At 70.8% G+C, this 49,006-nt stretch carries 40 protein-coding genes, 1 pseudogene and 1 riboswitch (1 of these 42 cut by a window edge); of the genes and pseudogenes, 18 read left to right on the forward strand and 23 right to left on the reverse strand.

The features are described 5' to 3' along the window. Nucleotides 1–1,099, reverse strand: partial view of a Fe-S cluster assembly protein SufB gene (gene sufB, locus ACFQPD_RS11630; RefSeq protein WP_068752523.1) — the 5' portion only. Its footprint begins 344 nt before the window's first position; only the first 1,099 of its 1,443 coding nucleotides appear in the window; it begins with the start codon at nucleotides 1,097–1,099; its stop codon lies off the left edge, out of view. A gap of 10 nt (nucleotides 1,100–1,109) precedes the next feature. After that, complete coding sequence (locus tag ACFQPD_RS11635; protein WP_385900828.1) at nucleotides 1,110–1,802, reverse strand: helix-turn-helix transcriptional regulator; 693 nt, start codon at nucleotides 1,800–1,802, stop codon at nucleotides 1,110–1,112. 143 nt (nucleotides 1,803–1,945) lie between these two features. Here ACFQPD_RS11635 and ACFQPD_RS11640 point away from each other — a divergent pair, with 143 nt between their 5' ends. Genes ACFQPD_RS11640 through ACFQPD_RS11660 form a run of 5 tightly spaced genes read left to right on the forward strand, consistent with a single transcriptional unit; the run spans nucleotide 1,946 to nucleotide 6,857 of the window. Continuing rightward, entirely contained in the window at nucleotides 1,946–2,656 is a 711-nt protein-coding gene (locus ACFQPD_RS11640; RefSeq protein ID WP_385900887.1) for an ABC transporter ATP-binding protein, read from the forward strand. Next, a complete protein-coding gene (locus ACFQPD_RS11645) occupies nucleotides 2,653–3,411 on the forward strand; it encodes an ABC transporter permease (RefSeq protein ID WP_385900830.1) in 759 nt (252 codons plus the stop codon). The genes ACFQPD_RS11640 and ACFQPD_RS11645 overlap by 4 nt, the downstream gene beginning before the upstream one ends. Next, on the forward strand, nucleotides 3,399–4,325 hold the full coding sequence (locus ACFQPD_RS11650) for a heme A synthase (protein WP_385900832.1): 927 nt from the start codon (nucleotides 3,399–3,401) through the stop codon (nucleotides 4,323–4,325). Before ACFQPD_RS11645 ends, ACFQPD_RS11650 begins: the two co-directional genes overlap by 13 nt. Then, nucleotides 4,276–6,252 carry a M3 family metallopeptidase gene (locus ACFQPD_RS11655; protein ID WP_385900833.1) on the forward strand — a complete coding sequence of 659 codons (1,977 nt, stop codon included), beginning with the start codon at nucleotides 4,276–4,278 and terminating at the stop codon, nucleotides 6,250–6,252. Before ACFQPD_RS11650 ends, ACFQPD_RS11655 begins: the two co-directional genes overlap by 50 nt. Before the next feature lie 38 nt (nucleotides 6,253–6,290). Continuing rightward, nucleotides 6,291–6,857 (forward strand): DinB family protein, encoded by a 567-nt coding sequence (locus ACFQPD_RS11660; protein ID WP_385900835.1) that lies wholly within the window; start codon nucleotides 6,291–6,293, stop codon nucleotides 6,855–6,857. Nucleotides 6,858–7,447: 590 nt separating this feature from the next. On the opposite strand, the gene ACFQPD_RS11665 is transcribed toward ACFQPD_RS11660, so the two are convergent. The 4 genes from ACFQPD_RS11665 to ACFQPD_RS11680 all read right to left on the reverse strand — a co-directional run bounded on the left by ACFQPD_RS11665 (nucleotide 7,448) and on the right by ACFQPD_RS11680 (nucleotide 13,510). Beyond that, nucleotides 7,448–8,896 carry a DUF222 domain-containing protein gene (locus ACFQPD_RS11665; protein WP_385900836.1) on the reverse strand — a complete coding sequence of 483 codons (1,449 nt, stop codon included), beginning with the start codon at nucleotides 8,894–8,896 and terminating at the stop codon, nucleotides 7,448–7,450. Nucleotides 8,897–9,759: 863 nt separating this feature from the next. Further along, nucleotides 9,760–11,181, reverse strand: a complete 1,422-nt coding sequence (locus ACFQPD_RS11670; protein ID WP_385900837.1) for an MDR family MFS transporter — start codon at nucleotides 11,179–11,181, stop codon at nucleotides 9,760–9,762. Between the two features lie 51 nt (nucleotides 11,182–11,232). Continuing rightward, nucleotides 11,233–12,552, reverse strand: a complete 1,320-nt coding sequence (locus ACFQPD_RS11675; RefSeq protein WP_385900838.1) for a DUF4921 family protein — start codon at nucleotides 12,550–12,552, stop codon at nucleotides 11,233–11,235. Nucleotides 12,553–12,589: 37 nt separating this feature from the next. Further along, nucleotides 12,590–13,510, reverse strand: a complete 921-nt coding sequence (locus ACFQPD_RS11680) for a heme o synthase (RefSeq protein WP_332061137.1) — start codon at nucleotides 13,508–13,510, stop codon at nucleotides 12,590–12,592. A gap of 161 nt (nucleotides 13,511–13,671) precedes the next feature. On the opposite strand from ACFQPD_RS11680, the gene ACFQPD_RS11685 reads away from it, so the two are divergent. The 4 genes from ACFQPD_RS11685 to pgl all read left to right on the forward strand — a co-directional run bounded on the left by ACFQPD_RS11685 (nucleotide 13,672) and on the right by pgl (nucleotide 18,186). Further along, entirely contained in the window at nucleotides 13,672–14,934 is a 1,263-nt protein-coding gene (locus ACFQPD_RS11685; protein WP_385900840.1) for a transposase family protein, read from the forward strand. Nucleotides 14,935–15,006: 72 nt separating this feature from the next. Then, nucleotides 15,007–16,536: a glucose-6-phosphate dehydrogenase gene (gene zwf / locus ACFQPD_RS11690; RefSeq protein ID WP_385900841.1), complete on the forward strand. Its 1,530-nt coding sequence runs from the start codon at nucleotides 15,007–15,009 to the stop codon at nucleotides 16,534–16,536. A 13-nt stretch (nucleotides 16,537–16,549) separates the two neighbouring features. Next, complete coding sequence (locus tag ACFQPD_RS11695) at nucleotides 16,550–17,452, forward strand: glucose-6-phosphate dehydrogenase assembly protein OpcA (protein ID WP_385900842.1); 903 nt, start codon at nucleotides 16,550–16,552, stop codon at nucleotides 17,450–17,452. A gap of 2 nt (nucleotides 17,453–17,454) precedes the next feature. Continuing rightward, nucleotides 17,455–18,186, forward strand: a complete 732-nt coding sequence (gene pgl, locus ACFQPD_RS11700) for a 6-phosphogluconolactonase (RefSeq protein WP_385900844.1) — start codon at nucleotides 17,455–17,457, stop codon at nucleotides 18,184–18,186. A 10-nt stretch (nucleotides 18,187–18,196) separates the two neighbouring features. Here pgl and ACFQPD_RS11705 read toward each other — a convergent pair whose 3' ends face one another. From ACFQPD_RS11705 to uvrA, 13 genes and pseudogenes are all read right to left on the reverse strand, one after another. Further along, nucleotides 18,197–18,553: an RNA polymerase-binding protein RbpA gene (locus ACFQPD_RS11705; protein WP_385900845.1), complete on the reverse strand. Its 357-nt coding sequence runs from the start codon at nucleotides 18,551–18,553 to the stop codon at nucleotides 18,197–18,199. 47 nt (nucleotides 18,554–18,600) lie between these two features. Further along, nucleotides 18,601–18,861 (reverse strand): preprotein translocase subunit SecG, encoded by a 261-nt coding sequence (gene secG, locus ACFQPD_RS11710; RefSeq protein WP_228383387.1) that lies wholly within the window; start codon nucleotides 18,859–18,861, stop codon nucleotides 18,601–18,603. 115 nt (nucleotides 18,862–18,976) lie between these two features. After that, on the reverse strand, nucleotides 18,977–19,756 hold the full coding sequence (tpiA, locus tag ACFQPD_RS11715) for a triose-phosphate isomerase (RefSeq protein WP_385900847.1): 780 nt from the start codon (nucleotides 19,754–19,756) through the stop codon (nucleotides 18,977–18,979). Then, nucleotides 19,756–20,970 carry a phosphoglycerate kinase gene (locus ACFQPD_RS11720; RefSeq protein ID WP_385900848.1) on the reverse strand — a complete coding sequence of 405 codons (1,215 nt, stop codon included), beginning with the start codon at nucleotides 20,968–20,970 and terminating at the stop codon, nucleotides 19,756–19,758. Before ACFQPD_RS11720 ends, tpiA begins: the two co-directional genes overlap by 1 nt. A 100-nt stretch (nucleotides 20,971–21,070) precedes the next feature. Continuing rightward, a complete protein-coding gene (gap, locus tag ACFQPD_RS11725; protein ID WP_078920262.1) occupies nucleotides 21,071–22,066 on the reverse strand; it encodes a type I glyceraldehyde-3-phosphate dehydrogenase in 996 nt (331 codons plus the stop codon). 121 nt (nucleotides 22,067–22,187) lie between these two features. Further along, nucleotides 22,188–23,171: a DNA-binding protein WhiA gene (gene whiA, locus ACFQPD_RS11730; RefSeq protein ID WP_078920261.1), complete on the reverse strand. Its 984-nt coding sequence runs from the start codon at nucleotides 23,169–23,171 to the stop codon at nucleotides 22,188–22,190. Nucleotides 23,172–23,205: 34 nt separating this feature from the next. After that, the gene (yvcK, locus tag ACFQPD_RS11735; protein WP_385900851.1) at nucleotides 23,206–24,153 is read right to left on the reverse strand and encodes a uridine diphosphate-N-acetylglucosamine-binding protein YvcK; all 948 of its coding nucleotides are present in this window, start codon (nucleotides 24,151–24,153) and stop codon (nucleotides 23,206–23,208) included. Beyond that, nucleotides 24,150–25,005 (reverse strand): annotated as a pseudogene (rapZ, locus tag ACFQPD_RS11740) (RNase adapter RapZ); the annotation flags it as partial. The gene yvcK and the pseudogene rapZ, both read right to left, overlap by 4 nt. 64 nt (nucleotides 25,006–25,069) lie before the next feature. After that, the gene (locus ACFQPD_RS11745) at nucleotides 25,070–25,690 is read right to left on the reverse strand and encodes a CbiQ family ECF transporter T component (protein ID WP_385900853.1); all 621 of its coding nucleotides are present in this window, start codon (nucleotides 25,688–25,690) and stop codon (nucleotides 25,070–25,072) included. Next, a complete protein-coding gene (locus tag ACFQPD_RS11750) occupies nucleotides 25,687–26,382 on the reverse strand; it encodes an energy-coupling factor ABC transporter ATP-binding protein (RefSeq protein ID WP_385900854.1) in 696 nt (231 codons plus the stop codon). The genes ACFQPD_RS11745 and ACFQPD_RS11750 overlap by 4 nt, the downstream gene beginning before the upstream one ends. Continuing rightward, entirely contained in the window at nucleotides 26,379–26,972 is a 594-nt protein-coding gene (locus ACFQPD_RS11755) for a biotin transporter BioY (RefSeq protein ID WP_385900855.1), read from the reverse strand. Before ACFQPD_RS11755 ends, ACFQPD_RS11750 begins: the two co-directional genes overlap by 4 nt. A 68-nt stretch (nucleotides 26,973–27,040) precedes the next feature. After that, on the reverse strand, nucleotides 27,041–28,960 hold the full coding sequence (gene uvrC, locus ACFQPD_RS11760; RefSeq protein ID WP_385900856.1) for an excinuclease ABC subunit UvrC: 1,920 nt from the start codon (nucleotides 28,958–28,960) through the stop codon (nucleotides 27,041–27,043). Nucleotides 28,961–29,045: 85 nt separating this feature from the next. After that, nucleotides 29,046–31,898 (reverse strand): excinuclease ABC subunit UvrA, encoded by a 2,853-nt coding sequence (gene uvrA / locus ACFQPD_RS11765; RefSeq protein WP_385900858.1) that lies wholly within the window; start codon nucleotides 31,896–31,898, stop codon nucleotides 29,046–29,048. Between the two features lie 25 nt (nucleotides 31,899–31,923). Between uvrA and ACFQPD_RS11770 the strand changes: the two genes are divergently transcribed. The 6 genes from ACFQPD_RS11770 to gcvP all read left to right on the forward strand — a co-directional run bounded on the left by ACFQPD_RS11770 (nucleotide 31,924) and on the right by gcvP (nucleotide 40,355). Continuing rightward, nucleotides 31,924–32,613, forward strand: a complete 690-nt coding sequence (locus ACFQPD_RS11770; RefSeq protein WP_385900859.1) for a maleylpyruvate isomerase family mycothiol-dependent enzyme — start codon at nucleotides 31,924–31,926, stop codon at nucleotides 32,611–32,613. Between the two features lie 55 nt (nucleotides 32,614–32,668). Next, nucleotides 32,669–34,723, forward strand: a complete 2,055-nt coding sequence (gene uvrB, locus ACFQPD_RS11775; protein ID WP_385900861.1) for an excinuclease ABC subunit UvrB — start codon at nucleotides 32,669–32,671, stop codon at nucleotides 34,721–34,723. Between the two features lie 52 nt (nucleotides 34,724–34,775). After that, complete coding sequence (locus tag ACFQPD_RS11780; protein WP_385900862.1) at nucleotides 34,776–35,774, forward strand: Gfo/Idh/MocA family protein; 999 nt, start codon at nucleotides 34,776–34,778, stop codon at nucleotides 35,772–35,774. A gap of 43 nt (nucleotides 35,775–35,817) precedes the next feature. Next, nucleotides 35,818–35,903, forward strand: a riboswitch (glycine riboswitch). Between the two features lie 130 nt (nucleotides 35,904–36,033). Then, nucleotides 36,034–37,146 carry a glycine cleavage system aminomethyltransferase GcvT gene (gene gcvT / locus ACFQPD_RS11785; protein WP_385900864.1) on the forward strand — a complete coding sequence of 371 codons (1,113 nt, stop codon included), beginning with the start codon at nucleotides 36,034–36,036 and terminating at the stop codon, nucleotides 37,144–37,146. Between the two features lie 9 nt (nucleotides 37,147–37,155). Then, nucleotides 37,156–37,518 carry a glycine cleavage system protein GcvH gene (gene gcvH / locus ACFQPD_RS11790; RefSeq protein ID WP_385900865.1) on the forward strand — a complete coding sequence of 121 codons (363 nt, stop codon included), beginning with the start codon at nucleotides 37,156–37,158 and terminating at the stop codon, nucleotides 37,516–37,518. Further along, nucleotides 37,515–40,355, forward strand: coding sequence for an aminomethyl-transferring glycine dehydrogenase (gene gcvP, locus ACFQPD_RS11795; RefSeq protein WP_385900866.1), 2,841 nt, complete (start codon nucleotides 37,515–37,517; stop codon nucleotides 40,353–40,355). The genes gcvH and gcvP overlap by 4 nt, the downstream gene beginning before the upstream one ends. Here gcvP and coaE read toward each other — a convergent pair. Both coaE and rpsA read right to left on the reverse strand, forming a co-directional pair. Then, a complete protein-coding gene (gene coaE, locus ACFQPD_RS11800) occupies nucleotides 40,289–40,927 on the reverse strand; it encodes a dephospho-CoA kinase (protein ID WP_385900867.1) in 639 nt (212 codons plus the stop codon). The two genes, gcvP and coaE, sit on opposite strands and share 67 nt — an antisense overlap. Nucleotides 40,928–41,002: 75 nt before the next feature. Next, nucleotides 41,003–42,442: a 30S ribosomal protein S1 gene (gene rpsA, locus ACFQPD_RS11805; RefSeq protein ID WP_068752488.1), complete on the reverse strand. Its 1,440-nt coding sequence runs from the start codon at nucleotides 42,440–42,442 to the stop codon at nucleotides 41,003–41,005. 209 nt (nucleotides 42,443–42,651) lie between these two features. On the opposite strand from rpsA, the gene ACFQPD_RS11810 reads away from it, so the two are divergent. Next, nucleotides 42,652–43,410: a class F sortase gene (locus ACFQPD_RS11810; protein WP_385900868.1), complete on the forward strand. Its 759-nt coding sequence runs from the start codon at nucleotides 42,652–42,654 to the stop codon at nucleotides 43,408–43,410. A gap of 3 nt (nucleotides 43,411–43,413) precedes the next feature. Here ACFQPD_RS11810 and polA read toward each other — a convergent pair whose 3' ends face one another. Beyond that, a complete protein-coding gene (gene polA / locus ACFQPD_RS11815) occupies nucleotides 43,414–46,089 on the reverse strand; it encodes a DNA polymerase I (RefSeq protein ID WP_385900869.1) in 2,676 nt (891 codons plus the stop codon). A gap of 37 nt (nucleotides 46,090–46,126) precedes the next feature. On the opposite strand from polA, the gene ACFQPD_RS11820 reads away from it, so the two are divergent. Next, entirely contained in the window at nucleotides 46,127–46,537 is a 411-nt protein-coding gene (locus ACFQPD_RS11820; RefSeq protein WP_385900870.1) for a PaaI family thioesterase, read from the forward strand. Nucleotides 46,538–46,976: 439 nt separating this feature from the next. Then, on the forward strand, nucleotides 46,977–47,807 hold the full coding sequence (locus tag ACFQPD_RS11825) for a type IV toxin-antitoxin system AbiEi family antitoxin domain-containing protein (protein WP_385900872.1): 831 nt from the start codon (nucleotides 46,977–46,979) through the stop codon (nucleotides 47,805–47,807). A gap of 300 nt (nucleotides 47,808–48,107) precedes the next feature. Here the strand turns inward: ACFQPD_RS11825 and ACFQPD_RS11830 are convergent, their stop codons facing one another. Next, complete coding sequence (locus tag ACFQPD_RS11830; protein ID WP_078920236.1) at nucleotides 48,108–48,686, reverse strand: ANTAR domain-containing response regulator; 579 nt, start codon at nucleotides 48,684–48,686, stop codon at nucleotides 48,108–48,110. Nucleotides 48,687–49,006: the final 320 nt, after the last annotated feature.

The raw sequence follows: 49,006 nt of genomic DNA on the forward strand, positions 1-49,006 counted from the left end.
CTCCCCCGCGGGCCACCGACTTGGAGATGATGGAGCTCGAGGTGTGGGGCGCGCAGTGCACCATCTTCGAACCGGCGTCCTGGTGCTGTCCCTCGCCGGCGAAGGCGATCGACAGCGTCTCACCGCGGGCGTGCTCGCCCATGAGGTAGACGGCCGGGTACTTCATGGTGACCTTGGAGCCGATGTTGCCGTCGATCCACTCCATGGTGGCGCCCTCTTCGCAGACGGCGCGCTTGGTGACCAGGTTGTACACGTTGGTCGACCAGTTCTGGATGGTGGTGTAGCGGCAGCGGGCGTTCTTCTTCACGATGATCTCGACCACAGCCGAGTGCAGCGAGTCGGACGAGTAGATCGGCGCGGTGCAGCCCTCGACGTAGTGCACGTAGGCGCCTTCGTCGACGATGATCAGGGTGCGCTCGAACTGGCCCATGTTCTCGGTGTTGATCCGGAAGTAGGCCTGCAGCGGGATGGTGACGTGGACGCCCTTGGGCACGTAGATGAACGAGCCGCCGGACCACACCGCGGTGTTGAGCGAGGCGAACTTGTTGTCACCGACGGGGATGACGGTGCCGAAGTACTCCTTGAAGAGCTCCGGGTGCTCCTTCAGCGCGGTGTCGGTGTCGAGGAAGATGACGCCCTGGCGCTCGAGCTCCTCGTTGATCTTGTGGTAGACCACCTCGGACTCGTACTGCGCGGCGACGCCCGCCACGAGACGGGCCTTCTCCGCCTCGGGGATGCCGAGCCGGTCGTAGGTGTTCTTGATGTCGTCGGGCAGGTCGTCCCAGGTCTGGGCCTGGCGCTCCGTCGACCGCACGAAGTACTTGATGTTGTCGAAGTCGATCCCGCTGAGGTCGGCGCCCCAGGTCGGCATGGGCTTCTTGTCGAACAGCTTCAGGCCCTTGAGGCGCAGGTCGCGCATCCACTCGGGCTCGCTCTTGAGGTCCGAGATGTTGGTGACGACGGCCTCATTGAGGCCGCGCCGGGCCGTTGCTCCGGCGGAGTCCGAATCGTGCCAGCCCCACTGGTACTTCGAGAGGGCTTCGATGTGCTCGTCCTGCGTGGCGCCAAGCCCGGGGGCCTGGGGGGCGGTCTGCGTCATATCGTGTCCGTCACTTTCTTCTCGGGATCTCAGGGGTGGGCAGCGGGCGGGGCACGTTGGTGGTGCACACGCCGTCGCCGTGGGCGATGGTTGCGAGCCGCTGGACATGCCTGCCCAGCAGCTTGGAGAACAGTTGGGTCTCGATCTCGCACAGCTGCGGGAACTCCGCGGCGACGTGCGCGACCGGGCAGTGGTGCTGCAGCAGCTGGTCGCCTCCGTGGAGGGGGCGGACCGACGGCGCGTAGCCGTCGGCGTCGAGGGCGTCGATGAGCAGATCGATCGCGGGCCGCTCCGGGGCGGTCTCGCGTCCGGCGCGGAACCGCTGCTCGATGCAGGCCACGCGGTCTTCGGCGATCTCGCGGATCGCGCCGGGGCCGCCGGCGGTGGCGAGGCGCTTGAGCGCGGCGATGGCCAGGTCGTCGTAGGCCTGCCGGAACTCGGAGCGGCCCGTGTCGGTGAGCGCGAACACCTTCGACGGGCGGCCGCGGCCGCGGGCCCCGAACACCCGCTGCTCGCGGGAGACGAGGGTGCCGTTGCCGAGTAGCACCGTGAGGTGGCGCCGCACGGCGGCGGGCGTGAGGTGGAGGCGCTCAGCCAGCTGCTTGGCAGTCTGCGGGCCCTCGTGGAGGATCAGGTCGACCACGCGGCGCCTGGTCGGGAGATCCGCGACCTCGGCCACGGCCACCGGTACCTGCTGAGTCATCCGCCACCTCCCCCACTTGAATTAGTTCACGCCAGTCTTGCCAATTCTGATGCCATATTCAAGCAAGGGTCTCCTAAGTCCCACCAGATGGACGATGCCCCAGGGGGTACGGCGCCACCGGCTCCCGGCGTCGCGGCGCTAGGCTGTCGGCCGTGCCCCTCCTCGACGCCCGCGACCTCGTGGTCTCGTTCGGCGCCACGCGGGCCCTCGACGGGCTGACGGTGGCCGCCGACGCCGGCCGGGTCACGGCCCTCCTGGGACCCAACGGCGCCGGCAAGACCACGTTCATCCGCTGCTGCACCGGGCTCGCCCGGGTCGACGGCGGGAGCCTGACCCTCTTCGGGCAGCCGCCCGGCTCCCCCGCCGTCCTCCCCCGCATCGGGCTCATGCCCCAGGCGACCGGCGCCTGGTCCGGGATCACCGCCGAGCGGCTGCTGCGCTACCTGTCGCGCCTCTACGCGCATCCGCAGCCGGCCGACGACCTCATCGATCTGCTCGGGATCGGGAGCTTCGCCCGGACCCCCTACCGGCGCCTGTCCGGCGGGCAGCAGCAGGCCGTCAACCTCGCCGGGGCGCTGATCGGGCGCCCTGACCTCGTGTTCCTCGACGAACCGTCCGCCGGCCTGGACCCGCGCAGCCGCCGCGCGACCTGGCAGGTGCTGGAGCGCGTGCGCGACGCCGGGGTCGCCGTCGTCCTCACCACGCACGACATGCACGAGGCCGAGGCGCTGGCCGACCACGTCTACATCGTCGACCGGGGGCGCGTGACCGCCGAGGGCAGCGTCGCGGAGCTCACCGTCGACGGCTCCCTCGAGGACGCCTTCCTCCGGCACACCACGGGAGACCGCCCATGAGCATCGACTTCACGCCCGACGCGCGGCCCGCGCCGTTGGGCCAACGGGTCTGGGCACACGCCACGACCGAGGCGGCGCTGATCCTCCGCAACGGCGAACAGGCGCTGCTCGCCGTCGTCATCCCGGTGGCCATCCTCGTCGGGGCCCGCTTCTTCGGCGACCGCCTCGGCCTCGGCCTCGACGAGTCGGCGCCGTCGGTGCTCGCGCTGGCCATGTGGAGCTCCTGCCTGACGACCCTGGCGATCGCCACCGGTTTCGAGCGGCGGTACAACGTGTTGGAGCGGATGGCGGCCACGCCGCTCGGGCGGCCGGGCATCCTGCTCGGCAAGGGGCTGGGCATCGCCCTGATCACGTTGGGGCAGGTCGTCGTCCTGACGGCGGTGGCGCTGGCCCTGGGCTGGCGCCCCACCCCCACCCTCGGGTCACTGATCGTCGCGCTCATCGTGTCGCTGCTGGCGATGGGGGCGTTCGCCGGGCTCGGCCTCGCCGTCGCCGGGTCCCTGCGGCCGGAGGCGACGCTCGCCGTGGCCAACCTGCTGTACCTCGTGGGCATGCCGCTGGGGGTGTTGCTGCCGGTGTCGCGGTTCCCGGAGTGGGCGCAGCCGGTGGTGGCCGCGCTCCCCACCGGCGCGCTCGGTGAGGCCCTGCGGGCCGCCGCCCTCGGTGAGGCCCTAGGCTGGCCGCTAGCGGTGGCCGCCCTCTGGTGTGCGGCGACACTCGCGCTCGCATGGAAGGTGTTCACGTGGACGTCCTGAGGAAGCTGGTCGACGGAGAGCGCGCGCTGCGCACGTGGCTGTGGGCGTCGCTCATCTGCAACATGGGGATCATCGTCACGGGCGCCGTCGTCCGGCTCACCGGGTCCGGCCTCGGGTGCCCCACCTGGCCCCGCTGCACCGACGACTCGTACGTCCCCCACGAGGCTTACGGCATCCACGGCATCATCGAGTTCGGTAACCGGCTCCTGACCTTCGTGCTCGTCATCGCCGCCGTCGGCGCGTTCGCCGCGGCGTGGCGCAACCGCGGCCGCGGATCGCTCCTGTGGTGGCTAACGCTCGCCGTGGGCATCGGCATCCCGCTGCAGGCGATCGTCGGCGGCATCACCGTGCTGACGGGCCTGGATCCGGCATGGGTCGCCCCGCACCTCCTGCTGTCCATCGTGCTGATCGTCGTGTGCGTGTGGGCGCTGCGGGTCGGCTACGGCGTGCCCCCCACCGCCGTCGCCCCCGGCGCGCGCTGGCTGGTCATCGCCACCTTCGCCGCGTCCATGCTGTCGATCGTCGTCGGGACGGTCGTCACCGGGGCCGGGCCGCACGCCGGTGATGCCTCGGCGGTCCGCAACGGCGCCGACATCGAGACGGTCGCCCGGATCCACGCGCTGACCGCGTGGCTGGTGGTGGCGCTGGTCATCGCCTGCGTGTGGCTGTTCCAGCGCACCGGGCACCATCGTCCGGCCCGCGCCGCCCGCCTGACTCTCCTCACCGTCGCCTTCCAGGGCGTCGTCGGCTACGCGCAGTACTTCCTGGGGCTTCCCGTCGGCATCGTGATCCTGCATATGGTTGGGTTGACGGTGCTCACCGCGGCCGTGTCGTGGCTGCTGGTGTCGACGACGAGGAGAACCCATGCCCACCAACCCGGTGCTGACGACCGACCTTCCCTACGCGCTGCCTGACTTCGCGCGCATTACGCCCGACGACTACCGGGCGGCCTTCGACGAGGCCATGTCGGCCCACCTGGACGGTCTCGCCCGGCTGCGCACCGACGACGCCCCGCCCACCGTCGAGTCCGTGCTGGGGGCGTGGGAGGACGCAGAGGCGCCCCTGCGCCGGGTCTTGAACGCGTTCTTCGCCGTCCACTCGTCCGACGCCTCCCCCGAGCTCGACGCCATCGATGAGGAGATGTCGCCGCGGCTGGCGGAGCATCACGACGCGATCTACCTCGACGCCGAGCTCTACGGCCGGCTCACGGCGCTGCGCGAGCGGATCGACGCGGGCGAGGTGGAAGCCGACGAAGAGGACAGCTTCGCCCTGGACGAGCTGCTGCGTTCGTTCCGCCGGGCCGGCGTCGCGCTCGGCGAGCCCGAGAAGGGGCGCCTGCGGGAGATGAACCGCCGCCTGGCCCAGCTGTCGACGAAGTTCGAACAGCTCAACCGCGACGCCCGCAACGCCGGCGCCATCGCGGTCACCGAGGCGGAGCTCGAGGGCCTGACGGCCGAGGAGCGGGCCGCGCTGGCCGGCGGCGACGGCTACCGGATCGAGCTCGTCAACACCACTCAGCAGCCGCTCGCGGCCAAGCTCGCCGACGCGGGCGTCCGCCGTCGGCTGTTCGAGGCGTCCACCACCCGGGCGCTCTCCGGGGAGTTCGACACCAGGCACGTCGTCGTCGAGATGGCCCGGCTGCGCGCCGAGCGCGCGACGCTGCTCGGCTACCCGCACCACGCGGCCCTCGTCGCGGAGGCAGGGTGCGCGAAGACCGTCGACGCGATCACCGAGATGCTCGTGCCGCTCGCGCAGGCCGCGCTCGCCAAGGCGCAGCAGGAGGCCGCGGACCTCCGCGCCCGGTACGCCGAGCTCGCGCCCGGCGAGACGTTCACCGCCGCGGACTGGAGCTACGTGGAGGCCATCCTCCGCCGCGAGCGCTTCGCGTTCGACGAGTCCGAGCTGGGCGAGCACCTGCAGGTGTCGCGGGTTCTCGACGCCGTGTACTCCGCGGCGGGGGATCTCTACGGCATCTCGTTCCACCCCGTCGACGGTGTCGCGGGGCACGCGCCCGACACGCAGGTCTACGAAGTGCGCGACACCGACGGCAGCACGATCGGCCTGTTCCTCATGGACTTCTGGGCCCGGCCGACCAAGCAGGGCGGCGCCTGGATGAGCAACATCGTCGACCAGTCGCTGCGCGACGGCACCCTCCCCGTGGTGACGAACAACTGCAACTACACGCGCACGACCACGTCCATCACCTGGGACGAGGTCATCACGATGTTCCACGAGTTCGGCCACGCCCTGCACGGGCTGCTGGCCCGCTCGAAGTATGCGTCTCGCTCCGGTGCCAACACGCCCCGCGACTTCGTCGAGTTCCCCAGCCAGGTCAACGAGCACTGGGCCTGGACGCCCGGGCGGGTGCTGCCGGCCGAGTGGATCGACCGGCTGCGCGAGGCCAGCCGCTTCGGTCAGGGCTACGCGACCGCCGAGACGGAACTCGCGTCCCTGCTGGACCTGGCCTGGCACACGACGCCGCTCTCGGACCTCCCCACGTCTGCCGACGAGGTGGAGGCGTTCGAGCGGGCGGCGCTCGACCGGTGGGGCCTGGTCGACGAGCTGGTCCCGCCCCGCTACCGGTCCCAGTACTTCGCCCACATCTGGGGCGGCGGCTACGCGGCCAGCTACTACGGGTACGCGTGGGCCAAGGTGATGGACGCCGACGCCGTCGCATGGTTCGAGGAGCAGACCGGGTCACTGCGCGAGGCGGGCGACCACTTCCGCCGGACGCTGCTCGCCCCGGGCGGATCGGTGGAGGCGATGGAGACCTACCGCCGGTTCCGTGGCCGCGACCCGCAGCTGCAGCCGCTGCTCGACCGCCTCGGCCTGACCCTCTGATCATCCCCACGGGGCCGGAGCGTGGGCAGAATGGGCCGATGGACATCCAAGAGATCCTGCTGGACTACCTCCGCTCCACCCGGGAGGGGCTGCTGTGGAAGGCCGCGGGCCTGAGCGAGCGCGAGCTGCGCCTTCCCCGCACCCCGACGGGGACGAACCTGCTGGGGCTCATCAAGCACTGCGCCGGTGTCGAGCACGGCTACCTGGTGGACTGTTTCGGGCGAACCTCGACGGTGACGCTGACCATGCCCGACTTCGATGCCGACCCGAATGCCGACATGTACGCCGGGCCGGACGAGAGCGCGGCCGACCTCATCGACCTGTACCGGCGGGTCGGCGAGGCCGTGGAGGAGTCGGTGCGCTCGATGGACCTGACCACTCCGGGGCATGTGCCCTGGTGGGGTGAGCGGGGTGCGACGACGCTCGGCCGGGTTCTGGTGCATGTGCTCGCGGATGTGTCGCGGCATGCGGGGCAGGCCGACATCCTGCGCGAGGAGATCGACGGTGTCGCGGGGCTGGCGCCCGGCAACGGCAATCTGTGGGAGCCCGCCGACGGATGGGAGGCGCACGTCCGGCGCCTGACCGCTCTGGCCGACGGCGCCTGAGGAAGCGCCCGCCCGCGGAGCCGCCCCTTCTCGTTCGCTGAGGTCGCGCCTGTCCGTTCGCTGAGGTCGTGTGCTCGTTCGCTGAGGTCGCGTGCTCGTTCGCTGAGGTCGCGCCCGGTGCGGAGCACCCGGGCGAGTCTCGAAGCCGACGCCAACCCGCTCGCTGAGGTCGCGCCCGACGGCGGAGCCGTCCGGGCGAGTCTCGAAGCCGACGCCACCCCGCTCGCTGAGGTCGCGCCCGACGGCGTAGCACCCGGGCGAGTCTCGAAGCCGACGCCACCCCGTTCGCTGAGGTCGCGCCCGGTGCGGAGCACCCGGGCGAGTCTCGAAGCCGACGCCACCCCGTTCGCTGAGGTCGCGCCCGGTGCGCAGCACCCGGGCGAGTCTCGAAGCCGACGCCTTCCCGTTCGCTGAGGTCGCGCCCGGTGCGTAGCACCCGGGCGAGTCTCGAAGCCGACGCCGCAGGCGTCGATCCCCCAACCCCGCTCGCTGCGGTCGTGCCTGTCCGCTCGCTGAGGTCGCGCCCCGACGGCGGAGCCGTCCGGGCGAGTCTCGAAGCCGACGCCGCAGGCGTCGAGCCCCAAGGGTCGTCAGGTGCCGTCGCCCCAGATGGCGGCGGAGCGGTGGATGAGGTCGTCCAGGTCCGGCCGGTCGGCATCGGACGAGTCCGTCTCGGGATGGTCGACGTCAGGTGGGTCGGTGTCTGGCGGGTCGCCGTCTGGGCAGGGTGGTGCCCCGGAGCGGATCTGTTGGAGTCGGAAGCGGCGGTGCTGCCGCGGGCGTCTGGCGGGATCGATATGCCGCGGTGGGGTGAACCACGGCAGCCCGGTCACCGGATCCAGATCCACCCGCCACTGCGAGGCCTCGGACTGCAACGGATCGGGCTCCACCAGGCGGTGATGGTGGGGACAGAGCAAGACCCCGTTTCCTAGCCGGGTCTCGCCGCCTTGCCACCAGGGGATGATGTGATGCGCCTCACAGCACGCCGGGGTGGCCGCACAGCCGGGGAATGCGCACCCACCGTCGCGCTGCATCAGCGCTGCACGCAGGCCGGGAGTGAACGTGCGGTAGGTGCGGCCGACATCCAGCAGTCGAGATGGTCCGCCCAGCACGACGGGAATGATGCCGGCGTCACAGGCCAGGCGGCGCACTTCGCCGGCGGTCAGGCCGTCGATGTCGTCGACGCCGATCAGCCCGGCCTTGCCGAGGCCGGTGGTGAGGGTGTCGAGGTCGAGGGTGACGTGCACCTGGGGCCTGTCCCCGCCATGCCTGGGCAGCGTTCCGGTGTTGGCGGCTTTCTGGGTGAGCAGGACCAGCGCGTCGGCACGCCTGGCGTCGCGGGACGGGGCTTCGCCGGTGGCGGTGTAGGTGGAGGCGTCCGGCATCAAGGCGTCCAGTTGCGCGGTGAGGAGGGCTGCGTCGGAGACCGGGAGTTGGCCGGTGATGCGCATCGAGCCGTGGTAGTCCGGCGCCACGCGCAGGAACCGACCCCGATGGGCGGAGGCTTCCTCCCGCGCCAAGCGCTTCGCGTCATCCACATCGGCCTGATCCGGGTCGATGATCTCGACCAGCCGCGCCGCGAGGACCCGCAACTCGCTGGGTCCGAGGGTGTCGACGTGGTGCAGGATCTCCTCCTCGCAACGGGCCAGCTCCGCGCGGGTCAATCGCCCGGGGAGTTTCCGCAGGCCGGTGACGATGGCGTCGGCCTGCGCCAGCGAGATCGAGCCGTCGTTGAGGGCGGCGCCGATCAGCGGGAAGCGGTCGCACAGGTCCTGCGCGAGCCGCAACGATGCGGTGGCTTGGGCGGGGGTGGTGCGCACCGACTGCCGCACCCCGTCGATCACGGCCTCCGCCCCGGCCAGCTTCGCCTCATGCAGGAGATGGAGGCGGAGACCGGCCAATTGCGCTTCGGCTTCCGTGACCGCGGCGACGAGGCCGGCGAGGCGGTCAGCTGGGGTGTCGTCGGTGGTGAGTGTCAGCGCGGCTTCCCAGAGTGCAGCGATGGATCGCTGCATCTGCTCGCGCATGGAATCACTCATGTGACCTATTCTCACAACGGCCACTGACAATTTCGGATCGCCGGCGTGGTCCAGGGATCGACGCCTGCGGCGTCGGCTTCGAGACTCGCCCGGACGGCTCCGCCGTCGGGCGCGACCTCAGCGAACGGGGTCGGCACGCGACCTCAGCGAACGGGGTCGGCACGCGACCTCAGCGTACGGGCCGCCCTCACCAGCACGACACGCCGTCGAACTCCGCCATCAACGCCCTCAACCGCCCCCGAGCCCGAGCAAGGCTGCCATCCGTGCTGCGCGCGGGGGATCGACGCATGCGGCGTCGGCTTCGAGACTCGCCCGGGTGCTTCGCACCGGGCGCGACCTCAGCGAACGGGGCGGCGTCGGCTTCGAGACTCGCCCGGACGGCTCCGCCGTCGGGCGCGACCTCAGCGAACGGGGTGTGGCGCGACCTCAGCGAACGAGACTGGCGCGACCTCAGCGAACGGGCCGCCTTCACCAGCACGACACGCCGCCGAACTCCACCCTCAACCCCCTGGACCGGCGCCGGGCCCGAGTGTGGCTGCTATTCGTGCTGGGGTCGGGGGGATCGACGCCTGCGGCGTCGGCTTCGAGACTCGCCCGGATGATCCGCACCGGGCGCGACCTCAGCGAACGGGTGCGCGACCTCAGCGAACGGGTCCAGGGATCGACGCCTGCGGCGTCGGCTTCGAGACTCGCCCGGATGCTCCGCACCGGGCGCGACCTCAGCGAACGGGTGCGCGACCTCAGCGAACGGGTCCAGGGATCGACGCCTACGGCGTCGGCTTCGAGACTCGCCCGGGTGCTCCGCACCGGGCGCAACCTCAGCGAGCGGGTGCGCGACCTCAGCGAACGGGGCAGGCGGGGGTTCAGTGCGCGGCGGGGAGCGGGGCCGGGTCTCCGTCGGGGCGACGCAGGAACGGGGCCGCGACCACCGCCACGGTCCAGATCGCGCCCGCGGCGAGGAACGCCCACCGGGCGCCGGCGACCATCGCCTCAGCCTCCCCGCCGGGCGCGGCCGCGGACTGCACCGCGAAGATCGTCACGAACACGGCCGTACCCGCCGCCCCCGCGACCTGCTGCACCGTGCCCACGACGGCGGAGCCGTGCGAGTACAGCGGGCGCGGCAGCGACCCCAGCGCCACGGTGAACAGCGGTGTGAACATGGCCGCGAAGCCCATGCTCATCACCACGTGCCCGAGCGTGACCGCCCACCACGGCGTGGCGAGACTGATCGTCGCGAAGAACGCGAACACCCCCATGACGACCAGGCTGGCGGGCACGACGAGCGCCCTCGGCCCGACCCGGTCGTACAGCCGGCCGATCGCCGGCGACAGCAGGCCCATCGCGACACCACCCGGCAGCAGCATCAACCCCACCTGAAGCGGCGCCATCCCGAACGCCCGCTGCAGGATCAGCGGCAGCATGATCACGGTCCCGAACAGCGCCATCATCGCGACGGCCATGATCAGCACGGCGACCGTGAACGTCCGGTGCGTGAACGTCCGCAGATCCAGCAGCGGCGCGCCGGATCCCTGCAGACTGTGCTGGCGCCACACGAACGCCGCCAGCCCGGCGAGCCCGACGGCGATGGCCGCAGCCGGCACCCACGCGGCCACAGCGTCGGACCCGACGGTGCTCAGCCCGTAGACCAGCGGGCCGAAGGCCAGGACCGTCAGCGGCACCGACATCACATCCAGCGGGGTCCGGCTCGCCTCCCCGACGTTGACCAGCCGGCTCCTGCCCAGCACCAGCATCAGCAGCGCGATGGGCAGCATCACCCAGAAGATCACGCGCCACGTGGCCACCTGCAGGATGAGCCCTGACATCGTGGGGCCGACGGCGGGCGCCACGGAGATGACCATCGACACGTTGCCCATCACCCGGCCGCGGTGGTCGCCAGGAACGAGCCGCATGATGGTGGTCATCAGCAGCGGCAGCATGATCGCCGTGCCCGAGGCCTGGATCACGCGGCCGGCCACGAGCAGGGTGAAGTCCGGCGCCACGGCGCAGGCCAGGGTGCCGGTGCTGAACATGGCCATGGCGAGGGTGAACACGGTCCGGGTGGGCAGCCGGTCCAGGAGCCATCCGGTGACGGGGATGACCACGGCCATGGTGAGCATGAACGCGGTGGTCAGCCACTGGGCGGTGCGCTCGGTCACGCCGAGGTCCGTCATGATCGAGCTGAGGGCGACGTTCATCGTCGTCTCGTTGAGGATCACGACGAACGCCGCGACGAGAAGGATGGGGATCACCCCGCGCGTGGCGGATGGCGTCGTCTCGGTGGTCACGGCTGGTGGTCCCTTCGTCGCGGCCCGGCCCCACCGGCACGGCGGGCGGACCTAGGTGCGGTAGCGCAGGGGGTCGGGACGGCCACTGGCCTCGTCCCCGATCGCCAGCCCCGCAGCCAGGAGCCCGCGGTCGCGGAGTACGAGGAGCGCGGTGACGACCCGGTCACGCAGCGTAGCCGGTGCGACGGTGTTGAGGTAGATGCTGGTGGCGCCCTCGAACCCGGCGAGCGTGGAGACGCGCCACTTCAGGTTGACCCGCCACGGCATGGCCTCCGCGACGTCGAGGGGCCGGTAGTGCCACTCCTCGTTGGTGGGCACGCCCGGTCCGGTCGCGGCATGCATGGCGTGGATCATGTCCGACATGCCGCGCATCTCGGCTGCCCCCAACGCCCACGGATGTGACGCCGCCGCCGTCGAGTAGATCTCGATGGTCGGGAAGCGGTGCCCGTAGCCGGCGAACGCGATCGCGTGGTCGCTCTCGGCGATGATGAGTCCCAGGCGGGCCGCGTGGTTGGGGCCGGCCTCGTTGAACAGGTTGGGGTTGGCGCGGAGTCGGCCCAGGGTCGCCTGGTGCTGCGCGCCGTGCTCGTCGATGGTCACGAGTTGCTTGTGCAGGTGGTCGAACGAGGCGCCCGCGGGCTTGAGCCAGTTCTGGAACACCGTGACGTACCGGGCGTGCGGGTTGAGGTCGTAGGCCATGCGCGCCGACTCGATGGTGTAGGCGATGAACCGCTCGTGTTCCTCTGGGGTCAGCGTCCCCGACGACGCCAGCTGCGAGTCGTCGACCGCACCGTGGACGAAGTGGCGTCGGGCGACGATGAGGTCGTGGCCCCCGCCGAAGAACCCCGACGCCAACGCGAGCCGCTCCGATTCCGGCAGCCCCGCAATGGCCGCGTCGTCCAGCCCCGACGCCCGCAGCTTCGCGGCGACGACCCCCAGGACGTGGGACCGTCCCGCCGGAGTCGCGAGGTAGGCGTCGCGGCGGTCGCGGACGCGGGCGGGCAGCTCGAATCCGTAGTTGCGGTGCCAGTAGTCGAAGCCCAGGATCTCGAAGAGGTTGGGCACCCGGCGGAATTCCGCGACGGTGGCGAACAGCTCCTCCGCCGGCGTCCGGTACAGCGTTCGCCACCCGTCGCCAGAGCGGACCACGCGCGACTTCTCGGGCGGGGTCTCCAGGTAGCGCGCGGGGCAGAACGCGCACCGGTGGTCGTGGTCGGCGGGACCGAGCGGGGCGGCGGGCGTCGCGGTCACGCCGAGGGGTCGGTTCGCGCGCCCCGCGACCGTCCACACCTCGGTGCCGGTGAAGGGGTTGACCTGCTTGACGGTGCCGTCGCTGAGCACCGTGACGTAGTCGGGCTCCCGCCGCTGCATGCGCCCGACGATACTGCGCGGCGGGCGGAGGCGCGGCTCAGAAGAGCAGCGGGTCGACGGCGACCGCCAGGAACAGCAGCGCCAGGTAGGTGTTGCTCAGGTGGAACAGGCGCATCGCCTTGAGCTGCGGTCCGTCGGCGCCCGCGCGGGCCCGCCGCCAGAGCGCCACCGCCTCCGCGATGAACACCGCGCCGAGGACGGCCGCGACGACCGGGTACAGCGGCCCCGTCGGCGTCACCGGCCACAGCAGCAGCGACACCGCGACGGTGGCCAGCGTGTACCAGAAGATCTGCGCGGCCACCCGCGGCGGCGTCGACACCACCGGCAGCATCGGCACCCCGGCCGCGGCGTAGTCGTCGCGGTACCGGAACGCCAGCGCCCACGTGTGCGGCGGCGTCCAGAGGAACACCACGGCGAACAGGATCAGGGGGGCCCAGTCGACGCGGCCGGTGACGGCCGTCCAGCCGATGAGCGGCGGGAAGCACCCGGCGATGCCGCCCCACACGATGTTCTGCCAGGTGCGGCGCTTCAGCCACATGGTGTAGACGAAGACGTAGAAGGCGTTGGCCGCCAGCGCCAGGACCGCTGAGAGCCAGTTCGCGCCGAACCCCAGGATCAGCGTGGCGAGGACGGCCAGGACCCCACCGAAGACCAGGGCGTGGCTGGTGGACACCTGGTGCCGCGGTACGGGCCGGCGCCGGGTGCGGCGCATGATCTCGTCGATGTCGGCGTCGAGCACGCAGTTGAAGGTGTTCGCCGAGGCCGCGGCGAACATGCCGCCGATCATGGTGACGAGGATGAGCTGCCACGGCGGCAGGCCGCCCGCGGCGAGGAACATCGCGGGAGCTGTGGTGACCAGGAGCAACTCGATGATGCGAGGCTTGGTCAGCGCGACGTACGCCTTCACGACGTCCCAGAAGCGCGCCCCCGAGGATGCGGCGACGGAGCTGACGGCCACACGCACCCCATTTCCCGACGAATTTGCTCCCGGCAGTCTACCCCGGTGGCGCAGCGCCGCCCAACGCCCGAGTTGACTCACGCTAGATGCCCGCGTAGGTCGAGTCGTTGACTCATCCAAGGATGCCCGCGTAGCGGCACGCTACCGGGATGGAGTTGACGATGGCTCAGCGTAAGGCGATCACCGCTGCCCAGGCGAGGGCGTGGCCGAAGGCGACCAAATCGGAGAAAGCAGCGATCCTGGACGCGGTGGTGCAGGTCACCGGCTGGCACCGCGACCACGCCCGCAAGATGCTGCGCCGAGCCGCGGCCGGCGACCCGCCGACACCACGCACCCCGCGAGAACCGGTGCGCCGCTACAACGCCGACGTCACCCAAGCCCTGGTGCGGTGCTGGGCCCTGCTCGACGGGATCGCCTCGAAACGCCTCGCGGCAGCCTTGCCACGGCTGCTGGCCGCGCTGGAACGCCTCGACCGACTCGAGATGAGCGTCGAGGCCCGTGACCAACTCCTGACCATGTCCCCCGCCACCATGGACCGGCACCTGCAGCCGTACCGGCAAGGACTGATCGCTGCAAACGGCATCGCTCACACCAAACCCGGCTCGTTGTTGAAGTCCTCGATCCCACTCAAGACCTGGGCCGAGTGGAACGACACCGAACCCGGGTTCATCGAGATCGACCTGGTCGGCCACGAAGGCGGCGACAACAACGGCGCCTTTCACTACAGCCTCAACGCCACCGACATCGCGACCGGCTGGACCGAAACCTGCACCGTCAAGAGCAAGGGCGAACGCATCGTCGCCGCTGGCCTCGACCAACTCATCAACCGATTCCCGTTCCTGATCCTGGGAATCCACTCCGACAACGGATCCGAGTTCATCAACCACCACCTCGCCCGCTACTGCGAGCTCCGCCAGATCACCTTCACCCGCGGCCGGCCCTCCCACTCCAACGACCAAGCCCACATCGATCAAAAGAACTGGTCGATCGTGCGCCGCGCCGTCGGCTACTGGCGCTACGACACCGCCCGCGAACTTGACCTCCTCAACCACCTCTGGCCCGCCTGGAACACCCGCAACAACCTGCTGATGCCCAGCCAGAAACTGATCTCGAAAACCCGCCACGGCGCGAAAGTCACCAAACGCCACGACACCGCCACAACCCCAGCCGACCGGCTCCTTCGCGACCACCCCGACACGCTCACCCCAGCCGAGCACGCTGCCCTCCACGACCGCCTCGACACCGTCGACCCCATCGAACTCGGCGACCAGATCGCTGTGATCCAAGGCAACCTGCTCGAACTCGCCAAACGCCGCGGAGCCGTCCAGCGACGCGCGAAACGCAACCACGTCTACCTCTCCCGCACCAAAATCACGCGGGCATCTTCAGATGAGGCAACGACTCAAACCAAGCGGGCATCTTGACATGAGGCAACGGGACGCCGCGGCCGCGGACCCATTCCCCCCACCACGGCGGCGGAGATAGGGTGGGCGACGATGAACAGCTACGTGAACCCCCTGCGCGACCCCCAGGACCGGCGCCTGCCCCGCATCGCCGGGCCCTGCGTGCTCGTCATCTTCGGCGTGACCGGTGATCTGTCGCGCAAGAAGCTAATGCCCGCCGTCTACGACCTCGCCAACCGCGGCATGCTCCCGCCCGGCTTCGGGCTGGTGGGCTTCGCCCGCCGCGACTGGGCCGACCAGGACTTCGCGCAGGTGGTCCACGACGCCGTCAAGGAGAACGCGCGCACCCCCTTCCGCGAGGAGGTGTGGGAGCAGCTGCTCGAGGGCATCCGCTTCGTGCCCGGGACGTTCGACGACGACCAGTCCTTCGAGCGCCTCCGCGACACCATCCGCGACCTCGACACCGCCCGCGGCACCGGCGGCAACCACGCCTTCTACTTGTCGATCCCGCCGTCGAGCTTCGAGCAGGTGATGACACAGCTGCGCCGGCACGGCATGACGGAGCGGCACGAGGGCAACTGGAACCGGGTGGTCATCGAGAAGCCGTTCGGGCACGACCTGAAGTCGGCCCGCGAGCTCGACGACGTCGTGTCGGTCCTGTTCGAGCCGCACGAGGTGTTCCGCATCGACCACTACCTGGGCAAGGAGACGGTGCAGAACATGTTGGCGCTGCGCTTCGCCAACCAGATGTTCGAGCCGATCTGGAACAACCACTACGTGAGCCACGTCGAGATCACCATGGCCGAGGACATCGGGATCGGTGGGCGCGCCGGCTACTTCGACGGCATCGGCATCGCGCGCGACGTCATTCAGAACCATCTCCTCCAGCTGCTGGCCCTGACCGCCATGGAGGAGCCGACGTCCTTCGAGGCCAGCCAGCTGCGCGCCGAGAAGCAGAAGGTGCTCGCCGCCGCCCGCGTGCCCGACCGCTACGACCTGCACACTGCCCGCGGCCAGTACGCCGCCGGCTGGCAGGGCGGCCGGCCGGTCATCGGGTACCTCGAGGAGGACGGCGTCTCACCTGGATCGACCACCGAGACCTACGCCGCCATGCGCGTCGACATCGACAACCGGCGCTGGGCCGGGGTGCCGTTCTATCTGCGCGCCGCCAAACGGATGCCGCGCCGCGTCACCGAGGTGGCGCTGAGCTTCAAGCGCGCCCCCCACCTGCCCTTCACGGCCACCGACACCGAGGAGCTGGGCACCAACGCCCTCGTGATGCGGATCCAGCCCGACGAGGGCGTGACGCTGCGGTTCGGGGCGAAGGTCCCCGGCACCCAGATGGAGATCCGCGAGGTGAGTATGGATTTCGGCTACGGCGGCTCCTTCACCGAGTCGTCGCCCGAGGCCTACGAGCGGCTGATCCTCGACGTCCTGCTGGGCGACCCGCCGCTGTTCCCGCAACAGGAGGAGGTCGAGCTCAGCTGGAAGATCCTGGACCCGGTCATCGAGTACTGGGCCTCGCTCAAGCAACAGCCAGAACAGTACGCATCCGGCACGTGGGGCCCCGCCTCCGGGCGCGAGATGCTGGCCCGCGACGGCTTCAGCTGGCGCAGGCCGTGAGGAGGACGCACGCATGATCATCGAACTGACCGACACGTCGTCGCGGGACGTCGCCGCCGCGCTCATCAACGCCAAGCGCACCGCCGGGGCGAGCGGCATGGTGCTCACCCTGCTCATCGTCACCGAGGACGACCACTTCGAGGAGGTCCTCTCGGCCGCGAAGGCGTCCGCGACGGCGCATCCGTCGCGGGTCATCGTCGTCACCTACATCGACGAGGGGCCGTCGCGGCTCGACGCCAGCATCGAGATCGGCGAGGGCATGCCCGGTGACCTCGTTGTGCTGCGCCTGCACGGGGAGCTGCGCCACCACGCCGACTCCATCTGCCTGCCGCTCCTGCTGCCGGACTCCCCCACCATCGCCTGGTGGCCGAACGATGCCCCCGACCACCTCGCGGAGGATCCCATCGGAGGGCTCGCGGACCGGCGCATCACCGACGCCGCCGGCTGCCGCGACCCGCAGGACGCGCTGCTGCGCCGGGCCCGGAACCACTCCCCCGGCGACACCGACCTGACGTGGACGAGGCTCACCCGCTGGCGCGCGCTGCTCGCCGCCGCCCTGGACCAGAGCCAGGCCGAGGTCACGGGCGCGCTGGTGGTCTCCGCCCCAGACAACGCCCCCGCCACCCTGCTGGCCGCGTGGCTGAGCGACCGGCTGGCCATCCCCGTCGAGCGGTTCGACGGCGAGCATCCGGGGGTCAACGAGGTGCGGCTGACCACGACGGAGGGCGACGTCACCGTCCGCCGCGTCGCGGAGGGCACCGCGATCTACCAGGTGCCGCACCAGCCGCAGCGCACGGTCGCCCTGCGCCGCCGCCCGCTGACGGACCTGCTCACCGAGGAGCTGCAGCGCATGGACGCCGACGACATCTTCGAGGCGGCCACCCGCCGCCTGGTGGCCGACGCCGAGGGACGCTGACCATGTATCGGCGCGTCGTACGGATGCCCGAGGCCGACGAGGTGAGCGACCTCGTCGCCCGCCGGCTCCTGGAGCGGCTGATCGGGCTGCAGGACGTCCAGCCGATCGTGCACGTGTGTCTGACGGGCGGCAACGCGGCCAACGCCATGTACGAGCGGTTCGCGGAGCTCGCCGAGGGGTCGGCGCTCGACGCGGCGAAGCTGCAGCTGTGGTGGGGCGACGAACGCTTCGTGCCGGCCACCGACCCGGACCGCAACTCGCTGCAGGCGGTGTCGCGGCTGGCGCGCACCGTCTCGATCAAGTCCGCCGACACGCACATGATGGCGGCCAAGGACGGGCGCAAGGACTCGCACGAGTGCGCCGCCGAGTACGAGGCCGAGCTCGGCGCGACCCACTTCGACGTCACGCTGCTGGGGGTGGGTGAGGACGGCCACGTCGCGTCGATCTTCCCGGGTCATCCCAGCTTCGAGCCCACGACCCGCAACGTGATCGGCGTCACCGACGCGCCGAAGCCGCCGGCGGAACGGATCTCGTTGACCATCCCGGCGCTCAACCGGTCCACCGAGATGTGGGTGATGGCCACCGGGCCCGGAAAGTCCGAGGCCATCGCGCGGGCTCTGGCCGGAGACGAGCGGCTCCCCGCGGCACATGTCCACGGGGAGGTCGCGACCTACTGGTACCTCGACGACGAGGCGGCCGCGGGCCTGCCGGAGCAGTTCCGCTGCGGCCTGTGACCCCGAAGGGTCAGTAGATGATCTCGCCGGCGGCGCGACGCGCACGCAGCGCGCTGACGGCCTCGGCCAGGATCTGGGCGGCCTCGGCGTCGGAGCGGCGCTCCTTCACGTAGGCGAGGTGCGTCTTGTAGGGGACGATCCTCGGCGGCGGCGGCGGGTTGTCCGCGTCGGTGTTCGCCGGGAGTCCGCAGCGCGGGCAGTCCCACGACTCCGGGATCTGCGCGTCCATGGAGAACGCGGGGCGCGTCACGTGCCCGCTGGCGCAGAAGTACGAGACGTGGAGCCGGGGCGCGGAATCCCCGCGCTCGGCCTCACCCATGGGACCGGCGCCGACCCGGCTGCCGCGAATGGCGTTGCCACCTGCCACTTTGTTTATCTCCTCAGACGTCGGTGATTGGGAAAGGACTCGTACCGTCAGGCGCCGATGCGGTACAGCACCAGCAGTCCGACGATCGTGAGCAGCCACGTGAGCGACAACACGACCGTGATCCGGTCGAGTCTGCGCTCCGCCGTCGACACTCCGCCCATGGAGGTCGACATGCCGCCGCCGAACAGATCGGACATGCCCCCGCCACGACTCTTGTGGAGGAGCACGGTGGCCGCGAGGAGAACACTCAGCACGATCACGATGATGGAGAGCGTCGTCACCGGCCAGGACACGAGGGGGACAATCACGCGCCCAAGACTATCCGACCGGCCCCTGGATTCCACATTCGCCCCCCCGCCGTCCACCCCGGACATGCGAAACGGCGCGGGACACCACAGGATCCCGCGCCGTCAGGCGTCTGGCTCAGAGCTGGTAGAACCGCACGATCGCCGCGAACTCCTCGGGCTTGAGGCTCGCGCCGCCGACGAGCGCACCGTCGACGTCCGGCTTGGCCATGATCTGCGCGACGTTGTCAGCCTTCACGGAGCCGCCGTACTGGATGCGGACGGCCTCGGCCGTCGGCTCGTCGTACAGCGCGGCGACCTCCTGACGGATGGCCCCACATACCTCCTGCGCGTCCTCGGGGGTCGCCACCTCGCCGGTGCCGATCGCCCAGACGGGCTCGTAGGCGATGACGAGCCCGGCCACCTGCTCGGCCGTGAGGCCGGCGAGGGTGCCGCGGACCTGCTCGAGGGTGTACTCGACGTGACGGCCTTCCTTGCGGATGTCCAGACCCTCACCGACGCAGATGATCGGCGCGATGCCCGCGGCCAGGGCCTTGGCAGCCTTGGCGTTGATGATCTCGTCGGTCTCGCCGAAGTACTGGCGGCGCTCCGAGTGGCCGACGACCACGTAGCTCACACCGAGCTTGGCGAGCATCGCCGCGGAGATCTCGCCGGTGTAGGCCCCGTTGTCGTGCTGGGACACGTTCTGGGCCCCGAGCTGGAATGGGAGACGGTCGCCGTCGATGAGCGTGCGCACGGTGCGCAGGGCGGTGAACGGCGGGATGAGCACGGCCTCGGACTTGGCCGGGTCGTAGTCCTTGTCGAGCAGCGCGTAGTGGATCTTCTCGACCAGGCCGGTCGCCTCGATGTGGTCGACGTTCATCTTCCAGTTGCCGGCCATGATGGGCTTGCGGGTCATCAGTTGTCCTCCTCCAGAACGGAAATCCCGGGGAGCTCCTTGCCCTCCAGGAACTCGAGCGACGCACCACCGCCGGTCGAGATGTGGCCGAACGCGTCGTCGGCGTAGCCGAGGACGCGGACCGCCGCGGCCGAGTCGCCGCCACCGACGACCGACAGCCCGTCGACCTCGGTGAGGGCCTGCGCCACCGCGGCCGTGCCGTGCGAGAGCGCCTCGATCTCGAACACGCCCATGGGGCCGTTCCAGAAGACCGTCCGGGCGCCCTTGATCGCGTCGGCGAACAGCTGCTCGGTCTCGGGGCCGATGTCGAGGCCCTGCTTGCCGGCCGGGATGTTCGCGGACGACACGACCTCGACGTCGCCCTTGGTCTGGCGGGCGTCGAAGTCCATGCCGTCGGCGACGCGCACGTCGACGGGCAGCAGGATCTGCTTGCCGGCCTGGCGGGCCTGCTCGAGGTAGTCGAGGCAGGTCTGCAGGTTCGACTCGTCGAGCAGCGAGTCGCCGATCTCGTGACCCTGGGCCTTGAGGAAGGTGAAGGCCATGCCGCCGCCGATGACCAGCGTGTCCGCGACCTTGAGCAGGTTGTCGATGACCGCGAGCTTGTCGGCCACCTTCGCGCCGCCCAGGACGACGACGTAGGGGCGCTCGGGGCTCTCGGTGAGCTTCCGCAGGACGCCGACCTCCTTGGCGACCAGGAACCCGGCCGCGTTCGGCAGCAGCTTGGCGACGTCGTAGACGGACGCCTGCTTGCGGTGCACGACACCGAAGCCGTCGGAGACGAACAGGTCGCCGAAGGCCGCGTACTTGGCGGCCAGCTCCTGGCGGGCCGCCTCGTCCTTCGACTCCTCGGCGGGCTCGAAGCGCACGTTCTCGAGCAGGGCGACGTCGCCGTCACCCAGCGCCTCGACGGTGGCCTTGGCGGACTCGCCGACGACGTCGCCGGCCAGCTTCACGTCCACGCCGAGCAGCTCGCTGAGCCGCGCCGCGACCGGAGCGAGGGAGTACTTGGGGTTCGCCTCGCCCTTCGGGCGGCCCAGGTGGGCCATGACGACGACCCGGGCGCCGGCCTCGCGCAGCGTGGTGAGCGTCGGCAGCGCGGCGCGGATGCGGCCGTCGTCGGTGATGTTCTTGTCAGCGTCCAGCGGGACGTTGAAGTCGCACCGGATGAGGACCCGCGTGCCGGAGAGATCGCCGAGATCTGCGACAGACTTCATGGTTGACCTTTCTTGGAAGGTGTCAGAGGGGTAGACGACGGCCCTGCGACCCCACGCGGGGGGCACAGGGCCGTCATTCAGACCACGAGGGCGCGGTGGATCAGAGCTTCGAGCCGACCAGGACGGTCAGGTCGACGAGGCGGTTGGAGTAACCCCACTCGTTGTCGTACCAGCCGAGCACCTTGACCTGGTTGCCGATCACCTTGGTCAGCTTGGCGTCGAACACGCAGGAGGCGGGATCCGTCTCGATGTCCTTGCTCACGATCTCGTCCTCGGTGTAGACGAGGACCTTGCCGTCGGCCGCCTTCTTGATGATCTCGTTGATCTCCTCGACGGTGGTCTCACGGGCGGCCTCGAAGGTGAGGTCGGTCGCGGAGCCGGTCGGGGTGGGCACGCGCATGGCGTAGCCGTCCAGCTTGCCCTTGAGCTCGGGGAGCACGAGGGACACAGCCTTGGCGGCACCGGTGGTGGTGGGCACCATGTTGAGGGCCGCGGCGCGCGAGCGACGCAGGTCCTTGTGCGGGCCGTCCTGCAGGTTCTGGTCCTGCGTGTACGCGTGGATGGTGGTCATGAGGCCCTTGACGATGCCGATGCCGTCGTTGAGCGCCTTGGCCATCGGGGCGAGGCAGTTGGTCGTGCAGGACGCGTTGGAGATGATGTTGTGCGCGGCGGCGTCGTACTTGTCGTCGTTGACGCCCATCACGATCGTGATGTCTTCGTTCTTGGCCGGGGCCGAGATGATGACCTTCTTGGCCCCGGCGGCGATGTGCGCCTGGGCCTTGGTGGCGTCGGTGAAGAAGCCGGTGGACTCGATGACGATGTCGACGCCGAGGTCGCCCCAGGGGAGCTGGGCCGGATCCTTCTCGGCGAAGGCCTTGATCTCCTTGCCGTCGACGGTCAGAGCGTTGTCGTCGTAGCTGATCTCGCCCGGGAAGCGACCCAGGATCGAGTCGTACTTGAGGAGGTGGGCGAGCGTCTTGTTGTCGGTCAGGTCGTTGACGGCGACGACATCAAGATCGGCACCCGACGCGACCAGCGCGCGGAAGAAGTTACGGCCGATGCGGCCGAAGCCGTTGATTGCAACCTTAACGGTCATGAGGAAATCGATCCCTTTCAGCTACCTTGCACCTTGAAGGCGCATACGGACAGGTTCATCCTATCCAGTCCGCCCGGCAATCACTATGGGGGGTCCCAATTGTCCCCGGGCCCCCGCCCGGTCAGTCGTCGTCGCGCAGCTCGGCGGGGAGCCCGGCCTCGGTGCTGGGGATCCCGCGCTCCTCCGCCACCTTGTCGGCGGTGGCCAGCAGCCGGCGGATGCGGCCCGCGATGGCGTCCTTCGTCAGCGGCGGCTCGTGCAGCCGCCCGAGCTCCTCGAGGCTCGCCTGGCGGTGCGCGAGCCGCAGTTGGCCGGCGTGGTGCAGGTGCTCCGGCACGTCGTCGCCGAGGATTTCGAGCGCGCGTTCGACGCGGGCGCTGGCGGTGACGGCGGCCTGGGCGGAGCGCCGCAGGTTGGCGTCGTCGAAGTTGGCCAGCCGGTTGACGCTGGCGCGCACCTCGCGTCGCTTGCGGCGCTCGTCCCACAGGATGCGGGTGGCGCCGGCGCCCATGCGGGTGAGCAGGTCGCCGATGGCGTCGCCGTCGCGGATGACGACGCGCTCGACGCCGCGCACGTCGCGGGACTTGACGGTGATGCCGAGGCGGCGGGCGCCGCCCACCAGGGCGAGGGCCGCCTCGGAGCCGGGGCAGGTGATCTCCATGGCCATCGAGCGGCCGGGCTCGGTGAGGGAGCCGCGGGCCAGGAAGGCGCCGCGCCACATCGCGACGGCGTCCGCGGGCGAGCCGCCGACGACGGCGGGCGGCAGGCCGCGGACGGGGCGCCGGTGCTGGTCGACCAGGCCGCTGAGGCGGGCCAGTTGTTCGCCGTCGCGGACCACGCGCAGCGTGTAGCGGGGGCCCCGCCGGACGCCGGAGCCGTTGATGACCAGCAGTTCGCTGTCGACGTGGTAGAGCTCGGTGATGAAGGTGCGCAGGCGGCGGGCGGCGGCGCCCGTGTCGAGTTCGGCCTCGACGACGATGCGGCCACCGACGAGATGCAGCCCGCCGGCGAACCGGAGCATGGTGGCGACCTCGGCTCGACGCACCGACGGGTGCGGCGCCAGCACGCTCGCCAGCTCGGACTTCACCTTCTGCGTCAGGGCCATGCGCGCAGTCTGCCACACACAGCCAATCGCCTTCTCAGGCGCCGATGACCTCGCTGAAGACCGCCGCGAGCCGATTGGGGTCGTGGGTGGCCGACCCGTCGCGGGCGTGGACGTCCGCCGTCACCAGCTGCCCCCCGAGCGAGCGGACGTAGCTGTCGAGGTGGTGATCGGAGTCGGCGAACCTGCTGTCGGCGATGACCACATCGAAGGTCAGGCCGGGCGCGTGCTCGGCCAGAAGCTCGATGTGCCGCGACGCGGAGAACCCGTCGGTCTCCTCCGCCGGCGCAATGTTGAGCACCAGGATGCGCTGGGCGGAGCTGTCCAGCACGGCGCGGGCCAAATCCGGCACCAGCAGGTGCGGGATGACGCTCGTGAACCAGGAGCCGGGGCCGAGCACGATGCTGTCGGCGTGCCGGACAGCGTCGAGGACGGCCGGATGCGCCGGGGGCCGGTCCGGGATGAGCCGCACCGCCTGGACGGTCGCCCGGGTCTTGGCCACCGTCGCCTGGCCCGACAGCGTGCACACCTCGTCGGGGGCGAAGGGGTCGAGGCCCAGCACGTCGGCCTCGATCTCCAGCGGCACGGCGCTCATCGGCAGGACGCGGCCGCGGGTGCGGAGGAGATCGCCCACCATGTCGAGGCCCTCGACGGGGTCGCCCAGCTGCTGCCAGAGGCCCGCGATGAGGAGGTTGCCGATGGCGTGGCCGCCGAGGGGGCCGTCGCCGCGGAAGCGGGCCTGGAGGACGCTGGCCCAGGTCCGGCCGACGTGGTCGTCGGAGCACAGCGCCGCGAGCGCCATGCGCAGGTCCCCGGGCGGGAGGATGTCGAACTCTTGCCGCAGCCGGCCCGACGACCCGCCGTCGTCGGCGACCGTGACGACGGCGGTCAGCCGGTCCGTCACGCGCCGCAGCGCGGTGAGCGAGGCCGCGAGGCCGTGCCCGCCGCCGAGCGCGACGACCCGCGGGAGTTCGTGCAGGCTCATTCCTTGCCCAGGTCCCGGTGCAGCACGGTGGTGGGGAAACCCTGCGCGCGCAGGCGGACGGCCAGCTCCTCGGCCATGGACGTGGAGCGGTGCTTGCCGCCGGTGCAGCCGATGGCGACGGTGACCTGGCGCTTGCCCTCGGACAGGTAGCCGGGCGCGACGCCGGTGAGCAGGTTCACCATGGCGTCCTGGAACTTCTGGGCCGCGTCGTGCTTGAGGACGTACTGCGCGACGTCCTTGCTCAGGCCGGACTTCGGCCGGAGCTCGGGGATCCAGTGCGGGTTGGGCAGGAAGCGGACGTCGAAGACCATGTCGGCGTCGATCGGGACCCCGTTCTTGAAGCCGAAGGAGATCAGCGCGATCTTCAGCGCGTCGCTGGCCTCGTCGCCGAAGTGGTTGGCCACGCGCTGCGTGAGCTGCCGGGCCGAGAGATAGGTGGTGTCGACGACGATGTCGGCGTCCGCGCGCAGGTCCGCCAGGAGCCGGCGTTCCCGCTCGATGCCCTCGATGAGGCGGTCGCCGCCCTGCAGCGGGAGCGGGCGCCGGTTGGACTCCTGCCGGCGGACGATGACGTCGTCGGCGGCCTCCAGGAACACCGTGGTGACCGTCGCACCTTCCGCCTTGAGCCGCGCTATCGCGTCGGGGAGCTGTTCGAACTGTTCGCGCGAGCGCACGTCGGCGACGACGGCGATGCGCGTCACCCCGAAGCCGCGCAGGGTGGCGCCGAGCTCGGGGATCATGACGGGAGGGAGGTTGTCGACGACGTACCAGCCGAGGTCCTCCATCATGTGCGCCGCCGTGCGCCGTCCCGCGCCGGACATGCCGGTGATGAGGGCGAACTCTTGGGGTGCGTCGGTCATGCTGCCCAGCCTAGTGCCCGGCCCGGCTGGGGTCGGGTGAGCGTCGCGCGCGCCGGTCAGTCGTCGCCGGGGAGGCCGCGGGCGTGCAGCGCCTCGCCGGTGCGCTCCGCGTACGCCACCGCCCCCACGATCACGGGGGTCAGCAGCAGCGCCGGGTTGCGGTCGCGGCCCCGGGCGCGGGCGGCGTCGCGGGCGTCGTCGATCGAGCCGATGAGGTACGGCACCGAGCGGATCATCAACGCGACGGCGAGCGCCACCTGCCGCGGGTCGATCCGCACCCAGCGCAGCGGGCCGAGCGCGCGGCCGAGCGCGTCCATCAGTACCGGGGTCGACGTCGTGAGCGTCAGCATCCGCGCGGCCAGGACGGCGACGAGGATGGTCCCCGACTGCACGACCGCCGCGGCCGGGTTGAACGACACCAGGTGGTAGGCGGCCATCACCAGCAGCAGGATCCACAGCACCCACCCGATCCGCAGCGCGCGCACCGGGCCGATGCCGGAGCTCCCCAGCAGCACCAGGACCGCGGCCAGCGCCGCGACCGTCACCCCCCAGTGCCCCCACACCAGCGGCGGCACCGTCACGAGGAGCAGGAGCAGGTACTTGAGGCCGACGGGGAAGCGGAACAGCCACCCCTCCCCCGGCTCGTAGAGGCCGAGCAGGGAGGAGTGGGCGTTCACACCAGCACCTCCTCGTAGGCGGCCAGGGCGGCGGCGGGCTCCCCGTCGGCGATGACGCGGCCCTCGTGCAGCACCAGGACCCGGTCGGCGTCCGCCGCGACGTCCAGGTCGTGCGTGGAGTAGATCAGCTGCTGGTCGAGCGCCGCGAAGGTGCGGCGCAGGGCGCGCCGGTTGCGCAGGTCCAGCAGCGTCGTCGGTTCGTCCGCGACGAGGATCGCGGGTTCCACGGCCAGCACGCTCGTCAACGCCACCAGCTGGCGCTCGCCGCCGCTCAGGTCGTAGATGCTCTGGTGGGCCAGGTGCCCGAGTCCGCGTTCGTCGAGCAGCTCCTGCGCGCGGCGGGTCCGCTCCCGCTGGCCGCGGATACGCGACCGCAGGCTGAGCTCGACGTCCTCGATGGGCGTCGACATGAGCAGCTGCGCCAACGGGTCGGTGAAGACGAAGCCGACCCGCGACCGCACGGCGCGCGGCTCCTTCACCGTGTCGTGCCCGTCGACGCTGACCGTCCCCGCGGTGGGCAGACGCAGCCCGTTGAGCAGCCGCAGCAGGGTGGACTTGCCCGACCCGTTCGCCCCGACCAGGGCGATCCTCCGCTCCGCCAGGTCCAGGGTGATGTCGCGGAGCAGCACGCGGTCGGCGTCGCCCCGGCGCACGGCCGGGATGACGACGCTGACCCCGCGCAGGCTGATCATCGGCCGAGCAGCCTCGGGAACGCCTTGTGGACGGCGTAGGCCACCAGCGCCGCGACGATCCCCTTAAGGATGTCGCCGGGCCAGAACGCGAGGTCGCTCAGCCAGAGATCGCCGATCGGCTTGCCGACGGCGCGCGCGATCCCGGCGACGCCCAGCGGCCAGATGACGGCCACCCGCACGGCGAAGACGCCGAGGAACAGCCACAGCGGCGTCAGGCGGCTGAGGCCGCGCCGCACCACGAACTGCGCGATGAGGCCGGTGAGGAAGGCCGCGAGGACGAACGACAGCAGGTAACCGCCGGTGGGGCCGACGAGCACCGCGAGCCCTGCCTTGCCGCCCGAGAAGACGGGCAGGCCGGCGAGGCCCACGAGCAGGTACAGGCCGACGGCGGCCGCGCCGCGCCACGCGCCCAGGCACAGCCCTGCGAGGGCCACGCCGAGGGTCTGGAGCGTGATCGGCACGCCGAGGCTGCCGACCGGGATGGGGGGCGTCAGCGCGAGTGCGGCGATGAGGGCGGCGAAGACGGCGACGTAGGCGAGGTCCGACGGGGCGAGGGATCGCGCCCGGACGGCGGCGGGGCTGGTGGTCATGGGGGTCTCCTCGTGAGCGGGGGTGCCACCATCCTGCCCCACGCCTTGAACACTGTTCAAATCGGGGGTCACGTCTCGGTCACCTCCCCCGTCGTCAGGTTGATGGCCTCCCCGCCGGTGCCCGCGACGGCGGCTTTGACGGTCGCCGCGAGCGTGGGCCCGAAGCCCGGCACGGCCGCGATCTCGTCGACGCTGGCCAGCCGCAGTTTGCGCAGGCTGCCGAAGTACGTGAGCAGCGCCTTGCGGCGGATGTTGCCCAGACCCGGCACGTCGTCGAGGACCGACTCGACGACCTGCTTGGCCCGCCGCGCCCGGTGGTGGGTGATCGCGAAGCGGTGGGCCTCGTCGCGGAGGCGCTGCAGTAGATACAGCCCCTCGGAGGCGCGCGGCAGGATCAGCGGGTAGTCCTCGCCGGGCAGCCAGACCTCCTCGAGGCGCTTGGCCAGGCCGCACAGCGCGATCTCGCCGTCGAGGCCCGCCCCGCGCAGGACGGCCGCGGCCGCGTTGACCTGCGGCAGGCCGCCGTCGACGACGATGAGCGCCGGCGGGTACGCGAACTTCGCGGCCTCCCCCGTCGTGGGGTCGACGCGGAGATCCGCCGTCCGGTCGTCGATGAGGCGGCGCAGGCGGCGCTGCAGGACCTCGCTGATGGCGCCGACGTCGTTGGATCCCTCGACGGTCTTGATGATGAAGCGGCGGTACTCGCTCTTGCGCGGCAGCCCGTCCTCGAAAACCACCATGGAGCCGACCACCTCGGAGCCCATGGTGTGCGAGATGTCGTAGCACTCGATGCGCAGCGGGGGCTCGGCCAGCCCGAGGGCGTCGGCCACCTCGTCGAGCGCCGCGCTGCGGGTCGTGAGATCCGAGGCGCGGCGCAGCTTGGCCTGGTCCAGAGCCATGCCGGCGTTCTTGACGGCGGTGTCGAGCAGGGCGCGCTTCTCGCCGCGCAGCGGCACCCGGATGCTGACGCGCGATCCGCGGCGGCGGCTGAGGTCCTCGACGAGCGTGTCCTCCGCCTCCACCGAGGTGAGGATGTGCGGCGGGATCTCCAGGTCGTCGGTGTAGACCTGTTCGAGGAACACCTCGAGGAGCTCGGTGAGCGGGCGGTCGTCGGCGCGGTCGGCGATCCAGCCGCGCTCCCCCAGGATGCGCCCGTCGACGACGTGGAACACCTGGACCGCCACCTGGTGGCCGTCGTCGGCGAACCCCACGACGTCGGCGCGGAGGCCGTCGCTGAGGACCACCGAGTTCTTCTCCTGAACGCGCTTGAGGGCGCCCAGCGAGTCACGCAGGACGGCGGCCCGTTCGAAGTTGAGGTCCGCCGACGCCTGGTACATCTCGCGCTCGATCCGGCCGATGATGCCCCCGGTGTTGCCGCTCATGAAGGCGCAGAAGTCCTCGGCGATCCCGCGGTGCTCGTCCGCGGTGACGCGGCCGACGCACGGGGCCGAGCACTTGCCGATGTCGCCCAGCAGACACGGGCGCCCCGACGACCGGGCCCGGGTGAAGACGCCCTGCGTGCAGGACCGCATGGGGAACACGCGCAGCAGCAGGTCGACGGTCTCGCGGATGGCCCACGCCTGGCCGAAGGGGCCGAAGTACCGGGTGCCGCGCTTCTTGGCCCCGCGTCCGACGAACACGCGCGGATATTCGTCGCTCATGGTGACGGCGAGCCAGGGGTAGGACTTGTCGTCGCGGTACTTGACGTTGAATCGCGGGTCGAACTGCTGGATCCACGTGTACTCGAGCTGCAGCGCCTCCAGCTCGTTGGCCACGACGGTCCACTCGACCTTGGCGGCGGTGCGGACCATCGTCTGGGTGCGGAAGTGCAGCGCCGACGGGTCGGCGAAGTAGGAATTGAGGCGCTGGCGCAGGTTCTTGGCCTTGCCGACGTAGATGACGTTGCCGAACGAGTCGAAGAATCGGTAAACCCCGGGATCGGTGGGGATACTGCCCTGAGGTGGGCGGTAGCTCGCGGGGTCGGCCATGGGGCAAGTCTAAGAGGCGGAGACGAATGGGTCGGAGACGCCCCTGGCGCGGGTGGGCCTCACCAGCGGATGGAGGTGCGACAGGTCAGGCGCGCTCGAGAAGCGGGAGCAGGAACTGGCCCGTGGCGGACTCCGCGACCGTGACGATGTCCTCGGGCGTCCCGGTCGCGACGACCTCGCCGCCGCGGCTGCCGCCGTCGGGCCCCATGTCGATGATCCAGTCGGCCGACTTGATGACGTCGAGGTTGTGCTCGATCGTCACCACCGTGTTCCCGGCGTCGACGAGGCGCTGCAGCACCGCGAGCAGGCGCCGGATGTCCTCGAAGTGGAGGCCGGTCGTCGGCTCGTCGAGCACGTAGAGCGTGCGGCCCGTGGACCGCTTCTGCAGCTCAGCCGCCAGCTTGACGCGCTGCGCCTCGCCGCCGGACAGGGTGGTCGCGGGCTGCCCGAGCCGCACGTAGCCCAGACCCACCTCCGTGAGCGTCTGCAGGTAGCGCGAGATCGACCCGATGGACTCGAAGAACTCCACCGCCTCCGAGATGGGCATGTCCAGCACCTCGGCGATCGTCTTGCCCTTGTAGTGCACCTCGAGGGTCTCCCGGTTGTACCGCGCACCGTGACACACCTCGCACGGCACGTAGACGTCCGGAAGGAAGTTCATCTCGATCTTGATGGTGCCGTCGCCCATGCAGTGCTCGCAGCGCCCGCCCTTGACGTTGAACGAGAACCGGCCGGGCTGGTAGCCGCGGACCTTCGCCTCAGGCGTCTTGGCGAACAGGGTGCGGATCTTGTCGAACACGCCGGTGTAGGTGGCGGGGTTGGACCGCGGGGTGCGGCCGATCGGCGACTGGTCGACCTGGATGACCTTGTCGATGTGCTCCAGGCCCTCCAGCGAGCGGTGCCGGCCCGGGACGGCCTTGGAGCCGTAGATGGCCTTGGCCGCCGCGGTGTACAGGATCGAGTTGACCAGCGACGACTTGCCAGAGCCGGAGACGCCGGTCACGGCGATGAACTGGCCCAGGTTGAACGCCACGTCGACGCCGCGCAGGTTGTGCTCCCGCGCGCCCCGCACGACGATCTGCTTGCCGTTGCCCGGCCGCCGGATGGCGGGGACGGGGATGCTGAGCCGCCCGGACAGGTACTGGCCGGTGCGCGAGTCCGGGTGGTTGAGCAGCGCCTCCACGGTGCCCGACACCACGACCTCGCCGCCGCCCTCCCCCGCGCCCGGGCCGATGTCGACGACCCAGTCCGCGGCCCGGATGGTGTCCTCGTCGTGTTCGACGACGATGAGCGTGTTGCCGAGGTCGCGCAGCCGGTGCAGGGTCTCGATGAGGCGCATGTTGTCGCGCTGGTGCAGGCCGATGCTGGGCTCGTCGAGCACGTAGAGCACCCCGACCAGGCCCGAGCCGATCTGGGTCGCGAGCCGGATGCGCTGCGCCTCGCCGCCCGAGAGCGTGCCCGCGGCGCGGGACAGGGTCAGGTAGTCGAGGCCGACGTCGAGAAGGAACTTCAGCCGGGCGTTGATCTCCTTGACCAGCCGCTCCGCGATGGTGGCCTCGCGCTCCGTGAGCTCCAGGCCGCGGAGGAACTCGGCGGCCTCCCCGATGGACAGGTGCGCCAGCTGCGCGATGTTGTGGCCGGCCACGGTCACGGCGAGGCTCGACGGCTTGAGGCGGGCGCCGTCACAGGCCGGGCAGTTGATCTCGCGCATGTACCCGCCCCAGCGGTCGCGGGCGGCGTCGGTCTCCGCCTCGTCGTAGCGGCGGCGGATGAACGGGATGACTCCCTCGTACTTCTGGGAGAACGACCGCACGCGGCCGAACCGGTTGCGGTAGCTGACGACGACGTTGCCCTTGACGCCGTGCAGGAGGACCTTGCGGGCGGCGGCGCTGAGGTCGCGCCACGGGGTGGCCATGGAGAAGCCGTGCTCCTCCGCCAGCGAGCGCAGCACGTGGTCGTAGTGGGCCTTGATGGTGGGGGTGTTCCACGGCGCGATGGCGCCCTCGTCGAGCGAGAGGTCGTCGTTGGGGATGAGCAGCTCGGGGTCCGGGTCGAGCAGCGTGCCGAGGCCGGAGCAGTCGGGACAGGCGCCCCAGGGGCCGTTGAAGGAGAACTGCCGGGGCTCGAGCTCGTCGATGTTGACGTCGTGCTCGTTGGGGCAGCCCATCTTCTCGGAGAACCGCCGCTCGCGCTCCGGGTCGTCGGCCGGGAGGTCCACGAAGTCGATGGTCACGACGCCGCCGGCCAGCCCCAGCGCCGTCTCGACGGACTCGGTGATGCGCTGCTTGGCGGTCGGCCGCACCACGGCGCGGTCGACGACGACCTCGATGTCGTGCTTGCGGTTCTTGTCGATGGCCGGCAGCTCGGTGAGCGGGTGCGTGTCGCCGTCGATCCGCACGCGGCTGTAGCCGTCGCCGACCAGCTGGCGGAACAGCTCGGCATGCTCGCCCTTGCGGCCGCGCACCAGCGGGGCGAGGATCTGGAAGCGCGTGCCCTCCTCCAGCGACATCAACCGGTCGACGATCTGCTGGGGCGTCTGCCGGCCGATGACGGCCCCGCAGACCTCGCAGTGGGGCACGCCGATGCGCGCGAACAACAGCCGCAGGTAGTCGTAGACCTCGGTGATGGTGCCGACGGTGGAGCGCGGGTTGCGGCTGGTCGACTTCTGGTCGATCGACACCGCGGGCGAGAGCCCCTCGATGAAGTCGACGTCCGGCTTGTCCATCTGACCGAGGAACATCCGCGCGTACGCCGACAGCGACTCGACGTAGCGGCGCTGCCCCTCCGCGAAGATCGTGTCGAACGCCAGCGACGACTTGCCGGACCCGCTCAACCCCGTGAACACGATGAGCGCGTCGCGGGGCAGATCCAGCGACACGTTCTTCAGGTTGTGGACGCGGGCACCCCGCACGACGAGCCGATCATTCACGCCCGCCATCGTACGGCGTTGCTAGGGTGGGCCCATGCCCACGAGCCGCGCCCCCTTCGTCGACGTGGTCGCGGCCGTCCGGGAGCACACCTCCCTCCTCCTGGGGCTCACCATCGGTTTCACCGACGACGACTGGGCGCAACCGACGGCGCTGCCGGGCTGGACGCGAAGCCACGTCGCGGCCCACCTCGTCGACGGGGCCCGCCGGCTCATCGCGGTCATCGAGAGTCTCCACGCGGGGCGCCCCGTGGCTCTGCACGTCGACGACGACGAGGAACGCCGCTCCGTCGAGGTCCTCGCGCTGGCCAGCGGGCTCGACCTGCAAATCAGCCTGGACACCTCCGCCAGCGAGCTGCAGGAGATGCTGCCCGCACTGGAGGGCGACACCACGCCCGTCGTGACCCGCTCCGGATACACCATCCCCGCCTGGCAGATCCCGCTGGCGCGCCTGGGCGAAGTGCTGCTGCACCACATGGACCTGGACGGGCGCGCCACGGTGGTCGACCTCGCGCCCGACACGGCAGTGGCGGTGCTCGCCTTCCAGGTGGAGCGCTACGCCGAGCGCCCGAACCGGCGGTCCGTGCGGCTCGTCGCCGACGAGGGGTACACGGCCGACGTCGACGGCGTCGACGACCAGGTGGAGGTGCGCGGACCCGCCGCCGACCTCATCCGCTGGCTCGCGCGCGGCGTGAGCTCCCCGCGGCTCATCCGCTCCTGGCTCTGACCCTCCACGTCAGTGCCCGGCGAAACTGTCGGTGCCCCCTATTACCCTGGCTGGCATGCGTCCCGTCCACGAGCTGCGCCGCCAGGTGGCGCCCCTGAAGGTCATCTCCGAGTTCCAGCCCTCGGGAGATCAGCCGCGCGCCATCGCGGAGCTGCAGCGCCGGATCGACAGCGGCGAGAAGGACGTGGTGCTGCTGGGCGCCACCGGCACCGGTAAGACGGCGACGGTCGCGTGGCTGGCGGAGCGGCTCCAGCGGCCGATGCTGGTCATGCAGCCCAACAAGACCCTGGCGGCCCAGTTCGCCAACGAGCTGCGTGACCTGCTGCCGGACAACGCCATCGAGTACTTCGTCTCGTACTACGACTACTACCAGCCGGAGGCCTACCTCCCGCAGACGGACACCTACATCGAGAAGGACTCCTCGCTCAACGAGGAGGTGGAGCGCATGCGGCACGCGGCCACCAGCTCGCTGCTCACGCGGCGCGACGTCATCGTGGTCGCCACGGTGTCCGCCATCTACGGCTTGGGCACGCCGCAGGAGTACCTGGAGCAGCGCGTCACGCTCCGGGTCGGCGACGAGATGGACCGGGACCAGCTGCTGCGGCACCTCGTGGACATCCAGTACGCGCGCAACGACATCGGGGGCGGCCGGGGCACCTTCCGGGTCAAGGGCGACACCCTCGAGATCTTTCCCATGTATGAGGAGAACGCGGTGCGCGTCGAGTTCTTCGGCGACGAGATCGAGCGCATCGCCACGATGCACCCGCTCACCGGCACCGTCATCCACGAGGAGCAGGAGACCTACATCTTCCCGGCCACGCACTACTCCGCGGGCGCCGAGCGGATGGAGCGGGCCATCGGGAGCATCGAGGCCGAGTTGGCCACCCGGCTGGCGGACCTGGAGGCGCAGGGCAAGCTGCTGGAGGCGCAGCGGCTGCGGATGCGCACGAGCTACGACATCGAGATGATGCGCCAGATCGGCACCTGCTCCGGCATCGAGAACTACTCGCGCCACATCGACGGCCGCACCCCCGGCAGCGCCCCCAGCTGCCTGCTCGACTACTTCCCCGAGGACTTCGTGCTGGTCGTCGACGAGTCGCACGTGACGATCCCGCAGATCGGCGGCATGTACGAGGGCGACGCGTCGCGCAAGCGCACGCTCGTCGAGCACGGGTTCCGGCTGCCGTCGGCCATGGACAACCGGCCGCTGAAGTTCGACGAGTTCGTCGAGCGGATCGGGCAGACGGTGTACCTGTCGGCCACGCCCGGGCCCTATGAGATGGACCGCTCGGACGGCTTCGTCGAGCAGATCATCCGCCCCACGGGTCTGGTGGACCCGGAGGTGGTGCTGAAACCCACCAAGGGGCAGATCGACGACCTCATGGCGGAGGTGAAGCTGCGCGTCGAACGCAACGAGCGTGTGCTCGTCACCACCTTGACGAAGAAGATGGCCGAGGACCTCACCGACTACCTGATGGATCACGGCATCCGCACCCGCTACCTGCACTCGGACATCGACACGATCCGCCGCATCGAGCTGCTGCGCGAACTGCGGCTGGGCGAGTACGACGTGCTGGTCGGCATCAACCTGCTGCGGGAGGGCCTCGACCTGCCCGAGGTGTCGCTGGTCGCCATCCTCGACGCCGACAAGGAGGGCTTCCTCCGCTCCGAGCGGTCGCTGATCCAGACCATCGGCCGCGCCGCCCGTAACGTCGCCGGCCAGGTCCACATGTACGCGGACAAGATCACGCCGTCGATGGAGGCCGCGATCGGGGAGACGAACCGACGCCGCGACATCCAGGTGGCCTACAACCTGGAGCACGGCATCGACCCCCAGCCGCTGCGCAAGCGGATCGCCGCCGTGTCCGAGATGCTCGCCCGCGAGGACGCGGACACGGGCGAGCTTCTGGACTCGGCCAAGCCCGGGCGCCGCAAGGGCCTCGACGCGTCGTCGATGGCGCAGGAGGAGCTGACGTCGCTGATCAAGGAGCTCACCGACGCGATGCACCAGGCCGCCGCCGAGTTGCAGTTCGAGGTCGCGGCCAGGCACCGCGACGAGATCCACGACCTCAAGAAGGAGCTGCGGGCGATGATCGAGGCGACGAGGTAGCCGCGCGCAGCGCCCTAGACTGTCCAGGCATCCGGATCTCAGAGAGGCGATCATGACTGTGCGTTTCGGCATCCTCGGCGCGGCGGGCATCACCCCGTCGGCCCTCATCGCGCCCGCCCACGCCAACCCCGACGTGGAGCTCGTCGCCGTCGCGGCCCGCAACCGCGGGCGGGCCGAGGAGTTCGCGGCCGAGCACGGTGTCGCGCAGGTCCTCGACTCCTATGACGATCTGCTCGCCTCCCCCGACGTGGACGCCGTCTATATCCCGCTGCCCAACTCGGCCCACGCCGAGTGGACGGTGCGCGCGGCGCGCGCGGGCAAGCACGTGCTGGTAGAGAAGCCGTTCGCGTCCAACGCCGAGGAGGCGCGGCGGGTCGTCGACGCCGTCGCCGGCCTCCCGGTGGTGGTCATGGAGGCGTTCCACTACCGCCACCACCCGCTCATCCACCGGGCCGAGCAGCTGCTGGCCGACGGCGCGATCGGCGACGTCGTGTCCGCCGAGGCCGTGTTCGACATCCACCTGCCGGACCGTACGAACATCCGCTACAACTGGGACCTGGCCGGCGGCTCGACCATGGACCTCGGCTGCTATTCCATCCACCTCCTGCGCACGCTGCTGCGCTCGGACCCGCGCGTCGTCTCCGCCGAGGCGCGCCGCGTCGACGGCGGCCAGATCGACGAGGCCCTCACGGCCCACCTGGAGTTCCCGGGCGGTATCCGGGCCGTCGCGTCGAGCTCGCTGCTCGAGGACGCCGAGCGGCAGAGCGCCGTCGTCACGGGCACGCGCGGCAGCATCGCCATCGAGGGGTTCGTCAAGCCGCACGGCGGCAACTCGCTCACCCTCACCGTCGACGGACACAGCACCACCGAGGAGGTCGCGCCCGACGTGACCAGCTACGGCGCGCAGCTGGCCGCGTTCGTGGCCGCCGTCGAGGAGGGCGGCCCGGTGGCGGTGGACAGCGCGGACTCCATCGCGACCATGGAGGTCATCGACGCCTGCTACCGGGCCGCCGGCCTGGAGCCGCGGCGGGCGGTCCCCTGGTCGCTCTGACGGGCCTCCCCTGGCGGGGGCCGGTCCCCGTCGCTTAGGATGGGCGACGTTCGCGGGAGAACCGGCCCAGCCGGTGCCGAAGGAGCAACCGCCCCGGAAACTCTCAGGCCCCAGGACCGCGAACGAGATCGACACTCTGGAAAGAGGCCCCAGTGGGCCCGCCGAAGGATTCAAAATCTCAGGCACCGCGGACAGAGGGGGCGCTAGGGTGGAACACGCCACCCGCCAGCGCCGGTCTCCGGCGGGAAGGGGCCCCGAGTTGTCGTCACCGAAGACCACCTCGCTGCACGGACTGCACGCCGAGACCGGCGCCAGGTTCGTCGAGTTCGCCGGCTGGGAGCTGCCGGTCCAGTTCGCGGGCGTCATGCCCGAACACCTCCACACGCGCGCCCACGCCAGCCTGTTCGACGTCTCGCACATGGGCCAGGTGCTCGTCACGGCCGACTCGGGTGACCCGTCGGACGCCGCGGCCGCCCTCGAGACGCTGATCCCGGCCGATCTGGTCGGCCTGGCCGACGGGCGTCAGCGCTACGGGCTGTTCACCGATGAGCGCGGCGGCATCCTGGACGACCTCATGGTCTCCCGCCACGGCGACCGGTTCCTCCTGGTCGTCAACGCCGCCCGCACCGAGCACGACCTCGGCTGGCTGCGGCAGCTCCGCGGCGTCGCCGTCGACCACCGCACCGACCGCGCCCTCCTGGCGCTGCAAGGCCCCGAGGCGGAGCGGGCCCTGGCCTCGCTCGTCCCCGAGGCCGCTCAGATGCGGTTCATGGACTCCCGGCCCCTGGAGTGGGCCGGCCACGAGGTGTGGGTGTCGCGGTCCGGGTACACCGGCGAGGACGGCTTCGAGATCTCCGTCCCGAACGACGCCGCCGAGCGGTTCGCGCGCGCCCTGCTGGCCGTCGACGGGGTGCTGCCCGCCGGGCTCGGCGCCCGCGACTCCCTGCGGCTCGAGGCCGGCATGCCCCTCTACGGGCACGACCTGTCCACCGACGTGACCCCCGCGCAGGGCGGCCTCGGCTGGGCCGTGCCGAAGGTCCGGCGCGTCGACGGCGCCCGCGAGGGCGGCTTCCCGGGCGCCGACGCCGTCCTCGCCGAGCTCCGCGACGGCCCGGCCCGCGTCCGGCGCGGCCTGCGCCCGGAGGGCCGCGCCCCCATCCGCGAGGGGGTCGCCCTGTACGCGGACGACGCCGCCACCGAACCCATCGGCACCGTCACCTCCGGCAGCTTCGGCCCATCGGTCGGCCACCCCATCGCCATGGGCATGCTCCCCGCGGAGATCGGCGGCACCGTCCACGCCGAGCTGCGCGGCCGGCGCGTCCCCGTCGCCGTCGTCGACCTGCCCTTCATCACCCCGTCCTACAAGCGCTGAGGAGTCACCATGATCAAGTACACCGAGAGCCACGAGTGGCTGGCCGCCGACGGCAGCGAGGTCACCGTCGGCATCACGCAGTTCGCCGCCGACGAGCTGGGCGAGATCGTGTTCATCGAGCTGCCCGAGGTGGGGGCCGACGTCACGGCCGGCACTGAGGTCGTCGTCATCGAGTCGGTCAAGGCCGCCTCCGAGATCATGGCGCCGGTGGCCGGCACCGTCACCGCCGTCAACGAGGAACTCGTCGACAACCCGGGCCTGGTCAACGAGGACGCGACGGCGGCCTGGTTCGTCCGCATGACGGTGGCCGACCCCGCGGTCCTCGACGGCCTCCTCGACGAGGACGCGTACCGCGCGCGGATCGGCGCATGACGGGCACCTGGGAGCGGGTCGGCTACGACCCCGACGACTTCGCCAACCGCCGCCACATCGGCCCCAGCCCGGCCGAGATGGACCGCATGCTCGCCGCGGTGGGCGTGTCCTCGCTCGATGAGCTCATCGACGAGACCGTCCCCCGACCGCTGCGGCAGGAGCAGCCCCTCGACTGGGAGCCCCTGACCGAGTACCAGCTGCTCCAGCGGCTGCGCGCCGTCGGGTCGCGCAACACGGTCACCACGTCGCTCATCGGCCAGGGCTACTACGGCACCGTGGTCCCGCCGGCGATCCAGCGCAACGTGCTGGAGAACCCGGCCTGGTACACCGCGTACACGCCCTACCAGCCGGAGATCGCGCAGGGCCGGCTCGAGGCGCTGCTCAACTTCCAGACGATGGTCGAGGACCTGACCGGGCTGCCGATCGCCAACGCCAGCCTGCTCGACGAGGCCACCGCGGCCGCCGAGGCCATGGGGATGGCCAAGCGGGCGGCCAAGTCCCGCAGCGCGCGGTTCTTCGCCGCCGACGACCTCCACCCGCAGGTCCTGGCCGTCCTCGCGACGCGCGCGCGGCCGCTGGGCATCGAGCTGGTCGTCGGCCCCGTCGACGAGTTCGACGCCACCGACCTCTGCGGCGCAATCTTCGCCCACCCCGGCACCTACGGCCACGTGCGCGACCTCAGCAGCCAGTGCGCGGCGGTCCGCGAGGCGGGCGGCATCGCCGTCGTGGCCACCGACCTGCTGGCGCTCTGCCTGGTCAAGGACCCCGGAGCCATGGGCACGGACATCGCGATCGGCTCCGCGCAGCGCTTCGGCGTGCCCATGGGCTTCGGCGGCCCGCACGCCGCGTTCATGGCGTGCCGCGACGAGCTCAAGCGCGCCATGCCGGGCCGCCTTGTGGGGGTGTCGGTCGACGCCCGCGGCAACCGCGCCTACCGGCTGGCGCTGCAGACCCGCGAGCAGCACATCCGCCGGGAGAAGGCCACCTCAAACGTGTGCACCGCGCAGGCGCTGCTCGCCGTCATGGCCTCCTTCTACGCCGTGTTCCACGGACCCGTCGGCCTGCGCGCCATCGCGCAGCGCACCCACCTCATGGCCGCGACGCTCGCCGCCACGCTGCGCGCCAACGGCGCCGAGGTCGAGCCGGAGCACTTCTTCGACACCATCACGGTGCGCGTCGGGGTGGGCCAGGCCGGGATCCTGGCGGCCGCGGAGCACCGCGGCATCAACCTGCGCCGCGTGGGCCGCGACCGCGTCGGGATCTCCGTCGACGAGACCACCGACCTTGAGGTCCTGCACCGGGTCCTCGACGCCTTCGGCATCGACGAGCAGCCCCAGCTGGGCGAGACGCCCGCGCTCCCGGACCCCCTGCTGCGCACGAGCGAGTACCTCACCCACCCGGTGTTCCACATGAACCGGGCCGAGTCGGAGATGATGCGCTACATGCGTCGCCTGAGCGACCGCGACCTGGCGCTGGACCGGGCGATGATCCCGCTCGGCTCGTGCACGATGAAGCTCAACGCGGCCGCCGAGATGATGGCGCTGACGTGGCCCGAGTTCGGCGACCTGCACCCCTTCGCCCCCGCCCACCAGGCGGCCGGATACCAGGAGCTCGTCGCCGACCTCGAGGCCAAGCTCTGCGAGATCACGGGCTACGACGCCTTCTCCATGCAGCCGAACTCCGGCGCGCAGGGCGAGTCCGCCGGGCTGCTCACGATCGCCGCGTACCACCGCGCCCGCGGCGAACAGCGCGACGTCTGCCTCATCCCCACCTCCGCCCACGGCACCAACCCGGCCTCCGCGCAGATGGCGGGCATGCGGGTCGTCGCCGTCAAGGCCACCGCCGACGGCGAGATCGACGTCGACGACTTCCGGGCCAAGGCCGAGGCGGCCGGCGACTCGCTGGCCGCGGTGATGATCACCTACCCGTCGACGCACGGCGTCTTCGAGGAGACCGTGCGCCAGGTGTGCGACATCACGCACGAGTTCGGCGGCCAGGTCTACATCGACGGCGCGAACATGAACGCCATGGTGGGCCTGGTGCGGCCCGGTGACATCGGCGGCGACGTCAGCCACCTGAACCTGCACAAGACCTTCGCCATCCCCCACGGCGGCGGAGGACCCGGCATGGGCCCCATCGGCGTCAAGAGCCACCTCGTCGAGCACCTGCCCGGCGACCCGCGCACCGGCGAGGAGGGCGCGGTCTCCGCCGCGCCGCTCGGATCGGCCTCCATCCTGCTGATCTCGTGGGCGTACATCCTGCTCATGGGCGGCGCCGGCCTCACCCAGGCCACCCGGGTGGCGATCCTCAGCGCCAACTACCTCGCCGCCCGCCTCGGCGACGCCTTCCCGATCCTCTACCGCGGTCGCGGCGGGCGGGTCGCGCACGAGTGCATCGTCGATCCGCGCGGCTACGCCTCGCACGGAGTCACCGTCGACGACATCGCCAAGCGCCTCATTGACCACGGCTTCCACGCGCCCACCATGTCGTTCCCCGTCGCGGGGACCCTCATGATCGAGCCGACGGAGTCCGAGACGCTGGCCGAGCTGGACCGCTTCGTCGCGGCGATGCTGGACATCGTGCGGGAGGCGGACCAGGTCGTCGCGGGCGAGGTGTCGGCCGAGGAGTCGCCGCTCAGGCGGGCGCCCCACACGGTCGAGGACCTCGTGGCCGACTGGGACCGCCCCTACTCCCGCGAGCAGGGCTGCTTCCCGGCCGGGTCGTTCCGGGTCGACAAGTACTGGCCGCCGGTCGGCCGGGTCGACAACGCCTACGGCGACCGCAACCTCGTGTGCGCCTGCCCGCCCTGGGAGGGCACCGACGCGGCGACCAGCTGAGGCCACAGCGCCTCCACCTGACGGACGGTCGACGCCTGGTCGCCCGAGTTGTCGATGACCCAGTCGGCGACCGCCCGCCGCTCCTCCCGCGACGCCTGGGCCCGCACCCGGGCGCGGGCCTGCTCGGTGGTGAGGTCGTTGCGGTGGATGAGCCGCGACACCTGCGTCTCCGTCGGCACGTCGACCACCACGATGCGGTCGAACCCGCGGTGCAGCCCCGTCTCGACCAGCAGCGGCACCACCTGGACCACGACGGCGCCGCCGGGTGCCGCGGCCTCCAGCGCGAGCGCCCGCTCCCGGACCAGCGGGTGCACGATCGCGTTGAGGTCGGCCCGGGCGTCGTCGTCGGCGAACACGATCTCGCCCAGCGCCGGCCGGTCCAACGCGCCGTCGGGGGTGAGGATGCCAGGTCCGAACCGCTCGACGACGCGCCGCAGCCCCTCGGTCCCCGGGGCGACCACCTCGCGCGCGAGGACGTCGGAGTCGACGATGACCGCGCCGAGGCGCGCCAGTTCCTCGGCGACGAAGGACTTGCCGGAGGCGATCCCCCCGGTCAGCGCGATGCGGACCATGAGCCCGATGCTAGTGGCTGGGGGAACGCAGAAGCCGCCCCCCTCGAGTGAGGGGGGCGGCTTCGTGTCTCAGGGTCAGCGTCCGCCGGAGAGCTTCTCGCGGAGGGCCTGCAGCGTCTCGTCCGAGGCGAGCGAGCCGTCGCCGTCGGTCTCGGTGACGTAGCCGGTGCCGGCCTGGACGGCCGCGTCGCGCTCGGCGGTCTCGGCCGACTCGACCTGGCGCTTGTGGGCCTCCCACAGCGCGTGGGCCTGGGCGTACTGGGCCTCCCAAGCAGCGCGCTGCTCGTCGAAGCCTTCCTTCCACTCGTTGGTCTCCGGATCGAAGCCCTCGGGGTAGATGTAGTTGCCCTGGTCGTCGTACGACGCCTGCATGCCGTAGAGCAGCGGATCGAAGTCGTCAGCCGCGACGTCGATGTTCTCGTTGGCCTGCTTGAGCGACAGCGACACGCGGCGACGCTCGAGATCGATGTCGATGACCTTGACCATGACCTCGTCGCCCACCGACACGACCTGCTCGGGGATCTCGACGTGGCGCTCGGCCAGCTCGGACACGTGCACCAGGCCCTCGATGCCCTCGCCGACGCGCACGAACGCGCCGAAGGGGACGAGCTTGGTGACCTTGCCCGGCACGATCTGGCCGATCTGGTGCAGACGGGCGAACGTCTGCCACGGATCCTCCTGCGTGGCCTTCAGCGACAGCGAGACGCGCTCGCGGTCCATGTCGACCTCGAGAACCTCGACGGTGACCGGCATGCCGACCTCGACAACCTCGTTCGGGTGGTCGATGTGCTTCCAGCTGAGCTCGGAGACGTGCACGAGGCCGTCCACACCGCCGAGATCGACGAAGGCGCCGAAGTTGACGATGGAGGACACGACACCCTTGCGGATCTGGCCCTTCTGCAGCTGGGTGAGGAACGTCTGGCGCACCTCGGACTGCGTCTGCTCGAGGTAGGCGCGGCGGGACAGGACCACGTTGTTGCGGTTCTTGTCCAGCTCGATGATCTTGGCCTCGAGCTCCATGCCGACGTAGGGCTGGAGGTCGCGGACGCGGCGCATCTCGACCAGCGACGCGGGCAGGAAGCCACGCAGGCCGATGTCGACGATGAGGCCGCCCTTGACCACCTCGATGACGGAACCGGTGACGACGCCGTCCTCTTCCTTGATCTTCTCGATCGTGCCCCAGGCGCGCTCGTACTGGGCGCGCTTCTTGGACAGGATCAGGCGACCCTCCTTGTCCTCCTTCTGCTGAACGAGGGCCTCGATCTCATCGCCAACCTGGACCACGTCGAACGGGTCCACGTCGTGCTTGATGGAGAGTTCCTTCGAGGGGATGACGCCTTCGGTCTTGTAACCGATGTCGAGCAGGACTTCGTCCTTGTCGACCTTGACGACGGTGCCGGAGACGATGTCCCCGTCGTTGAAGTACTTGATGGTGGCGTCAACCGCGGCCATGAAGGCCTCAGGGGTGCCAAAGTCGTCGACTGCGACAGTCGAGGCCTCAGTGGAGGAGGTCATGTAGTAGGGCTCCGAAAATGATGACTGTGCACCGGGGCCCCGTCGAAGACATGCTGTCCCTACTCCGTCTGAGGGATTGCAGGCCACAATGCCCGCTCAGCCTACCTCCCGCTGCCGCCCACAAGCAACCTAGCGAGCCGAGGGCCGGCCCGACGGTCCGGTCAGCTTAGCCGTTTCGGTGTGGGCGGGCCAGTGAATAAGCTGGCTGCGTGACCTCCGCTCCGTCGTCGGCCCGCTCGCGCCGCCCGCTCGTCATCGCCGTCGCCGTCGTCGGCGTGCTCGCGCTGCTGCTCGTGGCTCTGCTGTGGAACCGCGGCGGGTCAGAGGCGGTGCCCGCGGCCTCCGTCGCGCCGTCGTCCTCGGCCCCGGCGGTCGGCGCCTCACCGAGTCCGACCGTCTCTGCGGCGTCGCCGTCTCCCTTGCCGACGCCGTCGCCCACGCCGTCGGAACCCGTGTCCCCGGAACTCGCGGACTGCACGGCGGTCGCCGAGGGGTTCGTGCCCACCCGGTTCGCGATCCCCGCGCTCGGCGCGGACGAGCGGATCGTCTCGCTCAACCTTGACGACGAGGGCAACATCGCCGCGCCGCCGAAGGACGAGCCCCGCACCGCGTCGTGGTGGAACGCCGGGCCTCGCCCCGGGGCTGAGGAGGGTCAGGCGCTGCTGTCGATCCACACGTACCGCAACGGCGGAGCGCTGGGCAACGAGCTGTACTCCGACGGCGGGCCGGCCCTCGAGGCGGGCGACGTCATCAAGCTGTACGGCGACGACGGCCAGGTGCAGTGCTACGAGTTCACTGAGGCGCTGAAGGTGTGGGTCGAGGACTACGACCCGCAGTCCGACGTCATGATCGACTTCGACGGCGACCCCCGGCTGGCCATCATCATCTGCTGGGACTTCAACCGCTCGACGGAGAACTGGGACTCGCGCGTCTTCTTCTACGGCACCCCGGTCACGCCCGCAGCCTGAGGGTCAGTGGGCGGCCGACTGCCAGGAGTCGCCCACACCCACCGACACCGCCAGCGGCACGGCGAGGTCGAACGCGCCGGCCATCTCCCGATGGACGAGGTCGGTGAGGGCGTCGCGCTCCCCCGGCGCCACCTCGAAGACGAGTTCGTCGTGGACCTGCAGCAGCATCCGGCTGGCGAGCCCCGCCTCGTCGAGCGCGCGCGCCACGTTGATCATCGCCACCTTGATGACGTCGGCCGCCGAACCCTGGATCGGTGAGTTGAGGGCCGCCCGCTCCGCCATCTCGCGGCGCTGTCGGTTCGAGGAGGTGAGGTCCGGCAGGTACCGGCGCCGGCCGAGCATCGTCTCGGTGTAGCCACTGCGCCGGGCCTGCTCCACGACGTCGGCCAGGTAGGCGCGCACTCCCCCGACGCGGGAGAAGTAGTCCTCCATGAGCGTCTTCGCCTCGGCGACGGAGATCTTCAGCTGGTTCGACAGCCCGAACGCGCTGAGGCCGTAGGCGAGGCCGTAGTTCATGGCCTTGATCTTGGCCCGCATCTCGCCCGTGACGTCCTCGGGCTCCACGCGGAACACGAGCGAGGCCATCTCGTTGTGGAAGTCGCGGCCCGACGTGAACGCCTCGATGAGGCCCTCGTCGGCGCTCGCATGCGCCATGAGCCGCATCTCGATCTGCGAGTAGTCCGCCGACATCAGCGACTCGAAGCCCGGCCCCGGCACGAACGCGGAGCGGATCTGGCGCCCCATCGAGGTGCGGATGGGGATGTTCTGCAGGTTCGGATCCGTCGACGACAGGCGCCCCGTGGCGGCGATGGTCTGCACGTAGGTGGTGTGGATGCGGGCGTCGTCCGCGATCGACGACAGGAGGCCGTCGACGGTCTGCCGCAGCCGGATCTGGTCGCGGTGCGCGAGCAGGTGGCCGAGGAACGGGTGCTCCGTCTTGGCGAACAGCGACTCCAGCGCCTCCGCGTCGGTGGTGTAGCCCGACTTGGTCTTGCGGGTCTTCGGCATCCCGAGCTCATCGAACAGCACGGTCTGGAGCTGCTTGGGCGAGCCGAGGTTCACCTCGTGACCGAGCACGTCGAAGGCGGCCTGCTGGGCCGCGGCGACGGCGCGGTCGAACTCGTCGCGCAGGGCCTGCAGCCTGTCCCGGTCCACCGCGACCCCGACCGCCTCCATCCGCGCGAGCGTCCGCTGCAGCGGCAGCTCGACGTCCGTCATGAGGCGCGACGCGTTGCGCTCGGCCATCTGGCGGTCCAGCTCCTCGGCCAGGTCGAACACGGCCCGGGCGTGCAGGAGGGGCACCTCGATGGAGGCGCCGTCGTCGTCGCCGAAGTCGAGGGCCAGCTGCACGTCATCGGCGGCGGCCGGCTGCGTCGACAGGTCCCGCTTGAGATAGCGGGTCACGAGGTCGCCGAGGTCGTAGGTGCGCTGGTCCGGGCGCAGCAGGTAGGCGGCCAGCAGCGTGTCCTGCGCGACGCCGGCCAGGTCCCAGCCGCGCGCCCAACAGGCCAGCGTCGGGCCCTTGGCGCCGTGGATGAGCTTCCCTCGGTGGGGATCGGCGAGCCACGCGGCCAGCGCCTGGTCGTCCTCGGGGGTGAGGTCGGCGGTGTCGACGTAGGCGCCGGCCCCGTCGGCCGCCGCCAGCGCGAAGCCGGTGATGTCGCCGGTGCCGCCGCCCCAGCGGCCGACGGCGTGCAACGCGGTGCGTTCGGTGGCGTGCTCGGCGAGCCAGTCGGCCAGGGCCCCGGGTGCCAGGCGGGCGCCGTCGACGGCGAAGCTCTCGGTCGCCACGGGCTCGGCGGGGGCCAGGTCCAGCAGGCGCTCGCGCAGCACGCGGAACTCGAGGGCGTCGAACAGGTGGTGGACGCGCTCGCGGTCCCAGTCGCGGCGCTTGGTCTCGGCGAGGTCGACGGCGAGGTCGAGATCGCACACCAGGGCGTTGAGGCGGCGGTTGCGCACGACGTCGTCGAGATGGGCGCGGAACGACTCCCCCGCCTTGCCGGGCACCTGCTCGGCGCGCGCCACGAGGTTGTCGAGGCCGTCGAACTGGGCCAGCCACTTCGCGGCTGTCTTGGGGCCGACGCCGGGGACGCCGGGGAGGTTGTCGCTGGTCTCGCCCACCAGCGCGGCGAGCTCGGGATAGCGGGTCGGCGGCACGAGGTACTTCTCCTCCACCGTCGCCGGCGTCATGCGCGCGAGGTCCGAGACGCCCTTGCGCGGGTAGAGGACGGTGACGTGGTCGTTGACCAGCTGCATGGCGTCGCGGTCTCCGGTGACGATGTAGACGTCGTAGCCGTCGGCGGCGGCCTGGGTGGAGAGGGTCGCGATGATGTCGTCGGCCTCGTAGCCCGCCAGGTCGAGGTGCGGGATCTTCAACGCGTCCAGCACGTCCTTGACCAGCGCGACCTGGCCCTTGAACTCCTCCGGCGACGACGACCGGTTGGCCTTGTACTCGGGATAGCTTTCGGTGCGGAACGACTCGCGCGCCTTGTCGAACGCGACGATGATGTGCGTCGGCTGCTCGTCGCGCAGCACGTTGATGAGCATCGACGTGAACCCGAACACCGCGTTGGTGTGCTGCCCCGTGGTGGTGGCGAAGTTCTCCACGGGCAGGGCGAAGAACGCGCGGTAGGCCACCGAATGGCCGTCGATCAGCAGCAGCTTGCCCGTCTCAGTCACGGAGCGAGCCTACCGAAGGTGTGGCAGAGTGCAGCCCATGAACGGCACCCCCGACTGGCTGCGCGACGTCCATTCCCCTCTCGACGACCGGCTCGGCGTCGTGATCACGGAGCTGAGCCCCGAGCGTGTCGTGGGGTCCATGCCCGTCGACGGCAACCAGCAGCCGTTCGGTCTGCTGCACGGCGGCGCGTCCGGAGTGCTGGTGGAGACGCTCGCGTCGATGGGGGCGATGGCGCACGGGTATCCGGACCGCGTGGGTGTCGGGGTGGACCTGAACGTGACGCATGTGCGCGCGGTGCGGGCGGGACATGTGACGGGGACGGCGACGGCCATCCACCTGGGTCGTTCGATCGCGACGTATCGGGTGGACATCGTCGACGACGAGGGTTGCCTGACCGCCACCGGGCGGTTGACGTGCCACATGATCCCGGCGCGCCCCGCCCCCTGACCCTCGCCCGGCCCTGACGGTCGCGCCTGGGCCGCGCCGCCGTCGCTCCGCCCCTGCCCGACCCGGCCGCCGCCCCTGACCGCGCCGGCGTCGCTCCACCCTGCCCGACCCCGCCGTCGCTCCACCCGCCCCGCGCCTTCCGCGCCGGGCCCCACCGGCACGACACGCCGTCGAACTGGCACCTCGACGCTCTCTGGCCGGCCGATGCACGAGTCGGCCTGCTATTCGTGCTGCAGATGGGTAGACCACTCCCGCCCCGCGGACAGCACCAATAGCAGTCCAACTCGCTCGCCGAGAGCGCACGCGTCGTCGAGGTGCCAGTTCGACGGCGTGTCGTGCCGGTCATGGCGGCGCGGGCGAGGTGCGGGGGCGACCGGGACGACCTGTGGACAACGTGATTCGCGCGGCAAAGTGAGTCGCCGGGCGCACAGAACGGGGCATGCGCATCTACCATTCCCTCGGCGCCGGCGGCGTCGCCACGCGTCGCGAGCTGCTGGCCGACGGCATGTCCCGGTACGCAATCACCCGCGCCGAGCGCGACGGTGAACTGGTCCGCATCGACCGCTGCCGATACGCGCTCCCAGGCGCGATCCCGCAGGTGGTCACGGCCGCCGCGGCCGACGCCACGCTCACGTGCGTGTCCGCCCTCGACGTCCACGGCATCTGGACCGTCCCGGATGCACAGCTCCACCTCCGGCGCGGCGGCTACTCGGCCCGCCGTCGCGAACTACCCGCCGGGGCGATCCTGTGCTCCAGCCCCGCCGGCGGGACCCGGCGGCCGCTCGACGACGTCGTCTCCGCGCTCCTCGCCGCCATCCGACACCACCCCGAAGAGCACGCGGTCATGGCGATGGACTGCATCCTGTACCGCCGCCTCCTCAATCGCGCGGAACTCGCCGCGCAGTTGGAGCCCGTCGGGTTGAAGGGCCAGGCGCTGCTGTCGCGGGCCGACGCGAGGACCGAGTCCGCGCTCGAGTCACTGACGCGCCAGCGCCTCCGCGCCGCAGGCTTCCGTCCGCGGCCGCAGTTCAAGCTGGCTGGCGTCGGCCGGTTCGACTTCCTGCTCAGCGACCGCCTCCTCATCGAGGCCGACGGACGGGAGTTCCACGGGACGGCGGAGTCATTCGAGTCCGACCGACGCAGGGACCGCGCCGCTGCGGCTCTTGGCTACGCCGTCGTGCGGCTGACGTGGCGGCAGGTCATGTCGTCCTGGCCCGCCGTCGTGGCCGATCTGCGGGCGGCCATGCGCCGTCGTCGGCCCGCTGCTTGACGCGCCCTCGAGCCGATACAGATCACCGAATACCAACACGAATGACAGGCGAACCCGTGCCTCGACCCCGTAGGAGGCGCCGGGCGCCCAGTTCGACGGCGTGTCGTGCCGGTATGGCCGGGCGCAGGGCCGGCCGGGGCACCAACACGAATGACAGGCGAACTCAAGCCTCGACCCTGCTGGGGGCCTCCGGCACTCAGTTCGACGGCGTGTCGTGCCGGTATGGCCGGGTGCGGGTCGCGCGGGCGGGCATGGGTCGGGGCCGGGGCCACTACGCGACCCCGGCCCCGACCTCGACCGCTACTTCTTCTTGTGGGAGATCACACCGACGGCGACGTCGCGCATCGACTTGCGCAGATCCATCGCGGTCTTCTGGATCCACCGGAACGCCTCCGGCTCAGTCAGACCCAGATCCTGCTGCAGGATGCCCTTGGCCTGGTCGATGATCTTCCGCGACTCCAACCGCTCCTCGAGCGAGACCAGCTCGTCCTCGATCGCCTTGAGCTCCTGGAAGCGTCCCATCGCGATCTCGATCGCGGGAATGACGTCCGACGCCCCGAACGGCTTGACGACATACGCCATGGCGCCGGCGTCGCGGGCCCGCTCGACGAGGTCGCGCTGGCTGAACGCGGTGAGCATGACGATGGGCGCAATGCGCTCCTCGGCGATGATCTCGGCGGCCGTGATGCCGTCCATCTTGGGCATCTTGACGTCCATGATGACGAGGTCGGGCTCCAGCTCGCGGGCCAGCTTGACCGCTTCCTCCCCGTCGCCAGCCTCGCCGACCACCTCATACCCCTCTTCGGTGAGGAGTTCCACAAGGTCAAGGCGGATGAGCGCCTCGTCCTCGGCGACGATCACAGTGGGCTTCTTGTTCATCTGGTTGGTCACTTCTCCCTCGCGCCTGGGTGCGAGCTCGGCCGGTCTAGCTTGGCTGATCCTACACCGGCCGGGACAAGCCTTGCCCAGCGTGATGCCTCATGTCAATACCTCCGGGTGAACTGATCGTTGCCTCAGCAGTGAACCTCCGGTTCGCCAGGTCGTTGCCTCACCTGTTTCCTCCGGTTAGCCGGTCGCGGTCCGGCGTTGCCGGGCGGTGCGGCCCTTGGCCTGGGCGAGGGCTTCGAGGCGGCCGGTGTGGTGGAGGATCTCGCGTTGCAGGGCACCGAGGCGAAGCTTCTTGAACCGGGCGTTCATCG

Origin of the sequence: Tessaracoccus sp. O5.2 (assembly GCF_964266725.1) — a bacterium.
Classification (GTDB): domain Bacteria; phylum Actinomycetota; class Actinomycetes; order Propionibacteriales; family Propionibacteriaceae; genus Arachnia; species Arachnia lapidicapta.

What these genes read in the sequence shown, in the direction of transcription:
- ACFQPD_RS11635 (WP_385900828.1), bottom strand. Translation starts at nt 1,802, where the DNA reads ATGACTCAGCAGGTACCGGTGGCCGTGGCCGAGGTCGCGGATCTCCCG.
- ACFQPD_RS11645 (WP_385900830.1), top strand. Translation starts at nt 2,653, where the DNA reads ATGAGCATCGACTTCACGCCCGACGCGCGGCCCGCGCCGTTGGGCCAA.
- ACFQPD_RS11655 (WP_385900833.1), top strand. Translation starts at nt 4,276, where the DNA reads ATGCCCACCAACCCGGTGCTGACGACCGACCTTCCCTACGCGCTGCCT.
- ACFQPD_RS11660 (WP_385900835.1), top strand. Translation starts at nt 6,291, where the DNA reads ATGGACATCCAAGAGATCCTGCTGGACTACCTCCGCTCCACCCGGGAG.
- ACFQPD_RS11665 (WP_385900836.1), bottom strand. Translation starts at nt 8,896, where the DNA reads ATGAGTGATTCCATGCGCGAGCAGATGCAGCGATCCATCGCTGCACTC.
- ACFQPD_RS11675 (WP_385900838.1), bottom strand. Translation starts at nt 12,552, where the DNA reads ATGCAGCGGCGGGAGCCCGACTACGTCACGGTGCTCAGCGACGGCACC.
- ACFQPD_RS11685 (WP_385900840.1), top strand. Translation starts at nt 13,672, where the DNA reads ATGGCTCAGCGTAAGGCGATCACCGCTGCCCAGGCGAGGGCGTGGCCG.
- zwf (WP_385900841.1), top strand. Translation starts at nt 15,007, where the DNA reads ATGAACAGCTACGTGAACCCCCTGCGCGACCCCCAGGACCGGCGCCTG.
- ACFQPD_RS11695 (WP_385900842.1), top strand. Translation starts at nt 16,550, where the DNA reads ATGATCATCGAACTGACCGACACGTCGTCGCGGGACGTCGCCGCCGCG.
- pgl (WP_385900844.1), top strand. Translation starts at nt 17,455, where the DNA reads ATGTATCGGCGCGTCGTACGGATGCCCGAGGCCGACGAGGTGAGCGAC.
- tpiA (WP_385900847.1), bottom strand. Translation starts at nt 19,756, where the DNA reads ATGACCCGCAAGCCCATCATGGCCGGCAACTGGAAGATGAACGTCGAC.
- ACFQPD_RS11720 (WP_385900848.1), bottom strand. Translation starts at nt 20,970, where the DNA reads ATGAAGTCTGTCGCAGATCTCGGCGATCTCTCCGGCACGCGGGTCCTC.
- gap (WP_078920262.1), bottom strand. Translation starts at nt 22,066, where the DNA reads ATGACCGTTAAGGTTGCAATCAACGGCTTCGGCCGCATCGGCCGTAAC.
- whiA (WP_078920261.1), bottom strand. Translation starts at nt 23,171, where the DNA reads ATGGCCCTGACGCAGAAGGTGAAGTCCGAGCTGGCGAGCGTGCTGGCG.
- yvcK (WP_385900851.1), bottom strand. Translation starts at nt 24,153, where the DNA reads ATGAGCCTGCACGAACTCCCGCGGGTCGTCGCGCTCGGCGGCGGGCAC.
- ACFQPD_RS11750 (WP_385900854.1), bottom strand. Translation starts at nt 26,382, where the DNA reads ATGATCAGCCTGCGCGGGGTCAGCGTCGTCATCCCGGCCGTGCGCCGG.
- ACFQPD_RS11755 (WP_385900855.1), bottom strand. Translation starts at nt 26,972, where the DNA reads ATGACCACCAGCCCCGCCGCCGTCCGGGCGCGATCCCTCGCCCCGTCG.
- uvrC (WP_385900856.1), bottom strand. Translation starts at nt 28,960, where the DNA reads ATGGCCGACCCCGCGAGCTACCGCCCACCTCAGGGCAGTATCCCCACC.
- uvrA (WP_385900858.1), bottom strand. Translation starts at nt 31,898, where the DNA reads ATGGCGGGCGTGAATGATCGGCTCGTCGTGCGGGGTGCCCGCGTCCAC.
- ACFQPD_RS11770 (WP_385900859.1), top strand. Translation starts at nt 31,924, where the DNA reads ATGCCCACGAGCCGCGCCCCCTTCGTCGACGTGGTCGCGGCCGTCCGG.
- uvrB (WP_385900861.1), top strand. Translation starts at nt 32,669, where the DNA reads ATGCGTCCCGTCCACGAGCTGCGCCGCCAGGTGGCGCCCCTGAAGGTC.
- ACFQPD_RS11780 (WP_385900862.1), top strand. Translation starts at nt 34,776, where the DNA reads ATGACTGTGCGTTTCGGCATCCTCGGCGCGGCGGGCATCACCCCGTCG.
- gcvH (WP_385900865.1), top strand. Translation starts at nt 37,156, where the DNA reads ATGATCAAGTACACCGAGAGCCACGAGTGGCTGGCCGCCGACGGCAGC.
- gcvP (WP_385900866.1), top strand. Translation starts at nt 37,515, where the DNA reads ATGACGGGCACCTGGGAGCGGGTCGGCTACGACCCCGACGACTTCGCC.
- coaE (WP_385900867.1), bottom strand. Translation starts at nt 40,927, where the DNA reads ATGGTCCGCATCGCGCTGACCGGGGGGATCGCCTCCGGCAAGTCCTTC.
- rpsA (WP_068752488.1), bottom strand. Translation starts at nt 42,442, where the DNA reads ATGACCTCCTCCACTGAGGCCTCGACTGTCGCAGTCGACGACTTTGGC.
- ACFQPD_RS11820 (WP_385900870.1), top strand. Translation starts at nt 46,127, where the DNA reads ATGAACGGCACCCCCGACTGGCTGCGCGACGTCCATTCCCCTCTCGAC.
- ACFQPD_RS11825 (WP_385900872.1), top strand. Translation starts at nt 46,977, where the DNA reads ATGCGCATCTACCATTCCCTCGGCGCCGGCGGCGTCGCCACGCGTCGC.
- ACFQPD_RS11830 (WP_078920236.1), bottom strand. Translation starts at nt 48,686, where the DNA reads ATGAACAAGAAGCCCACTGTGATCGTCGCCGAGGACGAGGCGCTCATC.